Raw genomic sequence first — 57,671 nt, forward strand, 5'->3', positions numbered from 1 at the left:
GAAGAAGTACCATGTAGTACGGAATCTGACTCCAAAGACTTTTTATGAGGAGTATGTGGGACTGAAGCTCCATGAAGATTATGTCAGCATTATCAATTCGCCGACCGAAGACAAGCCGTTTGGGAAAAGTTACACGGTAGACTATCTTGGCAATGTGGCAGAGGGCGCTCCGGTGCGTTACTATAATCTGCCGATGGATACGCTGAAAGGTCTGATTATCCGCCAGCTGTCAGACGGAGAGGTCGTATGGTTCGGAAGTGATGTTGGAAAATACGGCGAAAGAGACATGGGACTCTGGTGCACGGAGTGCTATGATTTTGAGGGTACCTACGGCATGCAATTTGATATGGAAAAAGGTGCCGGGCTTGACTACCGGGAGAGCGCGATGAACCATGCCATGGTGATTACCGGTGTGGATCTGGATGAGGAAGGAAAAGCACTCAAATGGAAAATCCAGAACAGCTGGAGTGATGAGCACGGTGAAAAGGGATACTATCTGATGAGCGCGGACTGGTTTGACCGGTATGTGTACCAGGCAGTGATTAATAAAAAATATTTGACCAAAGAGCAGCTTGAGGAGGCTGCGCAGGAACCGGTTCATCTGAATCCATGGGATCCGATGGGAACACTGGCTCGATAACATACTTGACAAAAATGTATTCAGGAGGAAAGAACAATGGCGATTACACGCGATCAGGCATATGAGATTTTACATAAATACATGGAAGGAGAACGCTACCTGGAGCATTCCTATGCGGTGGAAGCGATCATGCGGGGAGTCGCAGAAAAGCTTGCTCCTGAAGAAGTGGAATACTGGGGCGTAGTGGGGCTCCTTCATGATCTGGATGAGGAACACTGCGAGTGGAAGGAGCACCCGGAGACCCACGGACCGACATCGGTGGAAATCCTGAAAAAAGAAGGAATTGATGATCCGGTACTGTTTGACGCCATTTGTGCCCACAATCCGGAAAGCGGCGTGAAAGCAAAAACAAAACTTCAGTATGCGATTCTTGCATCCGATCCGATGAGTGGTTTTTTGAAAGCCATTGCTCAGATCTATCCGGATAAAAAGATTGCAAGCGTCAAACATAAATCTGTGCTCAAACGTTTCCGTGAGCTTCGGTTTGCAGCCGGTGCCAACCGCGACTATATGGAAGCGATTGAATTTACGGGCATGGATTTTGACGAATTTATCGACATTGCACTGGAAGCAATGCGCGGTATTGCGGACCGGATTGGATTGTAGGAGCAGGCAGATGGTATTTGAAAATATGCTGACGATGCAGGGGATGATGTTCTTCTTTGTGATCGTTGGATTTATCGTAAGAAAAAGAGGAATAGTAGGCACGACAGGAAGGTTGAACATGGTGGATCTGTGTCTGTATGTGCTGCTGCCGTTTAACATTTTTCATGCGTTTCTTGTACAGCCCCATCATGATGTCTGGAAGCCGGTTGTCATGACGGTGCTGTTATCCGTGCTGTATAATATGATATCTGTGGCGTCAGCGTTTCTGTTGTACAAAAAAACAGATGAGGAAAAGAGAAAGCCGCTCCGGTACGGGACGATTGTTTCTAACGGCGGCTTTCTGGGAAATCCGGTAATTGAAAGTATTTACGGGACGTCCGGGCTTTTGTATGCGTCAGTCTTCATGCTTCCGGTCCGGGTGGTCATGTGGTCGGTTGGCGTCTCCTGCTTTCTGCCGGGCCGGAAAAAGAATGTGTTGAAAAAGGTTGTCACTCATCCCTGCATTGTTTCAATTTATCTGGGGCTGATCGTTATGCTCCTTCCGATATCCTGGCCGGACTTTTTTACCCGGGCGGCGGAAGGCTTAAGCAGCGCCAATACACCCATGAGTATGATGCTGATCGGAATGATGCTTGCGGAGATGGATCCAAGAGGATTGATTGACCGTACCATGGTATTTTATGCGGCAGTCCGCCTTGTATTGATCCCGGCGGTCGTCTTTGCTCTGACAGCCTTTCTTCCGGTGGATCCGGTGCTGCGGGGGATTACCGTAATCATGGCCGGAATGCCGGCGCCTGTCACAACAGCACTTCTTTCTTCCAAATACCATGGGGATGAGCGGTATGCGACGGGGATGATTTTCCTCAGTACGCTGCTGTCGCTTCTGACACTCCCGCTCTGGTGTCTGGTGCTTGGTTAAGAAGGAAAATGTATAAAGAAAAACGATAAACAAGAAGAAATTGTCTACAAAATAACTGTCAAAATATTAACTGACAAGTTTATTATTTAACACTTGACTCTGGAGTAAGTGAATTTTATAATAACTTTAAAGTTGAATGATGAACCTGTGAGATACCACTATAGCGCAGTGTGCGGCGCGGGAATGATAGCCGGAGCCGAAGGGGCATGCAAGAAACTCTCAGGCAAAAGGAACAGGTTCGGACAACACTCTGGAGAACAATATGATTGTACCGAAGAAGTAATCTGGCGTGCAGCACAGCACTGCTGGATAATCTTTCAGGTAAAAGGACAGAGGCAGATGAAAGGACTTCTCATGATGGAGAAGTTACTTGATCTGCTTTTTTTGTTGCCCCGGATTTTCGGCCGGAATCCGTATCGACAGAAAAAGCAAGAATATTGATTTGAGGAGGAAATACGTATGAGTATGGTAGGAGATGTTACGAACTACATCAAAGAGTACGATCCGGAAGTCGGCGGGGCTCTGGAACAGGAACTTGGAAGGCAGAGAAGAAATCTGGAGCTGATCGCATCGGAAAATATAGTAAGCCCGGCGGTGATGCTTGCGATGGGGACGGTCCCGACAAACAAGTATGCGGAAGGATATCCGGGGAAACGGTATTACGGAGGCTGTGAATATGTAGATGTGATTGAAAATCTGGCAATCGAGCGTGCAAAACAGCTGTTTGGATGCGAACATGCCTGTGTGCAGCCACATTCGGGGGCAAGCGCCAATATTGCGGTTTATCAGGCCTTTCTGAAGCCGGGAGATACGGTGATGGGACTCAATCTGGACCATGGCGGACACCTGACCCACGGCTCACCGGTGAATATGTCCGGAATTCTTTATCATTTTGTACCATACAGCATCAATGAAGAAGGATTTCTGGACTACGATGAAATCCGAAAGACAGCACTGGAATGCAAACCGAAGATGATTGTTGCAGGGGCGTCTGCATATCCAAGAGAGATCCGGTTTGACCGGTTTGCGGAGATTGCGAAAGAAGTGGGCGCCGTTTTGTTTGTGGATATGGCGCATATTGCCGGACTGGTTGCGGCCGGACTCCATCAGAGCCCGGTTCCTTATGCAGATGTGGTGACAACGACCACCCACAAGACGCTGCGGGGACCAAGAGGCGGCATGATCATGTGCAAGGAAGAACACGCAAAGGCCATCAACAAGGCGGTATTTCCAGGAACCCAGGGTGGGCCTTTGATGCATATCATCGCCGCGAAGGCAGTCTGCTTTGGGGAAGCGTTAAAACCGGAATTCAAGACCTATCAGGAACAGATTTTAAAGAATGCAAAAGCACTGGCTGAAGCACTGAAGGAAGAAGGCTTCAACCTGGTCAGCGGCGGAACGGACAACCATCTGATGCTGGTCGATCTTCAGAATATGAATATTACCGGAAAAGAACTGCAGCGCCGTCTGGACGAGGTTTATATTACAGTCAATAAAAACGCGGTGCCAAATGACCCGGCAAGTCCGTTTGTGACAAGCGGCATCCGGATCGGAACGCCGGCTGTGACAACACGGGGACTCAAGGAAGACGAGATGAGAACGATTGCAAAGCTGATCAAGATGGCGGTAACAGACTTTGATGCAAAGGCAGACGAGATCCGCAGCACAGTCAATGAAATCTGCGGCAGACATCCATTATATGAATAAGGAGGAGACGGAGATGGAATTAAAAACACCACTTTATGAAGAACATGTAAAAGCCGGAGGAAAGATGGTTCCGTTTGCAGGCTACTCTCTTCCGGTACAGTATCCGACCGGAGTGATCAAGGAACACATGGCGGTGCGCACCCGGGCAGGGCTCTTTGATGTTTCCCATATGGGAGAGATTCTCTGCACGGGAGAAGATGCGAAGGCAAATCTTCAGATGCTTCTCACCAATGATTATACGAAGATCAAGGACGGCCAGGCCAAGTACAGCCCGATGTGCAACGAACACGGAGGCACGGTGGATGATCTGATTGTCTACCGGAAATTCGAAGAAGAATACCTGATCGTTGTCAATGCGGCAAACAAGGGGAAGGACTACCAGTGGATGCTGGATCACCAGTTTGGAAACGTGGCATTTACGGACGTTTCCGACCAGTATGCGCAGCTTGCCCTCCAGGGACCGAAAGCCCTTGAGATTTTAAGAAAACTGACGGACGAAGAGAGTATTCCGGAGAAATATTATCACGCAGTGTTTGATGGCAGGGTGGCAGAAATCCCTTGTATCGTTTCCAGGACCGGCTATACAGGTGAGGACGGCGTGGAGCTGTATCTGGCGGCAGAATACGCGCCGCAGATGTGGAATGCGCTTCTGGAAGCAGGAAAAGAGGAAGGACTGATTCCGTGCGGACTGGGAGCAAGAGATACCCTGCGGATGGAAGCTGCAATGCCGCTCTACGGACACGAGATGAACGAAGAAGTGACTCCTCTGGAAGCGGGACTTCAGTTTGCCGTAAAAATGGCAAAAGAAAATTTTATCGGGAAGAAGGCGCTGGAAGAAGCAGGAGAGCCAAAGAGAGAACGGATCGGATTGAAAGTGACCGGGCGGGGCATTATCCGGGAAGAGCAGAAGGTTTCGCTGGAAGGCACAGAGATTGGAACGACGACATCCGGCACACACTGCCCGTACCTTGGATATCCGATCGCCATGGCGCTTGTGAAGGCAGGAGCGGTCAGGACAGGAGACAAGGTGGAGGTTGACGTGCGCGGACGAAGCGTGGAGGCGGAAGTTGTAGATCTTCCATTTTATAAAAGACAGAAATAAAAATCAGAAAAGGAGAAACGGATATGGAAATCAGAGAAGAATTAAAGTATGTAAAATCACATGAGTGGGTAAAAGAGGAAGACGGAGTTGCAGTGATCGGGCTGACGGACTACGCCCAGTCAGAGCTTGGAGATCTGGTGTTTGTCAATCTTCCGGAAGAGGGAGATGAGGTGACGGTAGGAGAGGCATTTGGCGATGTGGAATCCGTCAAAGCGGTGTCCGATGTGTACTCTCCGGTATCCGGTGTGGTATGTGAAATCAACGAAAGACTGCTGGATGAGCCGGAATATATCAACGAGGCTCCGTATGATGCGTGGTTTATCAAAGTGAAAGACATCACAGAAAAAGAAGAGCTGCTCTCAGGAGCGGAGTATGAGGCGTTTGTAGAGAGCGAGAAAGAATAACAGAGAGGCGGTGAGTTCGGATGGGCGGCTATGTACCGAATACAGAGAAAGAAAGACAGGAAATGCTGCAGGCGGCCGGATATTCTGACATGAATGAGCTCTTTGCGGACATTCCAGATGAAGTCAGACTGAAAGGGGAGCTTGAGATCCCGGCAGGCATGCCGGAACTGTCTGTCAGAAGAGAAATGGAGAAAATGGCCGGAAAGAACCAACTTTTTCCTACCATTTTCCGGGGTGCCGGAGCGTACCGGCACTATATCCCGGCAGCTGTCACAAACATCACATCCAAGGAAAATTTTGTGACGGCCTATACCCCGTATCAGGCGGAAATCAGCCAGGGAATTCTGCAGTCCATCTTTGAATATCAGACAATGATCTGTGATCTGACCGGGATGGATGCGTCCAATGCGTCAGTCTATGACGGCGCTTCTGCAGCCGCAGAAGGAGTTTCCATGTGCCGGGAACGAAAACGGCAGAAAGTCCTGATTTCACAGACGTCCTCCCCGTATGTGATCCGGACGGTGCAGACCTACTGCCACGGAAATGGAATGCAGGTGGAGCTGATTCCGGAAAAGGACGGGCGTACGGACAAAGAGATTCTCAGAGAACAAATCGATGCACAAACGGCGTGTGTTTACATACAGCATCCCAATTATTACGGAAATCTGGAGGATGCAGAAGAAATTGGACAGATTGCCCATGAAGACGGGGCAAAATATGTGATGGGAGTCAATCCGGTTTCCCTTGGCATTTTAAAAACACCGGCTGAATACGGAGCGGATGTGGCGGTCGGAGAAGGACAGCCGATGGGGCTTCCACTGGCATTTGGAGGACCGTACCTTGGTTTTATGGCATGTACGGACAAGATGATGCGGAAGCTGCCCGGCAGAATTGTCGGACAGACAAAAGACAAAAACGGAAAGACCGGTTATGTGCTGACACTTCAGGCAAGAGAACAGCATATCCGGAGAGAGAAAGCGTCCAGCAATATCTGTTCCAACCAGGCGCTCTGTGCACTGGCGGTGACGGTATACCTGGCGTCCATGGGACCGGACGGACTGAAAGAGGCGGCGGTGCAGTGTGTCTCCAAGGCACACTATCTGGCAGGAGAGCTGGAGAAAATCGGATACCGCACGAAAAATCAGGGGAACTTTTTCCATGAATTTGTGACGGAATCCAGGGTGCCGGCAGGGGAGACCTTGAAGGCTTTGGAGGAACACGGAATTCTGGGAGGATATCCGCTGGATGAGCACCGGATTCTCTGGTGTTGTACGGAGATCAATACAAAAGAAGAAATGGATGAGGTCATCCGGATTCTGAAGGAGGTGCAGGGATGTTAATCTTTGAAAAAAGCAGACCGGGACGCGGATGCAGAATGCTTCCTGCGTGCGATGTGGAAGAGACCAGACTTCCGCAGGAAGACCAGAGACAGAAAGCCCTCCATCTTCCGGAAATCGCAGAGGGGGATCTGAGCAGACATTACAGTGAACTGGCGAGAAAGTCCCACGGAGTCAACGATGGATTTTATCCGCTTGGTTCTTGTACGATGAAATATAACCCGAAGATCAACGAGGCGGCAGCGGCACTTCCGGGATTTACCGGGATTCACCCGCTTCAGCCGGAACATACCGTACAGGGATGCCTGGAAGTACTCGATAAGGCGGAGAAATATCTCTGCGCCATTACCGGTATGGACCGGATGGTATTCCAGCCGGCGGCAGGAGCCCACGGCGAGTTTACGGGACTTCTCCTGATCCGGGCCTACCACGAAAGCAGGGGAGATACCAGGAGAACGAAGATTCTGGTGCCGGATTCCGCACACGGAACCAACCCGGCCAGCGCGGTGATGGCAGGCTATAAAGTGGTCAGTGTTCCGTCAGACGCGGATGGCTGCGTGGACCTGGAAAAGCTGAAAGAAGCGGCGGACGAAGAGACCGCAGGAATCATGCTGACGAATCCGAATACTCTTGGAATTTTTGAAAAACACATCCTGGAGATTACGGAAATCATCCATGAATGCGGCGGACTCTGCTACTATGACGGGGCGAATCTGAACGCGGTAATGGGAACGGTCCGTCCGGGAGACATGGGATTTGATGTTGTCCATCTGAATCTTCACAAAACTTTTTCCACCCCGCATGGAGGCGGAGGGCCGGGAAGCGGACCGGTAGGATGTAAAGAACTGCTCGCAGAGTTCCTTCCTTCCGTTCTTGTGGAAAAAGACGAGCATTATTATATGAAGAAACCGGAACACAGCATCGGGGAAATGAAAAGCTTTTACGGCAACTTCCTCGTCGTGGTGCGGGCCCTTTCCTACCTGATGACGCTTGGAAAAGAAGGCATCCCGGAAGCAGGCAGGAATGCAGTATTAAATGCCAATTATATGATGAACGGGTTAAAGGATATCTTCCCGGCGGCATACGGAAAGAGCTGCATGCATGAGTTTGTCATCAGCCTTGCCGATCTGAAAAAGAAGACGGGTATTTCCGCCATGGATATCGCCAAAGGACTGCTTGACAATGGCATTCATCCGCCGACCATGTATTTTCCGCTGATTGTCGACGAGGCATTGATGATCGAGCCGACAGAGACAGAATCACGCGAAACGCTGGATGAAGCGCTGGAGGTCTTCCATAATCTGTATCGTCAGGCACTGGAATATCCGGATCAACTGCATCGTGCTCCGGTTACCACACCGGTTACACGGCTGGATGAAGTGGAGGCAGCCAGACATCCGGTGCTGCGCTGGCATTTTGATGAATAGGGTGAAGCGACATGTTGGAAACACTTACATATATAGAAAGTCACGGAACCGATCCGTACAGAAATCTTGCGCTGGAGGAGTTTCTTCTCTTTGGATGTAAGGAGAAGGAGTGCATTCTCTACCTCTGGCAGAACGAAAAGACCGTGGTGATCGGGAAAAACCAGAACGCATGGAAAGAATGCAGAACAGAACAGCTGGAGAGGGACGGAGGCCATCTGGCAAGACGGCTTTCCGGAGGAGGAGCGGTATATCATGATCTGGGAAATTTGAATTTTACCTTTCTGGTTTCCGGAGAATATTATGATGTCAAACGGCAGCTTTCGGTCATTGCCGGGGCGCTGGAACATCTGGGACTGCACATTGAGGCGTCCGGCCGGAATGATCTTTTGATTGACGGGAAGAAATTTTCCGGGAACGCATTTTACCGCCATGGAGACCACTGCTATCACCATGGAACGATCATGCTGGATGTGGACAAGGAAAAACTGGGAAGCTATCTGACCGTCTCCAGGGAGAAACTGAAATCCAAAGGAGTGGATTCAGTACGGTCCAGAGTGGCGAATCTGAGAACGTATCTTCCGGATCTGACCATTGATGATCTGAAGTACGCTCTCCGCCAGGCCTTTGGAGAGGTGTATGGCCTTCCGGTACAGGAACGGAAGCTGGATGACCGGGAGAAAAAGGAAATAGAAAGCAGGGCGGAATATTTCAGATCCTGGGAATGGCTCTATGGAAGAAAGATCCCTTTTCAGCATGAAATCACGAGGAAATTCCCATGGGGCGAGGTAACCATCCGGTTTCAGGTGGAAAACGGGAAGATCAAGGATACGGCAGTCTATTCGGATGCCCTCAAAACCGGGGTGATTGAAGCTCTTCCGAACTATCTGAACGGAGTACGGTTTTCCAGCAGAAGCATCTGTATCGAACTGGGTCTGTACTGGTCAGAAGATCCGGAAGAAGAGAAGATGCTGAAAGATCTGATAGAATGGATGAAAGAAGAGGAATGGTAGATGGAAGGACAATTTGATCTGATTGTAATCGGCGCAGGGCCGGGCGGCTATGCGGCTGCCATCAAAGCCGCGAAACTGGGGCTTCGCACGGCAGTTGTCGAGAACAGGGATATCGGAGGTACCTGCCTGAACCGGGGCTGTATTCCGGCAAAGGCCATGATTCATGCATCCTCTCTGTACAGGGAGATGCAGCACTGCGCGGAATTTGGAATCTGCGCCTCTGATGTCACCTATGATTACGGGAAAATCCTGGCATATAAGGAAGAGACGACACAGCAGCTTGTTCAGGGAATTGAACAGCTTTTAAAGGCAAATGGCGTGACGGTGGTGAAAGGGACCGGCACCCTGCTTCCTGAAAATGGAGAAGAGAAGGAAGTCCTTGTCTCATCGGGGGATGGAGAACAGAGATACAAGGCATCGAACGTGCTTCTGGCGTCCGGATCAAAACCGCTTAAGATTCCGATTCCGGGAATAGAGCTGCCTGGAGTCATCACAAGTGATGAGTTGTTCCGGATGGAAGAACCGCCGCAGAGCATGGTGATTATCGGAGGCGGTGTCATCAGTGTGGAATTTGCCACTGTCTATGCGGCCCTGGGAAGCCGGGTGACGATTCTGGAGGCGATGCCGAGAATCGTTCCGAATATGGACAAAGAAATTTCCCAGAATCTGAAGATGATCCTGAAAAAGCGAGGAATCGAGATCCATACATCCGCGTCGGTACAGGCAGTGGAACAGGATGGAGACGGATACCGGTGCCGGTATGTGGAAAAGGAAAAAGAGCAGGAGGCAAAAGGAGACTGTGTGCTCTGTGCGGTGGGCAGGTGCGCCAATATGGACGGCCTGTTTGCGGAGGGGGCGGCGCCTGAGATAGAACGCGGGCGTGTAACCGTAGATGCAGACTTTGAGACAAGCATTCCGCATGTATATGCCATCGGTGACCTGATCGGCGGAGCCCAGCTGGCTCATGCAGCGAGTGCCCAGGGCATTGCCGTGGCGGAACACCTGGCAGGCCGGGAGCGGTCGGTGGATCTGAGAATTGTTCCGGGGTGCGTCTACACAGATCCGGAAATAGCATCGGCCGGAATAACAGAAGAGGAAGCAAAGGAAAAAGGGATTCAGGTGGAAACCGGCAAATTCATTATGAGTGCCAACGGGAAGTCGCTGATCACAAAAGAAGAGCGTGGATTTATCAAAGTGGTGGCGGATAAGGAGACAAAGACCATACTGGGAGCACAGATGATGTGCGCGCGGGCAACGGACATGATTGGAGAATTCGTGACGGCCATAACCAATCGGATGACAGTATCTCAGCTCTTAAAGGGAATGAGAGCCCATCCTACCTATAATGAAGGAATCGGAGAGGCACTGGAAGAACTGGAAGGCGGGGCTGTCCATGTCGTTCCGAAGAAAAAGCGATCATAAAGGAAGTAATCGGGCAGGGTGCAGGAAGCACCCTGTCTTTTTGCCAGAAAATGAAAAATCAGATATGATAGAAGAAAAAAGGAGGGAACAATCATGTCAGAAATTATTTACAGAGATGCCAAAGTGGAGGATGCCGAAAAGATTGTGGCATTCTACAATTATGTAGGAGGAGAGACAAGCTATTTAAGCTTTGAGAAGGATGAGTATCCGATGACCGTAAGCGAGCAGGAAGATGAGATCCGCTCCCTGGAAGGGAATCAGACGAATCGGATGCTCCTTGCCATGGACGGAGAGGAGATTGCAGGAATTGCTACAATTCATTCCACACACAAAATCAAAGCACGCCACGACGGTGAACTGGGAATTGTAGTGGCAAAGAAATATCAGAAACAGGGAATCGGAAGCAGACTGATCCAGATGCTGATCGACTGGTGCAAAGGAAACGGCGTTACAACCAGAATCAGCCTGGACACCAGAGCGGACAACATCCCTGCCGTTGCTCTCTACATGAAATTCGGATTTGAGATCGAAGGATGCCGGAAAAACTCCACACTTCTGAACGGCGTTTACTATGACCTTTACATCATGGGAATGATGATAAATTAATGTAAAAAGCCTTGACTTTTCCTTTTAGACGTAATACAATGATTAAGCGCGTGTGGAAATACGTGATATTTTTGTGCGCAAATCAGAAATTTTCAAGCAAACCTATTAATTATTCGTAGGAGGTGAAAGGAATGCCAACATTCAACCAGTTAGTAAAAAAAGGACGTGAGGTTTCTGTAAAGAAATCTACAGCTCCGGCGCTTCAGAAAGGATACAACTCTCTGAGAAAAAGAGCTATCAATGCATCTGCTCCGCAGAAGAGAGGTGTATGTACAGCAGTTAAGACAGCTACACCTAAGAAGCCTAACTCAGCTCTTAGAAAAATTGCCAGAGTTCGTCTGTCTAACGGAATCGAAGTAACAAGCTACATCCCGGGAGAAGGACACAACCTTCAGGAACACAGCGTTGTTCTGATCCGTGGAGGCCGTGTTAAGGACCTGCCAGGTACAAGATACCACATCGTCCGCGGAACACTTGATACAGCAGGTGTTGCAAAGAGACGTCAGGCACGTTCAAAATATGGTGCTAAGAGACCGAAAGACGCAAAGAAATAAGTAAAAGTTTAAAGTAACAAAATCGTTATCGTATCACAGGACTATGAAATTAGTAGGTTGCGGATTGACATACACTGATATGTCCCTGCCGCACGAACGCAAACTGTGAAGCGAGTACTGATGATTTAATCCAATTATGATTAAGGAGGGAAGGACCGTGCCACGTAAAGGACATACTCAGAAAAGAGACGTATTAGCGGATCCATTATACAATAACAAAGTTGTTACAAAGCTTATCAACAACATCATGCTGGATGGTAAGAAAGGTGTAGCACAGAAGATTGTATATGGCGCATTTGAAAGAGTTGCCGAGAAAGCTGACAAACCGGCGATCGAAGTATTCGAAGAGGCAATGAACAACATCATGCCTGTACTGGAAGTAAAGGCAAGACGTATCGGAGGTGCAACATACCAGGTACCGATCGAAGTACGTGCTGACAGAAGACAGGCGTTAGCTCTTCGCTGGCTGACAACATTCTCCCGTAACAGAGGAGAAAAGACAATGGAAGAAAGATTGGCCAACGAAATTCTGGATGCTGCAAACAACACAGGAGCATCTGTGAAGAGAAAAGAAGATATGCACAAGATGGCAGAAGCAAACAAAGCGTTTGCTCACTACCGTTTCTAAGGATTCTCCCTGGAGACGGTTCTGCCGGATATGGCAGGAAACAGTCGATCTTATTAGTTTAGGAGGAAAAAGTCTTGGCTGGAAGAGAATATCCATTAGAGAGAACAAGAAACATCGGTATCATGGCTCACATCGATGCTGGTAAGACTACGCTGACAGAGCGTATTCTCTACTATACCGGTGTAAACTACAAGATCGGTGATACACATGAAGGTACTGCTACCATGGACTGGATGGAGCAGGAGCAGGAAAGAGGTATCACGATCACTTCAGCTGCTACAACATGTCACTGGACACTGGAAGAAAAGACGAAACCGAAGCCGGGCGCTCTTGAGCACCGTATCAACATCATCGATACTCCGGGACACGTTGACTTCACAGTAGAAGTAGAGCGTTCCCTGCGTGTACTTGACGGTGCTGTAGGTGTGTTCTGTGCCAAAGGTGGTGTAGAGCCTCAGTCAGAAAACGTATGGCGTCAGGCTGACACTTACAACGTACCTCGTATGGCTTTCATCAACAAGATGGACATTCTGGGTGCAGATTTCTACAATGCAGTTGAACAGATCAAAACAAGATTAGGTAAAAACGCAATCTGTCTTCAGCTTCCAATCGGAAAAGAAGACGAATTCAAAGGTATCATCGACCTGATGGAAATGCAGGCATACATCTACAATGATGAAAAAGGTGATGACATCACTGTATGCGACATTCCGGAAGAAATGAAAGATGATGCGGAATTATATCGTACAGAGCTCGTTGAAAAGATCTGTGAACTTGACGACGACCTGATGATGGAATATCTGGAAGGTGAAGAACCGGCAGTAGAAGATCTGAAGAGAGTACTGAGAAAAGCGACATGCGAATGTACAGCTGTTCCGGTATGCTGTGGATCTGCTTACAGAAACAAAGGTGTTCAGAAACTTCTGGATGCAATCCTTGAATATATGCCGGCTCCGACAGATATCCCGGCTATCAAGGGTGTTGATGAAGACGGAAACGAAGTAGAGAGACATTCTTCTGACGAAGAGCCGTTCTCCGCTCTCGTATTCAAGATCATGACAGACCCGTTCGTAGGTAAGCTTGCTTACTTCCGTGTATATTCAGGAACAATGAACTCCGGTTCTTATGTCCTGAACGCGACAAAGAATAAAAAAGAACGTGTTGGACGTATCCTTCAGATGCATGCCAACAAGAGAGCAGAACTTGACAAAGTTTACTCTGGAGATATCGCTGCAGCGATCGGATTCAAATTCTCCACAACAGGAGATACAATCTGTGACGATCAGCACCCGGTAATCCTTGAATCCATGGAATTCCCGGAACCGGTTATCGAGCTTGCTATCGAGCCGAAGACAAAAGCTTCTCAGGGCAAACTTGGTGAATCTCTTGCAAAACTTGCAGAAGAAGACCCGACATTCCGTGCTCATACAGACCATGAGACAGGACAGACCATCATCGCCGGTATGGGTGAGCTCCATCTTGAAATCATCGTAGACAGACTTCTCCGTGAATTCAAGGTAGAGGCTAATGTAGGTGCACCTCAGGTTGCTTACAAAGAAACTTTCACAAAACCGGTTGATGTAGACAGCAAGTACGCTAAACAGTCCGGTGGACGTGGACAGTACGGACATTGTAAAGTTAAATTCGAGCCAATGGATGTCAACGGTGAAGAAACATATAAATTCGAATCCACTGTTGTCGGCGGTGCTATTCCGAAGGAATATATCCCGGCAGTAGGTGAAGGTATCGAAGAAGCTATGAAATCCGGTATCCTTGGAGGATTCCCGGTTGTTGGTATCCACGCAAATGTATACGATGGATCCTACCATGAAGTCGACTCATCCGAAATGGCATTCCATATCGCTGGTTCCCTTGCATTCAAGGATGCGATGGCAAAATCAGCTCCGGTACTTCTTGAACCTATCATGAAAGTAGAAGTAACAATGCCGGAAGAATATATGGGTGATGTTATCGGTGACATCAACTCCCGTCGTGGACGTATCGAAGGAATGGATGACCTGGGCGGAGGAAAGATTGTACGTGCATATGTACCGCTTTCTGAAATGTTCGGATACTCTACAGATCTTCGTTCCAGAACACAGGGACGTGGTAACTACTCTATGTTCTTTGAGAAATATGAGCAGGTACCGAAGAATGTACAGGAAAAGGTATTATCCAATAAAAAAGCTTAAAAAGGCTTGAAAATTCAGCAGTTTTGAAATATAATCAGATGTAGCTGAGTAAACTTTTAAATTAAAAAAATTGCCCTGCTTGAGGGTAGAATTAAGGAGGATTATTCAAATGGCAAAGGCTAAATTTGAAAGAACAAAACCACATTGTAATATTGGTACAATCGGACACGTTGACCATGGTAAAACTACTTTAACAGCTGCTATCACAAAAGTACTTTCCACAAGAGTTGCTGGTAACGCTGCAGTAGATTTCGAAAATATCGATAAAGCACCAGAAGAAAGAGAACGTGGTATCACAATCTCCACAGCTCACGTAGAGTACGAAACAGAGAAACGTCACTACGCACACGTTGACTGCCCGGGTCATGCTGACTACGTTAAGAACATGATCACAGGAGCAGCTCAGATGGACGGAGCTATCCTTGTAGTAGCTGCTACAGATGGTGTTATGGCTCAGACAAGAGAGCACATCCTTCTGTCCCGTCAGGTAGGTGTACCTTACATCGTTGTATTCATGAACAAATGTGATATGGTAGACGACGAAGAACTTCTTGAATTAGTAGAAATGGAAATCCGTGAACTCCTTGACGAGTATGAATTCCCGGGAGATGACACTCCGATCATCAGAGGATCTGCTCTGAAAGCTCTGGAAGATCCGAGCGGAGAATGGGGAGACAAGATCATGGAACTTATGGATGCTGTTGACAGCTACATTCCGGATCCGGAACGTGACACAGACAAACCGTTCCTTATGCCGGTCGAAGACGTATTCTCTATCACAGGACGTGGTACAGTTGCTACAGGTAGAGTAGAGCGTGGTACACTTCACGTATCTGATGAAGTAGAAATCGTTGGTATCCATGAAGAAACACGTAAAGTTGTTGTAACAGGTGTTGAAATGTTCCGTAAACTTCTTGATGAAGCTCAGGCTGGTGACAACATCGGTGCTCTGCTTCGTGGTGTTCAGAGAACAGAAATCGAAAGAGGACAGGTTCTTTGTAAACCAGGTTCTGTAACATGCCACCACAAATTTACAGCTCAGGTTTACGTTCTGACAAAAGATGAAGGTGGACGTCATACTCCATTCTTCAACAACTACCGTCCACAGTTCTACTTCAGAACAACAGACGTAACAGGTGTTTGCGAACTTCCGGAAGGAACAGAAATGTGCATGCCTGGAGATAACGTAGAAATGACAGTTGAACTGATCCATCCAGTAGCTATGGAGCAGGGACTTCGTTTCGCTATCCGTGAAGGTGGACGTACAGTAGGATCTGGACGTGTTGCTACAATCATCGAGTAATCGAATATAGCGAAGATTTAAGGGATTGCCGAACGGCAATCCCTTTTTAAGCTTTATCTTTTCGTAAATATCAGGAATGTCTTACGGAAAAGTCCGGATAGAAACCTCTCAGTGTATTCATAATGAGTTTAAATGTAAGTTCAGCCATATGCTGGGGGCTTGCGGAGGATTCTTCTGACAGCCAGGTCTTGACCAGACCGATGCAGCCGGAAAGACAAAAGGCATAATAATATGTCAGATCATCCATCTTCCCCGGAAATGTTTCTTTCAGAGCATTCAGACTGTGTTCGGAAAGAATATTCTCAATCCGGTGCAGGAAAGAGATGTCTCCGTTAGGTCCCAGGAGGGCGGCACAAATATCACGGTTTTCCGCAAGGATAGAGAAAATGTCTTCGATGAACGGGAAGCTGTCCTCATTGAAAGGGCTGATCGGATGGGTATGGATCAGATCTTCAATCTCCCCGGTCAGTTCATTTTCAATCTTTTCCATCATGTCATAGATATCCGTATAGTGTAAATAGAAGGTGGAGCGGTTAATGTCCACTTTTTCTACGAGTTCTTTAATGGTGATCTCCTTTAAGCTTTTTTCTTTCAGAAGTTCGGCCAGCCCCTGACGGAGCTGGGCTCTTGTCTTGCGAATCCGCCGGTCCATAGTTTTTGGCATGAAATAAATCCTCCTCTTAAAATAATAGACATTATGTCGTTTGCTTATCCATTAACAGACAGAGAGCCGTCACATTAATGGTTGTATCTCTTTTCTGATTTTACTATAATTCATGGTGATAGAAAAATCAACACAATATCTATTAATAGAATTAATGTTGCAAAAAGAGAGGAGAAAAAAGATGTTGAGGCAGGAATGGCACAGTCTGTTCAAAAATAAGATTTTACTGATTGTTACAGTCGCGGTCATCGCGATCCCGACAATCTATACGACACTTTTCCTTGGATCTATGTGGGATCCATACGGAAATCTTGATAAGCTTCCGGTGGCTGTCATCAATCATGACGTTCCGGTGACTTATGCAGATCAGAAGCTGGATATTGGCGGCACATTGATGGACGAACTGAAAGACAACGATTCTCTTGACTTTCAGTTCCCGTCAGACAAAGAAGCGCAGAAAGGACTTAAGGATGGTACATACTATATGGTTATTACCATACCGGAAGAGTTTTCAGCTCATGCCGCATCGCTGACGGATGCGAACCCGGAAAAGATGACGTTGTCCTATGAAACGAATCCGGGAACAAATTATATCGCATCCAAGATGAGCGAGACGGCGATGAAAGAACTGGAAAGTTCAGTACGGGAAGAGGTTACCAGGACGTATACAGAAGTCCTGTTTGATAAACTTGCGGAAGTGGGGGACGGAATGCAGGAGGCAGCTGACGGTTCTGGTGAATTGAAAGACGGGGCGGATCAGTTGGCCGACGGAAATCGGACGATTACTGACAATCTGCAGATTCTTTCCAAGAGCGCTCTGGTATTCGCGGATGGAAGTCAGGAATTAGAAGTAGGGCTTGAGCAGTATACAGATGGAGTCAGTGCGGCGGCAGCAGGAGCAGAAGAATTGCAAAACGGTGTAAATGCGCTGGACAGCGGCGTAAATGATGCACAGAAAGGCGGCTCCGATCTGGCAGCCGGTGCGGCGGATGTGGATGATAATATGACTGCTCTCAACGCCGGACTGTCCGAACTGAATGTGGCCGCATCTGCCCTTCCGGATGCGGCAGATGCGCTGAATGACGGAGCAGCTTCTTTAAATGACGGAGCAAAACAGCTTTCAGGCGGGATTACAGCTCTGTCTGAAGGAGCGGCCAACTTGAAGGACGGAGCGGATTCTCTTAGCTCCGGTCTACAGTCTGCTGCTTCCAGTTCCCGGTCGTTGCGTAATGGGGCGGCCGGGATCAGCCAGGCGCTGGCGGCACTTGCCGGAGCAGAAGGCGTACCGGAAGAACTGAGGACACAGATTGCAGCAGTACAGCAACAGGCAGAAATATTGTCTGCAGGTGTTTCCGATTATACATACGGTGTTGATGAAGCGGCAGCAGGAAGCACACAGCTTGCATCGAAGATCCCGGAACTTCAGAATGGTATTTCCACTGTGCAGAATGGTGCGGATTCCCTGAAAAACGGGATCGGACAGCTTCAGTCCGGGACGTCCGCACTGGCAGAGCAGGCTCCGGTACTGGTGAGAGGAATTTCCGCTGCTGCTTCAGGAGCAGATCAGCTTCAGAAGCAGGGAACATCAGCGCTCCGGAAAGGAGCTGCGGAACTGAACAGTGGCCTTGGAGCGTTGGCACAGGGAAGTACGAAGCTGAAAGACGGAACGGATACGCTTGTTTCCGGAGCCGGCAAGCTTACTTTGAACAGTAAAGCATTGACGGAGGGGGCGGCAAAGTTGACAGATGGAGCCGGCCAGATCAGCAAAGGAGCGGAACAACTTTCTGACGGCAGTCGCGAACTGGGCGATGGGATCGATCAGGTTTCGGACGGTGCGGATACGTTGTCAAAAGAACTGGGAAGCGGTGCGGCGCAGATCCGGGAAACGAATACGTCAGATGAGGCGACGGATATGTTTGCTGCACCGGTAGATACAGAAGAGACACAGATCACGGAGGTTGCCAACAACGGCCATGCAATGGCGCCGTATATGATGTCTGTAGGGCTGTGGGTCGGCTGTATTGCGTTCAGCCTGATGTATCCGCTGACCAGTTATGGAGGAAAAATGAAATCCGGCTTCCGCTGGTGGATCAGCAAGGCATCTGTGCTCTATCTGACAGCAGTTCTACAGGCGGTAGTTATGATTGGTGCACTCCATATATTTGATGGTTTTACTCCTGCGGAAATTGGAAAGACCGTTCTGGTAGCGTGTGGAGCATCGCTTGCATTTATGTCGGTGATGTACTTCTTTACCAGTCTGCTGGGCCGTGTAGGAAGTTTCCTGATGCTGATATTCATGGTGATCCAGCTGGCCGGTTCTGTAGGTACGTACCCTTATGAACTGTCCGGATCATTTGTGCCGTATCTTCATGACTGGGTGCCGTTTACCTATACGGTGCAGGCGTTCCGCAGTACCATAAGCGGCGGCGAGAGTATCCGGGGATGTCTCATTTTCCTGCTGATTCTGTTCCTTGTATTTACAGGACTTACGATTCTGGAGTTCACTGTGAGATCCCGGAAAATGCGGGAAGGCAAAAATACATGGATGGTGTGGCTGGAAGAGCATGGACTGGCATGATGGATGAGGTGCCATTGCATAAAGATTCTAAATTATTTAGACCGTATTCAGGTATAAAAACACCGGAATACGGTCTTTTTTTGATTCGGTATTTGTAAAAAAAGAAGAAGGACTGTATAATGAGAATATAATTTACGAATGGGGGAAGTTATGAAACCACAAAGCATAACAGAGAGACCGGGCACTGGGAAGATGGAACTGATTCGTAAATGGATGGGAAAATAACAGATTGAAAGAGTAGAAAGAGGGAGCAACAATGAGATTATGCATTGCATTACCTCCATGCAAAGTCTTGTAAGATCACATTGCATGGAGTAAGATGATCAGTCAGAGACTTTGCCGGGAAGAAAGAAAAAAGGAGCAAAGTCTTATGAAAACATATAAAACAACATTACACGAAATGAAACCATTTCTCATGCTGTGGGGGACACAGGCATTCTCCGCGCTGGGAAGTGCGATGACCAGTTATGCACTTGTAATCTGGTCCTATACACATAAACAATCGGCTCTGATGACATCATTATTAATGGTCTGCTCTTATGCGCCATATGTCATCTTCAGCATTTCTGCCGGGGCGTTGAGCGACCGCTGGAATAAAAAGGCGACAATGTTAGTCTGCGATACGGTTGCGGCGGTATCCACCGTGGTAATGCTGGTTCTCATGAAACAGCAGATGCTGCAGGTAGGACATCTTTATCTGATCAATATTGTCAACGGACTGATGAATACGGTACAGCAGCCGGCATCCGAGGTAGCTGTGACGAGAATTCTGCCGCCAAAGTATTATCAGAAAGTCGGAGGAATGCGGTATCTGGCCAATGCTTTGAATTCGATTCTTACGCCGATTATAGCAACGGCTGTACTGGGAATCGCAGGAATGGATGCGGTGATCGCATTTGACCTGTTTACATTTGGAGCGGCATTTATGACATTGGCGTTTGGAATTCAAATTCCAGAAGGGAGAGAAGAAGCGCCGGGGAATGAATCGTTGCTTATATCTGCAGGGAAAGGAATCGCATATCTCAGAACAGAAAAAGGAATCTTTGGACTGATTCTGTTTCTTGCGGCAATTAATCTGGTGGCATCCATCTATGATGCGGCCCTTCCGGCAATGATGCTCTCCAGAAAAGGCGGAAGCCAAACTGCGATGGGACTGGTGAACGCCGTGATCGGTGCCGCCACACTTCTGGGAAGTATTCTGGCATCGGTACTGCCAAAGCCGAAAAGCCGTGTGCGGGTCATCTGCAACAGCCTGCTTTTTGCCATGAGTTTTGAGAACTTTCTGCTTGCACTGGGAAGGACACCGCTTGTCTGGTGTATCGGAGGATTCCTGGGATGGATTGCGATTCCGCTGATGAATACGAATCTGGACGTCATCCTGAGAAGCAGGATTCCGATGGAAATGCAGGGAAGAGTGTACTCTGTACGGAATTCCCTTCAGTTTTTTACGATCCCGATCGGATATTTCCTGGGAGGATTTCTCGTCGATCATGTTTTTGAGCCGTTGATGGCAGCACAGAAAGAAGGAAGCATCCTGATCCGGATATTTGGAAGCGGAAAAGGCTCCGGGGCAGCAGTACTTTTCTTTGTCATCGCATTTGCAGGAATCGGAGTATGCCTCTGGTTTCGGAGAGATAAACATATCTGGGAGCTGGAAGAAGAGAGTGCTTCTAAAAGTGATGATTAGGAATAAACAGAAACACAGGAGAGAACCCCTGCAAGTAGCATGAAAATGTCATTTGTAGGTGATATGATATATTTTTTGCTTTTCCTTGTGAATCGGCAGATGACAGTTTATAATAATTCCAGAGTCTGTTTTAGGAGGACGCTGGAAATGTACGTGACAGATAAACTTACGAAGCCGTTAACAGAAGTAAAATATTTAAATGCGGATAATGTGGACCGGTATCGGTGCATTATGCGCATTTTTTTTGATAATTATGAAAAGTTAAAATATTGGATGTATCAGGAGGAAGTTTATGACGAATTAAAACAGGATCCATATTTTGCTGATTATAAGATGGAGCAGTGCCAGCAGGATTTAAATGCGCTGACTGCCTGGAAAAATCTGATTGCGGATCAGGATACGCGGAAAGTCACATCGCTGGAGGAGTTCAGCAACCGCAGGTTCCGGTATCAGATGTCAGAATACAGTGTGGAGATTGAGAGACTGGTTCTCAGACTGGAAAATCTGTTTATTGAGGGAGCATCATTGGAACCGACGCTGTTGGAACGGATCCGGATCAATGTGGGGAGATTTCCTCAGATGGTATCCGAGCCATTAGATGCAGTTTACACATGGTGGACAGATCTCAATAATGATTTCATCCGGCTGAATCAGAATTACCAGGATTATATCCGGGATCTGAACAGCGTAAGAGCGGAAGAGATGATGAGGACACGGGCATTTCTTGTATTCAAAGACCGTTTGATTGAATATCTGAGGAATTTTATCAAAGGACTGCAGAGAAATGTGGGAATCATTGAGGAAGAAATCCGGGGACTGCCGGAAGAAACGAAAGAGACTGTCTTGAATAAGGTAGTACAGTATTCGATGTCAATACCAAGAATGGATGTGGAAATGTCAGAGACGTTGATTGCTGATAATATTTACGGCAGATTTCAAAGTATCTATGACTGGTTTGTTCCGGAGAATGGCCAGGAGAATGAGGCGGGAAAACTGTTTGATGCTACGAACGAAATTATTCGAAAGATCACCCGGTACGCGGCACAGATCAGTGAGAGGAATGCTCTTGGAGCAAACCGCAAGGAAGAATATAAAAAGGCGGCGTCTATCTTTATGGCCTGTGAGGACGTGCAGCAGGCGCATAAGATGGCGGCAATGATTTTCGGATTGGAGAAACCATTCCATTTGAATGTAAAAAAAGAACGTGAGACAGACAGTATGAATACGACCGTGTATGAGGAAGCTCCGGAGGAGTTCGTATTAAAACCGAGGATCCGGACATATCGGGAAAAGAGTATAAGAAGCGGTCTTCGTGACCATGGAACAGAAAAAGCCAGGGTGCGTGAGCAGATGTTAAAGCAGATCAAAGAAGACAGGGAAAAGGCAGGAGAGCTGATTCAGAATGGAAGAATTGATTTTTCCACACTTCCGGTAATTGAACCAAGAGTCAGAGAGATCCTTTTAAGATGGCTGTCCGATGCGATGGAAGATGCAGAATATTCTGCACGGACCGATGATGGCAGACGGTTTGTACTTGATATGAAATATGCGCAGGAGAAGTGTGTGGTTCACTGTGAAGATGGAAATTTTACGATGCCAAAAATCAGTATTGTATTTCAAGAGGATGAGTAATGAGAGAAGAACTTGAGATTTTAATGAATCGAAGATGGGTATTAAAGGCGGAAGAGAAAGAACTGTATTACAGGCTGAGGGATGCGGCAGGTGAAATACGGAAGTTTGCAACAGAAAAAATGGGCTGCCAGATCATTGCCAATTCGCTGCTGATCAAAATGGAGAAGATTCCGGCAGTGCCGGAGGAATGGATGGGAATCCGGGAGTTTACATCCAGAGAGGAATATGCCTTTCTTTGTGTACTGTTGATGTTTCTGGAGGATAAAGATACAGAATATCAGTTTACGATTTCTATGCTGACGGATTATATTTCCGCTAATATGCCGGCAGAAAAGGTGGATTGGACACTCTACACGCACAGGCGGAGGCTGGTGAAGGTGATGCGTTATGCAAAGACGCAGGGGATTATTCAGGTAACAGACGGGAATGATGAAAATTTTATGGAAGATCAAAATGGGCAGGTCCTTTATGAAAATACAGGAGCGTCCAGGTATTTTATGAAAAATTTCTCTACAGATATTATGTCTTATTCTGAACCGGAGGATTTTTTGGAAAGCGAGTGGTTTGGCGTGGATGAAGACCGGGGAATTGCCAGGAGACACCGTGTCTATAAGCGTCTTTTGTTTTCACCCGGAATGTACAGAAGCGAGGGAACAGCGGAGGATTTCGAATATCTGAAATATTATGGAAGACGTCTGGCAGAAGATTTGAATGAACATCTGGACTGTGATCTGCATATTCACAGAGGCAGCGCTTATGCCCTTCCGCAGGAAGGAAGCAGGCTTGGAATACAATTTCCGGGAAATAATGCAGTATCAGACATGATTCTGCTTGTGTGCCGGGAAGTAAGGCGGAAAGTTGAAGAAGGAATCTGGAAAGCAGAGACAGATGAGATGATCCTGGTAGATCAGATGGAATTTGAGAGACTTCTAAAAGAAGTGAAGAGAACGTATGGAAATGGATTTACCAAGCAGTTTCGGGAAATGCAGGAAGGAGAATATGTAGAAACCATGATGGAAGAAATGCGGATCTGGAGTTTTATCCGGGTAATGGAGAAGGATCACATGGTTGGCATCTATCCGGCAGCAGGAAAAATACAGGGAAGATACCCGGCAGATTACGCAGGAGGAGATAGAGATGAACAGTAGATGGCAGGCGAACAAGATCGGTTTGATCAATTTCTGGTACTATGATGAGCAGGAGTTTTCTTTTGCGAAAGGGAGAATGCTTCTCAGGGGTTCCAATGGTTCGGGGAAGTCAGTAACAATGCAGAGTGTGATTCCTCTTCTTCTGGACGGAAATATGAATCCGGAACGTCTGGATCCTTTTGGATCGAGAGATCGTAAGATGAGCAGTTACCTTCTGGAAGACGGAGATGAGAGAGAAGAGAGGACAGGATACCTCTATCTGGAGTTTAAACGATGTGACAGCGAGAACTATCTGACGATCGGGATGGGGATTCGTGCCAGAAAAGGAAAGCCGCTGGATAAATGGTATTTTGCCATCACAGACGGAAGAAGAATCGGAAAGGATTTCTGGCTTTATAAAGAGCTGGATGAGAAGATCACTCTTTCCAAAAGAGAACTGGAAAACCGGATTGGAGACGGGGGCCGGGTTATAGAACGGCAGGCAGAGTATATGGAATATGTCAATCGTCAGATTTTTGGCTTTGAGAATGTGGAAGAATACAAAGAGATGATCGATCTCTTGATTCAGCTGCGTACGCCGAAACTGTCAAAAGATTTTAAACCGTCAATTATCAATGAAATTTTGAGCGATTCCCTGCAGCCGTTGTCAGACGAAGATCTTCTGCCGATGTCGGAAGCAATTGAAAATATGGACACCATGAACATGAATCTGAAAGCGCGCCGGGAAGGGAAACAGGCTGCGGAAAAGATCAACAGGGTATTTGAGAAGTATAATCGACTGGTACTTTATGAGAAAGTCCAGAATTACTGTGAAGCAAAGAAACGGCTCAATGACACAAAAAGAGAGCAGGAAGAAGATGAGAAGCTGCTTCAGAAACATCAGGAACGGGTACAGGAACTCATCGCTGAACAAGAAGAGCTGGATGCCGGACGGAAGACGATGGAAAAAGAACGAGATTCTCTGAAGGAAAGTGACGCTGTCGGTTTAAAAGAGCGGGAAGTGGAATTGGAAAAGAGGATTTCTGATCAGGAAATCCAGCTTCAAAAAAAGAAAGGGCAGCTTGCGGACAAGCAGGACACATATATTGAGACAGAGAAGAAAAAGAAGCAGGAAGAAGATAAGGCATTCGAAAAGAAAAGCGAGATTGGGCATCTTTTAGAAGAGATGGATGAGGATGCCGGGGACATGGCTTTTGAGGAGCATACCTTTTTTGCAGATGAATTATTGCAGAATATAGAAGAACCATATGGATTTGAAAGTCATCAAAACCAGATGGAAATTGTACAGGAACGTATTGGAGAAGGCCTGAAAATTTTACAGGCGGCAGATGGAAAAGAGCGACGTCTGGAGGAACTGCGTCTGCAGAGGGAACGACACCAGAGGGCAGAAGATCTGTCAGCAAGGAAGGCGCAGGAGCAGGAGAATCTGTTGATTCAGGCACAAAACGAATGGAAAGAGATGTTGTACAGATGGGCAGGCAGCAATGAAGAATTAAATATTCCATCGAATACGTTAAAAGGAATGTCCGGATTCGCAGAACATTATGGAGATCATTCAGATTTTGCAGAAGTTCGGACTCAGGCGGCAGATATCTGGATGAAAAAAAGAGATGAACTTGACCGGCAGAGACGGGAACGAAAAGTAAGAATTCAGGATCTGGAACAGCAATACGAAAAAACCAAAAAAGAACTCGCTGACTGGCAGAACAGGAAAGAGCCGGAACCGGACAGGAGTGAAGCGGTTGTGGAAAACCGCCGGGCGCTTCGGGAAAAACAGATTCCATACCAGGAATTTTATAAAGTCATTGAATTTGGGCAGAACCTGAGTAAAGAAGAATGTGACCGGCTGGAAGAAGCGTTGGCTTATATGGGGATTCTGGATGCACTTGTGATTGATGAATCATATAAGGATCAGGTGCTGCATCTGGATACAACAGGATGTGACAGGTATCTGTTTGTACAGAACGGGCATGTTGAGAACAGTCTGCTCTCCGTGCTGGATTTAAACGATACAGTGAATAATCTTTTCTTTAATCAGACAATCACGAATATTCTGGGACGAATTGCTTATGGAGAAGATATGCAGGAAAGTACGATCGTAACGAAAGAAGGAATTTACCAGATTGGTGTGCTGACGGGAACTGTGACAGGGAATTATGAAGCGGGATTTCTCGGAACACAGGCCAGAGAGAGAAACCGTCAGGAAAAAATCCGGCTGTGCGGAGAATATATGAATGTGCTCGAGGAAGAGATAACCTGTCTGGAACAAGAAACCGGGGTTTTGAGTAAAAGAATGGAGATTCTGGAAAGTGAATATCAGGCACTTCCGGGAGATCAGGATCTTAGGACTGCCTGGAAAATGCTTACAGAGGCAGAAGAAAGGGAGCAGAAACTGCGGGAAGAGGGCAGAAGACTGGAAGGCGAGATTGGAACAGCAGCCGCAGAACTGAGAGAATTGAAAACAAAAGCCGGAGAGATTGCGGATAAACTGTATCTGTCATGCCGGCTTGATATCTTTCAGAAGGCGGATGGAGCTTCCAGAACATATGAAAAAGCGTTCTATCAATTAAAAGCCGGCCATGAAGTATATATCCAGATGATCCGTTACCAAAAAGAACTGGAGGAACAGCTGGAAGGGCTGGATTTTGACATGGATCAGATCCGGTATGACATCGGGATCTTAGAAAGACAGATGAATAAAGATAAGGTGGAATACGATTCGGTCAGAGAGCAGTTGAAGTTGACAGATTATGAGAAAATCAAAAAACGGCTGGATACCTGCATTGAATGGCTGAATGCTTATCCGAAGAGACTGCAGGAGTGTGTGGAAGAAAAGGCGCAGAAAGAAGAACAGATTCGGGGAATCCGGGAGCAGATAGAGAAATTGAAGGACAAAAAACTGGAATTGGAGGACAAAGAGGAATATTTGAAGCGTTGCTTCCGGGAGGAACTGGTTCTTGAATATGCAGGATTTTCGCCAGAATTTGAGGAAAAACCGGAAGAAGTCAGAAGAGCATTGAGCGTAGAATGTCAAAAAATGGATCGAAACAGTATTATTCAGGATTTGAATCAGGTTTATTTTGAAAACCGGGGCGTCTTAAATGACTATCAGCCGATGCAGAAAGAACTGTTTGGAGACGGGGAGATCAGAGAAGGACTGCCATCTCCGAAGAGAATTGATATGACGGCAAGATATCAGGGATCCGTCATTCCGTTTGGAAAACTGCTCGGATATCTGGAGGAGGAAATTCAAGATCTGACAGAATTGATCCGGGAAGGAGACAGAGAGCTTTTTGAAGATATTCTGGCAAATACGGTGAGCCGGAAAATCCGTGGAAAGATCAACAGTTCCATTTCATGGGTGGAAAATATGAATCACCTGATGGGAGCGATGAATACGTCAAGCGGCCTGAAGCTCAGTCTCCGCTGGAGAAGCCGGACGGCAGAAACAGAGGGGCAGCTGGATACAAAAGAACTGGTAGAACTTTTGAAAAAAGATTACCGGCTGATGCGGGAAGAGGAGGCAGAACGACTCTCCATGCATTTCCGCTCAAAAGTAGAAGAGGCACGGAAAAACGCGAGAGACAGCGGAGGAATGGTTTCTTTCTATCAGGTAATGAAGGAGACGCTGGATTACAGGAAATGGTTTGAATTTCAGCTGTTCTTTCAAAAAGGTGGTGAAAAGGTAAAAGAACTGACGAACAGTATGTTTGGTACGTTCAGCGGCGGTGAAAAGGCGATGGCAATGTATGTGCCTCTGTTTTCGGCTGTAGTAGCAAAATATGAAGGCGGAAGGGAAGACGCTCCAAGGCTGATTTCTCTCGATGAAGCATTTGCAGGTGTGGATAACAGAAATATCAGAGACATGTTCCGGCTGATGACGGAATTCCGGTTTGATTTTTTGATTAATTCACAGGTACTTTGGGGAGACTGCGACACACTGGACGCTCTTGCGATCTATCAGCTGATACGTCCGGAAAACGCAAAGTTTGTGACAGTAATGCCGTATCTTTGGAACGGAAAGACAAAGGAATTAATGGAAGATGAAGATGAGATGGAACAGCGGGCTGCCAAAGCTTGAAAAAGAATGCCTTACCTATCTGAAAGAGCAGAAAGTATTTGAAAGACTGCTGAAAGGGTTCTGGAAAAAATATGAATCATACGGGATGTTTACAGGGACAGTAGAATTACGGAATCTGACAGAAGAAGAGAGAGAGGAACTGGAAGGATTTTTTGGAAAAAATTTTCATGGGAAAAAGAGTGCCGCTGTCTCTGCGGCAAAATTCAGAAATGCCTGGAAAAACAGCCGGTTTGGTGAAATTTCACCGGAGAAAGTTCTGGAAATCTATTTCGATAAAAAGCCGGAGGCAAAAAGCGAAGAAAAAAGATTATATGAACAGATGTGGAAGAGTATCCTGAAACAGGCAGGTAAAGAAGCGGCAGGAACGCCTGCGGCCGGCTGGATTGAGAATCTTAAGGATGTGTTGGAAAAAGGCGTCAGTTCTGATGTTTCCGTATGTGCGCAGGAGATATACCGCTATTTGAAAAAACGCTGTGGCGAGTCAAAAAGCAGTGAACATGAGATCCGAAAACAGGTTTCCATGGTTGCCCGGATGATCAATGCGCTCCCATACTGGAAAGGGAACGTGGAATATCAAGCTGTATTTGCGGCAAAGGTAACAGGAAATCCGCACGCATTTGACCGTGGAGAACAGGACAGTGCGCTTCTTACACTCATTTTGAACTGGTTTGCCAGGCAGAATCAGAATGGACAAAACAACAAGGAAGAGTCCTGTCAGCCGAATCATAACATCTTTCCGGCACTTCACACGCAGAAACTGTATCTTCAGGCAGGAATCTTAAAAGATGATGTATCGAATTACACTACTGTTTTTGGAATTCGTGCGTGGAAAGAGAATGGAAAACTGCATCAGGGAATATGCGGATATTTAGAAGAAGAGGAGGCCGTGCAGGTTTCACTTGCTTCTATAGCAAAGTGGGGACGGGTGGAATGCAGGGAGCAGGAATTATTTCTTGTGGAGAATCCATCGGTATTTTCTGTCCTTTGCGGGAAATGGAAAGGAAAACGATCCTGTATGTGTATGAACGGACAGCCAAGACTCAGTTCTCTTCTTCTGCTGGATCTGCTTGCAGGGAGCGGAGTCAGGATTTACTATGCCGGAGACTTTGACCCGGAGGGGCTTTTAATTGCACAAAAACTGAAACAGTATTACCGGGGAGATTTTATTTTCTGGCATATGACACGTCAGGATTATGAGCAGGCGATGTCGAAAGAAACGATCTCCGAAAGGAGAATGAAAATGCTGGAGAAAATTACGGATCCACGGCTGCTTCCGGCAGTGGAACGAATGAGAGAAGAAAAAAAGGCAGGCTATCAGGAAAAACTGATTGGTTTGTACACAGATTAAAGGCAATAAGGCGCCGGTGCAGAGTTTTGCTCTGTTCCGGCGTCTTATTGTCATGCGGAGTAAATGCCCTGTACGGTGATCTGCCGGAAAAACCGGGAGAGCCCAAGGGTTACAGTTTCTTCGACACGCTGTGGGATCCTGCGGATCAGAATCTCCCCGAATTCGTGAGGGAAGCTTAAGAAATGCTCACGTTTTAGGACGGCTGTTTCTTCCGAATCGACAAACCTTGCCGATATATCCAGACGGGAGCCGCCTCATGTGTGGCACATCATTGGGGTAATCAGGATATTTTTATGATTGGATTTTTTCATATGCTCAATTAACCGTTCGTCAAGATGAAATTTCATGGTGGAATCCTCCTTTGCTTTTTCTGGCATTATTATCTCAGATTTAAATGGAGAGTTCCGTGATGAAGTCACAGAAAGGGCAGAAAGGCCCTCCGGACTTTGCAATGCTGATCCGGAAGGCCTCACATGAAATTAAGAAGATTCTCGCAATTCTTTGATCAGTAGTTTGCGCAGTTCCCGGCGTTTGATTTTCGGGCCGATGAAAATACTCTTTGGCTGTTCGGTTTCGTCAAATCCGGTGATGGTGTAACGGTCGTCCACCACATCAAAGCGGAGAAGACAGCCTCCGGCGTCAACGAATCCTTTGGCCCGGCAGATCGTCCCGTAAGTACCGTGGATCAGCTGTTCCAGAAACCAGATCAGATGATCGGGGCCCGGCAGGGAAATATCTGTAAGGCCGAGGGAGAGCAGGTTTGGAGTGTCCATCTGTTCGGGTGTGATGGAGTTCCCGCTCAGATCCGTATGTAACAAGGTCTCCCACCAGGACAGCTCCATATGGCTGTAATGCTCTGCCTGGATTCGGGCGTCAGGATTGACATCCCGGATTTTGGAAACCAGAGTATCCATCTCTTCCGGTGTATCGAAGTTACGTTTGGAAATGACGATGGTCCCGGCTGCCTTTAACTGATCTTCAAAGATATCCCGGTAGTCCCGCATATAGTGGTCAAAGCAGTTGGCATCCACAATGGTAACGGGACTTAAAAGGGAAATCCGTTCGTACTCGATCTGCCGGATATTATGAATGACATTGGACAGTACGCCCACACCGGTCGGCTCTACAATGAGATATTCCGGATCGAGGGTGTTGGCGATGGTCAGGATGGAGGAGGCAAAGTCCGATTTCATGGAACAGCAGATACAGCCTTCCGTCAGTTCCCAGATATTGATATCTTTCTCCTCATCTAAAATGGTTTTGTCGATACCGACTTCCCCGTATTCATTTTCCATGACGACAAAATCCTGCTTTGTCTTCTGCGCCATTTCTTTAATAAACGTAGTTTTCCCGGCACCGAGGAAGCCGGAAACGACAAGTATCTTCATAATATCCTCCGATTTTCTGGTTAGTCTTCGATTTTAACGACTGGTTTGATCAGGTCTCTTGGCTTGTCTCTCATAAGGAAGAGTGCTTCTTCCAGATGTTCCCATCCGTCAAATACATGGGATACGAGCGGGTGTACATCCAGTTTGCCTGCGGAAACAAGTGCACCGAGTTTTTCCATGCGGAGACGTCCGCCTGGCATGAGACCGCCGTTGATCTGTTTGTGTCCCATGCCGACACCCCATTCAGCGCGCGGGATATTGACATAGGTGCCGCTTCCAAGATAGTTGACATTACCGATCTTTCCACCTGGTTTTAATGCTTTGACAGCAGATTCAAACGTTTCACAGCCGCCTCCTGCGACAACGACTTTGTCCACGCCTTTTCCGTCTGTCATGGCAAGAACCTGGTCTTCTATGCTTCCGTCTTTGTAACTGATAAAATCAACAGCGCCGTATCCTCTGGCCGCCTCTACGCAGACAGGTCTTGTGCCGACTGCAATAATGCGGGATGCACCGCGCATATTGGCGCCGGCAACAGACATCAGTCCTACCGGGCCGATTCCGATAACGAGAACGGTGTCACCGAACTGAACGTCGGCAAGTTCGACACCGTGGAATCCGGTCGGAACCATGTCGGAGAGCATACATGCATCTACCGGGTCGATATTGGACGGCAGAAGCGCAAGGTTTCCATCTGCGTCATTGACATGGAAGAATTCAGAGAAGACACCGTCTTTGAAGTTGGAGAATTTCCATCCTGCCAGCATTCCGCCGGAGTGCATGGAATATCCTGCCTGTGCTTCGAGAGAGTTCCAGTCCGGAGTGATGGCCGGAACCAGAACACGGTCACCTGGTTTGAAATCTTTGACAAGAGAGCCGACTTCTACAACTTCAGCACAGCATTCGTGGCCAAGAATCATGTTGTGGCGTTCTCCGATAGCACCTTCCCACAGCGTATGAACATCAGATGTGCAGATTGCGACAGCAAGTGGTTTACAGATCGCATCAAGCGGCCCGCATTCAGGGCGGTCTTTCTCAATCCAGCCGGATTCACCGATTTTTAGCATTGCATAGCCTTTCATTTTACACTACCTCCTTTTAGTTGAAAATTGATAAGTTAGATCTATCATATCATGGATGGGACGGGAAAAGTGAAAAAATTTATTTTTAAATTGTAAAAGTTCTATTAATAACGTGAAAAATATGACAAGTTCTGACGAAAAAGGGAAATAAAAAGAAAGTGTTCTTCGATATCGTTTTCGAAGACAAGAGAAAATAAACTTTCATAAACTAAGTGAAAGAAAATTTACTTACATTTAACTAAAGAATGAAAGAAAACTTTACTTCGGATTGTTATGATTTCTAATGTAAAAAGCGTGAAAGTTTTCAGGAGGAAAAGAGAATGGTTACGAAACAACAGACAGCGACACAGTCGCAGAAACTTATGATTTTTGTTCTTACGATGTCACTTTACGGTCTGGCTACGTTATTTACAGAATTGATTCCGAAATTTCAGGTGGGAATTGTGGAATTTTCCGTAGAATATTTTCTGTTTATTCCGCTGGTTCTTGCGATTCTGTTTGATCCGATGTCAGCTGCACTCGGAGCGGCTACCGGAGAACTGGTATTCAGTGAGATCATGCTGGGACAGTTTGGCGGGCTTGGAGAGCTGGAAAAGTTTATTACAGTCACAATCGGTGTCTATATTGCGGGAAGACTTGTGAGAAATCCGAAAAACCGGACAATGGTAGGAATTGCATCGATGACGGGTGTGATTTTACAGCAGCTTTTGGGAACGATTGTGGATATATTAAAGGTTCAGTTTGCGGTAACGGATTTTGAGGCGGTACCGGGACTCCCGGAAAGTGTATTTGCGACAGAAGGTTTTGCATGCTTAAATGATATCCTGTTTTCAGGAATCCTGTTCTGCCTGCTTCCGACGATATTCCTTGTGCCAAGACTTTATGGGAAAATCGAGCCGCTTCTTGGCATGCAGCCGAGGACAGAGGAAACAGCTCTGGGAGCAATCAATGCAAAAGTAGTGATCGGCGCGCTGGTGGCATTTGCGGCGGCGATCGGAGCGGAAATGCTGGCAGAGAGCGGCACTTCGATCATTGACTGGGAAGCAAGCTGGGCAGAGAGCGGTACCGCAGTGGCGGCAGGCATGGTTGTGGCAGCGGCACTTGCGGTTGTGATGCTTCTTGTGATGAAGAAAAAGGCGGAAGCGACAGATAACAAACTGGAAAATGCATAAGTATAAAAGGAAGCAGAAAAGACAGATATGAACAGTATTGAAATCAAACACTTGACATTTGCTTATCCGGGAGCGGAGAAAAATACATTAAATGATGTAAACCTGGAAATTGAAAAGGGAGATTTTGCAGCGATTGTCGGTAACAATGGCTGCGGGAAATCGACATTATGCAAGACAATGAACGGGCTGATTCCACACTTTATCACCGGAACGTATTCCGGAAGTGTGGAGGCAGACGGGGTAAAGGTTCAGGATTCAGACATCGGAACTCTGGCAAGAAAAGTGGGATATGTCTATCAGGATTTCGAAAATCAGATCGTCCGGCCGACTGTGCTGGACGATGCTTCCTATGCCTGCATGAATTATGCCATGCCGGATTATAAAGAGCGGGGAATGAAAGCACTGGCGCAGTGCGGGCTGGAAGGTAGAGAAAATGAGTATATCTGGCAGCTTTCCGGAGGGCAGACCCATCTGCTTGCACTGGCGGGCGTAGTATCTCTGGAACCGGAAGTACTGATTCTGGACGAACCGATTGCACAGCTGGATCCTCATCATGCGGATCTGATTTATCAGATCTTAAAAAATCTGAATGAGAAGTATGGAAAAACAATTATTGTGATTGAACATCATACCGAGTATATTGCGGAGTACTGTAAACATGTGATTCTGATGAAAGATGGGCATATGGAATGGAAGAAGCCGACAAAAGAAGCGTTATGCCGGGTAGAAGAACTCCAGTCCTGCAACATTTTTCCGCCTCAGGTGACACTGGCAGCCTACGAGATGGTCAAAAAACAGGTCATTCCAAAGCCGGACATGCTGCCGTCCAGCATGGAAGATGGAATCCGGCTTCTGGGAGGTCTTGTATGCCAAAGAAGAGGTGATCGTGAAGGTGCTGTTATATCCGAAACTGAGACGATGGTGCAGTTTCGGGACGTTTCTGTCTCCTACCGGGCAGTGAAAGGCAAGGCAGCTCAAGTGTTTGGCGGACTGAATCTGGAAATTCACAGAGGGGAGAAGATCGCCCTGATTGGTTCCAACGGTGCCGGAAAGTCTACAATGATGAAAATGATGACCGGTCTTATAAAGCCGGCAAAAGGTGAGGTCCTCTTAAAGGGGAAATCCATCAAGGATACGAAGCCGGAACAGCTTTCCAGGTATGTATCTTTGGTGTACCAGAATCCGGAAGATATGTTTATCAAAGACTCCATTGAGTCAGATGTGGCGTTCGCCATGAAAGTCCGGAATGAATCGGACTGGGAAGAGAGGACGAAAGCACTTCTCGAGCGGTTCCGGCTCACGGAATTCAAGGACCGGGACGGACGGCTTTTATCCGGCGGACAGATGAGAAGGGCATCACTTGCCATCGGAATTGCCCTCAATCCTGAGATTCTGCTTCTGGATGAGCCGACGGCCAATCTGGATATTGCGACGAGAAAAGAGATTATGCGCACACTGAATGATATAAAAGAAATCACAGAGACAGTGATGATAGCGACGCACGATATGCAGCTTGTATGCGAGTGGGCGGAACGGATCATTGTACTGTGTCAGGGAGAAGTCATTGCGGACGGAACGAGAGATGAGATTTTCGGGGATATGGAAGTCGTAAAAAAATCCGGAATCCGACCACCGGAGATTTTTACCCTTGGACAGGAGATTCAGTCGGACGCATTCTGTTACACAGTGGATGAATTTGTACAGGGATTTGGAGGAAACTAAGATGAGTGGAATGATGAAAAAGATGTCCGAGAACATTCTGGATAAGTTTTCCATGGATTTTCTGCGGAATCAGGTTCTGAAAAATGCGTATGGAAATGATGATACATTGATTGCAAAGACGGATCCGAGAGTGCTGCTCGTCTGGTATCTGTTTTTTGCTGTTGTACCATGGTTTATGAATGATCTGGTATTTCTGCTTGGATGCTTTCTTCTGGTGGCAGTGACCACGATCATGGCACGCGTGGCAGGACTGGTGCTGGTTTTATTCGGTCTCGGAGTGTTTTCGCAGACAGGATATCTGTTTGTTGTCTCGCTTCTTTTTGGAGGCAATACGGAGACAATTGTGCCGCTGCTTGTACTGACATTAAAGGTGGCAACAGTCTCACTGGCCTCGATTACCGTATTTTCCGGTCTGGATCCGGACCGTCTGTCGAATGGGCTGATGTGGTATGGATGCCCGGAAAAGCTGTCCTTTTCCATTTCCTATGCATACCGGATGCTGCCGATGCTGATGGAGGAGTTTCAGAATGTGCTACTTTCTTACCGGTTGAGGGGAAACGCACCGGACAGCAAAGGCGTGATGGGAAAGATCCGTTATCTGATTTACCAGGTGAAGGTCATTATCCATTCCTTTTATCCGCTTATGCTTAATACGGCAAAACGGTCCAGAACTACAGTGGAAGCCCTGGAGATCAAAGGGTACCGCTATGCGGCGGTGAACAAAGAAGTAAAGAAGATGAAACTATCTTCCTTAAAGGTGACGTACAATGACATGCTGTTCGCAGCGGTTTCGTTTTTGTGGATCGCGGTCGTTGTACTGGTTATGGTAATGATATAGGAGGCGCACATGTATCTTGATTTTCACACCCACGGAAAACTGGCAAAAAAACTGCCGTTTTCTACGGTATACACTGACTGGCTGTTTGGAGAGGCAAAGGACGCAGGACTGAATGCACTTTGCCTGACTGAACATTTTAACACCTTACAGTTTGATGAACTTTACGGCTATCTGATGAAAACATGCCGGAGGGACGGGGATACGCTCGTTACGGAAGGCGGGCTCCGGATTTTTGCCGGAATGGAGACAGATATTGCAGAAGGTGGTCATATTTTATCAATCGGGACGCCGGAGAATATTCTGGAACTGAACCGGAGACTGGAACCGAATAAGGAGAAAGGATCCTTTCTCACGTTCGAAAAACTGATGAATTTGTTTGAGAAATATCCTATAATAGTAGGAGCAGGGCATCCGTTCCGGGAGGGAGGACATATTCCGGAACTTCCGATGGAACAGCTTGGCCGTTTCCATTTTCTGGATCTTAACGGGAAGGATGTTGCGCAGGACCGGAAAGGTACCGAAGAAAAGACATACCGGCTCGGGAACAAGCTAGGGATCCCGGTGGTAAGTGGAAGCGACACCCATCAGGCAGTTCAGTACGGATGCATTCGGACAAAATTTGAAAAAGAAATCGTTACAGTAAGCGATCTTTATGCAGAGATGAAAAAAGGAGCGTATGAGATTCTCATATCTGACAATGCTTCTTTCAAGGTCCGGACAGCAGGAATTTTGAAGAAAGCACTGAAAGAAATCGATGCCCTTGGCGGAAATTATGTGAACGTGCTGGTGGAAAAGCAGGCGTAATGTTTTCGGACAGAGCACATCGAGCGGTTAGGAGAGACAGGGAAATGGAAATGATATTTGAAAAAGCTGTTGAGATTGTAAAGAAAAACGGGGCGGAGCTCACCGGAAGAGACGGGGCAGACACCATCCGGGAAAAAGGACGGACCGACTATGTAACAGAAGTGGACATCCGGGTACAACGGCAGATTTTTGCGGAGTTAAAAGAACTGGATCCAACAGCTCAGCTTCTTGGAGAAGAGAAAGAGAATGAGGGAATCGACCGGAAGGGGAGCATCTGGATTCTGGATCCGGTGGACGGGACAACGAACCTGATCCATGATTTTCAGCACAGCACCATTTCTCTTGCTTATGCCAAAGGAGGAACAATTCTGTTTGGAGTCGTCTATGATCCATTTCATGAAGAATGCTTTACTGCGGAACTCGGGAAAGGCGCATTTTTAAATGGAAAGCCGATTCAGGTAAGCAAAAAAGAACAGCTTGGCGACTGCCTGACTGCCATAGGCACCTCACCAGGATGCCGGGAACACGCGGACGAAAATTTTGCCAGAATGAGGCGCATCTATGATCAGTGCCAGGATATACGAAGAATCGGGAGCGCGGCACTGGAACTTTCCTATGTGGCATGCGGGCGTCTGGATGGATTTTATGAAGAGAACCTGAAAATCTGGGACTACGCGGCCGGAAGCCTTCTGGTCACAGAAGCAGGCGGAACGACAGTCATAGAGGGACCGGATACCATGGCATGCACACCAAAAATCCGGGAAGAATTTCAGAAACTACTTAAGATTACGGAGGAAGAAAGATGGAATGGCTGATGCCGGATGAGGACAGCAAGTATACAAAATCAGATTTAAAAATTATGGACTTTATCGAGAACTATACGGATGAATTCCTTTTTATGAGTATCGGACAGCTTGCAAAACGGCTGGACATGTCCGAAGCGACCATCTCCAGATTCGCAAGACATATCGGCTATACCGATTTTAAAGAAATGAAAAACCATGTGGCCGCCCGCAAAGTAGGAAAAGGACCGGCCAGAAAAATCGCAGGCACCCTGATGAAAATTCAGGGATTTGACATCCGAAAATGGTTTACCTACCAGCAGGAATGCCTTGAACGGACTCAGAATCAGATTGATATCGGTGAAATGGATAAAGCACTCACCGCAATCCAGAAAGCCAGACGAATCTATATCCACGCCAAAAACGCATCTGCATCTGCCGGACAACTGCTGTTTTTCCGGCTTCGCAGACTTGGATTTGATGTGACCATGGTGCCATCCGGCGGTTCCGAAGTGATCGAAGGAATCGCACACGCAGGCGAAGGAGACCTCGTTATCATCTTCAGTTACTCCAAAGTATCCACAGAAGGAAGGATCATCCTGGACTACGCACAGACCGCAGGCTACCAGACACTTGCCTTCACAAGCAGACTCTACGCACCAAGCGACCAGCGGGCAGACATCAACATTTACGTATACCGGGGAGAAAAAGAAGAATACCACTCCATGACCACCGCCGTTGCCATGATCGACGCCATGGTACTAGCCATCTCCGAACGCATGGCATCCCAGTCCGCCGAACGCCTCGGCAAAGTACAAAATCTCAAGAAACTCTATCGGAAAGATAGGGATTAACACCATTGGGGACGTGTTCCGATGCATCGAAACACGTCCCCGTTTCACACTGATCTGGAAAATCTGCCTACAGAACCGGAAATAAGAAAGAAAATCATAGACAGAATGTAGATTGTATGGTTTTTTCTCCTGTGATAAGATAAAGGAGACGAGCATGCAGGGACAAGGAGAAAAGAGATGATAAAAGTAATAGCAGCGGATATGGACGGAACGCTTTTAAATTCCGGACATACGATTTCAGAGCAGACTTATCAGACAATACAGGATGTTCAACAGGGTGGAATCCGTTTTATGATCGCAACAGGAAGGGATTATCCATCGGCATCCGATACATTAAAAAATTTTCCGCTGGACTGTGACTGGGTGACGGGAAGTGGCGCGGAGATCCGAAACCGAGATGGAGAGCTTCTTCAGACGATACCTATGGATCAGAAGTGCTTTGAACAGATCGTTTCCTGTGTGGAGAAGTTCCCGGCGTATATCCGTTTCTGCACGACGGGAAAGGATATTGTCCTGACAGAGGAAGAAGATCTGGAGCAGAAGCTTCTGGAAGAGTCCAGGTTGTTTTTCCCGGGAAATACGGATGAAGAAATCCTTGAATCGGATCAGTTTCAGCAGCTGCTGAGGCGCATGTGCCGAATCGGGAGCCTGGAGGAGCTCTGGGAGATGAAGATTCCGATTTATAAAGTGTTTATCAACGCAAAGACCGGGGAAATCATTCAGGAGATCTGGAAAGAGATGGAAAAGATTCCGGGAATTGCGGTTGCATCTTCCTTTTTTAACAATCTGGAGCTGACGGATGAGAAAGCACAAAAAGGGCATGCGATCTCAAGATATATGGAAAAGCTGGGGTACCGGAAAGAAGAAGTGATGGTACTTGGAGACAGTCTGAATGATCTGTCCATGTTTCAGGCCGGATTCGGCGCGGCAGTAGCGATGGGAAATGCCCATGAAAAGATACTGGAAGCGGCAGGTTACATTACAAAAACCAATGATGAGGACGGTGCGGCCTTTGCAATGCGCCTTGCATTGGAAAACCGGCTGGATGAGATAAAAAAGTAAATAGAAAAGAACAGAAGCTGACGGGAAGACCTGTCAGTTTTTTGTTTTCTTCCATACTCTGGCTGTGGTATCATAGATAGCATAGGGAGGGAAGAGCGATGATGCATGAGAAGGATTACACAAAAGAAAACGCAAAAACAATCGACCAGTGGGTAGAGGAAGGCTGGATCTGGGGCATACCGATTTCCCACGAGGTATATGAAAAGGCCGTAAACGGAGAATGGGAGATGGTGCTGACACCGACAAAGCCGGTTCCAAAATCCTGGTTTCCGGAGTTGAAAGGTAAGAAGATTCTGGGGCTTGCCTCCGGAGGTGGACAGCAGATGCCCATTTTTGCGGCGCTTGGCGGGATCTGTACTGTGCTGGACTATTCGGACCGGCAGCTTGCAAGTGAAGAGATGGTGGCAAAAAGGGAAGGGTACGACATTGAGATTGTCAAAGCGGATATGACTAAGACCTTTCCGTTTGCGGATGAGACCTTTGACCTGATTTTCCATCCGGTTTCCAACTGCTATGTGGAAGAAGTCCTGCCGGTATGGAAAGAATGTTACCGTGTGTTGAAAAAGGGCGGGATTCTTCTTGCCGGCGTGGATAACGGAATCAATTATATCTTTGATGAGACCGAGACACGTCTGGTTCATGGACTTCCGTACAATCCGTTGAAAGACAGGAAACTGTATGAGGAAGCGATGCAAAGCGGTGACGGGATTCAGTTTTCTCATACGGTGGAGGAGCAGATCGGCGGGCTTCTAAAGGCTGGATTTTGTCTTACCCATCTTTATGAAGACACGAATGGAGAAGGGAATCTTCATGAGCATGGAATCCCGACATTTTTGGCAGTGCGTGCAGAGAAAGAGACGTAAAAGCAATAGACAGGAGTGAAAGGCATGGCAGAAATTTTATTGCTGGAAGATGAGGAAAGTGTCAATCGTGGGATTGAGTTCACATTAAAAAAAGAAGGGTATGAGGTGGATAGCGCCAGAACGATCAAAGAGGCCTGGGAGATGTTCTTGAAAGACGAGCCGGGTCTGATGATCTGTGATGTGAATCTGCCGGATGGCAACAGTCTGGATCTGATCCGGCGGATCAGAAAAGACAGCATGACGCATGTGATCTGCCTGACCGCGATGGATACGGAAATGGATCAGGTTATGGGATACGAGGCAGGGGCGGATGATTACGTCACAAAACCGTTCAGCCTGTCGGTGCTTGTCCTGAAAGTGAACGCCTTTTTTAAACGGCATCAGAAAGCGGCGGCAGATGAAATCGAATCCGGGGAACTCGTCTTTTCCATGTCCAGGATGTGCGCAAAAAAGGGGGACGGGGAAGTCTCGTTTACAAAAAATGAATGGAAGATGCTGAAACTTTTTCTGGAACATCCAAGACAGATCCTGTCTAAGGGACAGATTTTGGATCAGCTCTTTGATGTGGATGGTGAATTCGTAGATGAAAATACAGTGGCAGTCAATATCAGAAGGCTTCGTGAAAAGATTGAGCCGGATATTTCACATCCTCAGTATATCCGGAATGTCCGGGGGCTGGGATACATCTGGGACCAGGACTGCCAGAAAAGGCAGGGGAACAGGTCATGAAAAAAGAGACAAAGCGGTGTATTACAGAACTGGTTCTCGGATTTCTTGTGACGGCCGCCGTGACAGCAATGATTTTGTTCTTGCAGTATGAGACATATCTGGAAAATCTGGCTTCCAGGGCAAGACTGCTTTTGGCGGAAAATCCAGCGGAAGAGGTGTTTCAGATTCTGAAAGAGGACGGGGATCTGAATACAGAAGAAGTGCAGGATATTCTCGGAGACTACGGATATGAGCATGTCAGGGACAGTCTGGAAGGGCAACGTTTTCTGAGAAACTGCGGATGGACGGTAGGCGGTGCAGTGGCTCTTTATCTTGGCTATGCGGCCGTTGTTTTCTATGAAAAACGCAGACATAAAAAGGAAATGGAAGAACAGAGCAAAAAGGCGGCAGACGGGATTGCGAGAATCCGGGAGGGTGATTACCGGCAGGATCTTATGGACTGGTATGAAGAGGAAGAAAGTGAAGACCGGATTCTGGATGAGCTGGATTCTCTCGGAAATTACGTGGAAATGATGGAAGCACAGGCACAGCAGGAGAAGCAGGAGACGAAGACGCTGGTCACCGATATTTCCCATCAGCTGAAGACACCGGTGGCGGCTCTCAATTCCTGCTTCGAGGTGCTGAAAAACGAGGATCTGACAAAGGATGAGCGCCGGGAGTTTGAAGGCAGACTGGAAGAACAGCTGAAAAGTCTGGGACAGCTGGTGGAAGCACTTGTGAATATTTCCCGGATGGAGATCGGAATGATTGAGTTGAAGCTTACAGAGGGCAGAATCTTTGATGTGATTCTGGAAGCGGTCAACCGTGTATGGGTAAAGGCTCAGAAAAAGGAGATTGAAATCGAGATGGAGGCGGAAGACAAGCTGGAAGATCTTATTCTTCCGCTCGACTCCAAATGGCTGTGTGAGGCGCTGATTAATCTGCTGGATAACGCGGTAAAATACAGTCCGCCGGGAACAACCGTGACGATCCGCGCAGCCAGAATGGCATCCTTTTTGAGAATAGAGATCCAGGATCAGGGAATCGGAATTGCCAGAGAAAACTATCACAAAGTCTTTCAGAGATTTTACCGGGGGGATGAAAAGGAAGTTCAAAAGGAGGAAGGTTCCGGTGTGGGGCTTTACCTTGCCCGGAAGATCATTGAAGGCCATCACGGCACCATTTCTCTGGATGGAAAGAAGATGAAAAAAGAGAAAGGATCCGTGTTTGTAGTGCAGATTCCATATCGGTAGAAGAGAAGTCTTACAAAACTGTAAGGCTTTTTTTCTGTTTCTGCAAGGGAAATGAAAGACAGGCGCGGTAAGATAGATGACAGAACAGGAAAATGACAGCAGAAAGGAATCAGATGATATGGATAAAATTTTAAGAACAGAAAATTTATGTAAATATTATGGAAGCGGCGAAAACGAAGTAAGAGCGGTGCAGAATGCCAACATTGACATCCAGAAAGGAGAATTTGTCGCGATTGTCGGAAAATCCGGTTCCGGAAAAAGCACGCTGCTTCATATGCTGGGCGGGCTTGACACCCCGACAAGCGGGAAAGTATTTATCCGCGGGAAAGACATTTTCTCGTACAAAGAAGACGCTCTTGCAGTCTTTCGGAGAAGAAAAATAGGTTTTATTTTCCAGTCGTTTAACCTGGTTTCCTCCATTAATGTGTGGGAAAATATTGTGCTCCCGATCGGACTGGACGGACGCAAAGCGGATGAAGCATTTGTCATGGATATTGTAAAGACGCTGGGACTGGAAAAGAAGCTTCACAATCTTCCAAATACACTTTCCGGAGGTCAGCAGCAAAGAGTTGCCATCGCAAGGGCGCTTGCTTCCCGCCCGGATATCCTCTTTGCCGATGAGCCAACGGGAAATCTGGATTCACGGACAAGTGACGAGGTCATAGCACTTCTGAAAATGTCCGTGGAAAAATACGGACAGACACTGGTTATGATTACACACGACGAAGACATTGCCCAGATCGCGGACCGGATTCTCGTGATTGAGGACGGAAAGGTGGAAGAGTTAAGATGAAAATGATCACAAAACTTGCACTGAGTAACAATAAAAAGAATAAGACAAGAAGCATTCTTATTATGCTTTCCATCTTCCTTACCACGGTACTGCTTTCAGCAATCGCCACGTTCGGGTACGGCCAGATCAAATTCCAGAGTGCAAACGCAGAAGAATTTTATGGTTCCTATTACGGCTCCTACGCCGGAGTAACCGAAGATCAGATCGGCGAGATGGAAAAGAGGAGCGAATTTGACCGGATCGGAAGAGCGGCAACTATTGGAACTATTGAAAACGCGAGAAGCATTTCCATGGTCTGGATGGATAATGAGACCAGGGATCTGGCTAATCTTGACAGGCAGCTACAGGAAGGTGCCTTCCCGGACCAGGAAAATGAAATTGCGGGGCAGAAGGCCATGTTTGAGCGGATCGGTTATCCGGATGTGAAAGTGGGAGACAAGGTGAACATCCGGTTCCGGAGAAATACTCACGAGACCTATCAGGAAAAAGAGTTTCTTGTAAGCGGCATCATGAGCCAGACGGTGAAAGAGCAGGAAAATCAGTCTTATACGGCCTACGTCTCCAAAGCCTGCTATGAATCCCTCTATGCACCGGAAGAACGGGCATATACGATTTATTTCAGCCTGTCCGATTCCGTGGATGTAAATTCCTCCACTCTGGAGATGACCATCAAAGACCTGGCGGAGGAATGCGGGATCAATCCGGAATATGCCTTTGACAATATGTATTATTCTATGTGGGTTCTGGATCCGGGTATGGAAATGATTGTCGGCTGCATCGTTGTGGCACTGATTGTAGTATTCTTTGCAGTAATGGTCATTTACAACATTTTTCAGGTAGGACTGATTCAGAAGATTCAGGAATACGGAAAAATCAAGGCGCTTGGCGCAACGAAAAAACAGATGAAAAAACTGGTATTCCGGGAAGGAATGCTGCTTACCATAATCAGTATTCCGGCAGGACTGATTGTCGGAACCACCGTTTCCATTGGCTTTATGAACAGCTGGCTCTCTCAGAGCACAACCTTAGGAAACCAGGATGTGGTACAGGTTAATATGGTATCGATTCCATTACTTCTCCTCTGCGCGGCAGCATCAGCCATTGCGGTATGGGCGGCATTGAAACGTCCGATGAAAGTGATTTCCAGGATTTCGCCGGTGGAAGCAATCCGTTTTCAGGGCAGTCAGAAGAAAAACAAAGGACTTCGCAGGGGCAGAAAACAGATGGGCGTGCGCCAGTTGACCCAGGCTAATATGTCCATGAACCGGAAGCGGACCATCACCACAATTATTTCCATGGGACTTTCCTGTGTCCTCTTTGTAGTGGCAGCCAACTTTACCGGAAATGTCAGCACCAGATATGACGCAAGAAAACAGGTACCGTACGGACAGTTCCAGATCGACCTTACCTACAGCAAGGCTGATACGGCCTATCCGGAAAACAATCTGGACTCCATCTTAAAAGCCAACCCTCTGGATGAGGAACTGGTGGAACAGATCAGGAAAATCGATGCCGTTACAGATGTCAAGATCCGCTACATGATGTACGCTTATGATCAGAACGGCAATCTTCAGTCCATCGGCGTTCTGAACAAAGAACAGTTCGATGACGAAGAATACCAAGGGTCATTAAAAGGAGAAGTTGACTACGAAACCGCAGCGAAAAACGGAGACATCCTTTACGGCTGGTCTTATTTCATCGAAGAGAGCGGTTATGATCTCGGCGATACCGTTACCATGACTATGGGAGACGCAGGCGGCGAAGCCAGGTTCCAGGGAACAATGACAGGAGCCTTCGGAAGCAGCAATTACGACTGGATTATCACAGATGAAGCCTATGATCAGCTGGGACTTTCCGGAAAAAGCATCGGTACCATCTGGGTAGACTGCCGCCCACAGGACTGCGCAGACGTACAAAACCAGCTGGAAGACCTGCTCACGGATAAACAGCATTACGAATTCAGCACCTACCAGGGCGCACTGGAGACATCCGAAAGCAGCCTCGGCATGTTCGAGACACTTGCCTACGGCTTCCTCCTCCTCGTCGGACTGATCGCATTCATGAATATGGCAAATACCATAATCATCAGCATCATCACACGAAAACGAGAACTCGGCGTCATGCAGGCACTCGGCATGACAAACAGCCAGATGAACAGCATGCTCAGAAACGAAGGAGTCCTCTTCACCGCCGGAAGTATCCTCGTATCCCTCCTCGTCGGCATGCCGGCAGGATACGCACTTTTCTGCTACGGAAGAGAACACGGATACTTCGGTCTGGATGTGTACCACATCCCGGTCATCGAGATCGCTGCCATGATTATCATCCTCACGGCACTACAGATCTCACTTTCCTTCATCCTGAGCCGAAACATCAAAAAAGAATCCATCGTCGAACGGATTCGCTATCAAGAATAACCTACTGAGATGGTAGGAAATAACACCATTGGGGACGGGTTCCTGTGCATCGGTACACGTCCCCAAGTTTTTATGTTGACGGAAGTGGTGTGTGGAAGATATAGTATGTTTATAGGAGCAACCTGTAATATAGGATATGTATCAAGGAAGGTGAGGAGTGATGGACAGTGGAGAGAAATGAGATTCCGGGGCAGGGGTCCTGCAGGATTGAGAGTGGATTCTGGAACCGGTATATCGGGGTGATACGGAATGGTGTAATTCCGTATCAGTGGGATATTTTGAATGATCGGAGAGAGGATGCCGAGCCCAGTCATGCGATCGACAATTTCCGGATTGCGGCAGGTGAGATGGAGGGGGCGTTTTACGGGCAGGTGTTTCAGGACAGTGATGTGTATAAGTGGCTGGAGGCTGTCGGAAATATTTTAATGCTGGAGCGTGATCCTCATCTGGAGGAGCAGGCGGATTCTCTGATTGATCTGATTGTAAAAGCGCAGGAGCCGGACGGGTATCTGGATACCTATTTTACGATTCGGGAGCCGGACAAAAAGTGGAGTGATCTGCTGGAGTGCCATGAGCTTTATTGTGCGGGGCATATGATCGAGGGAGCGATTGCTTATTATCAGGCAACGGGAAAAGAAAAGATCTACCGGGCGGCCTGTCGTCTTGCGGATTATCTGACGCAAATCTTTGGACAGGAAGAGGGAAAGATGCACGGTTACCCGGGGCATCAGGAGATTGAACTTGCATTGCTGAAGCTGTACGAGGTTTCGGGAGAAGAGCAGTATCTGCGGCTTGCTTCATATTTTCTGGAGACCAGAGGGACGAACCGCTTTTTTGAGGAGGAGTTTGAAAAGCGCGGAAGGACCACTTTCTGGAACGGGGCAAAAATTCCGGAACCCAATGAGAGGTACAATCACTATCCTTATAGCTATTACAATCAGTTTCATGCACCGGTCCGGCAGCAGGAGACGGCGGTTGGCCATGCGGTGCGAGCCATGTATATGTACACGGCGATGGCTGATCTTGCGGCAAAGACGAAGGACCAGGAACTTTACCGGGTCTGCAGAAGGCTGTGGGATGATGTGACTACAAAGCAGATGTATCTGACCGGCGGAATCGGTGCGACTTCGTCCGGAGAAGCGTTTACGCAAGACTACGATCTGCCGAATGATACGAATTATTCCGAGACCTGCGCGTCCATCGGACTGATTTTTTTTGCTCATAGAATGCTGCAGTGCGAAACGGATTCGGTATACGGGGATGTAATGGAGCAGGCTCTGTATAATACTGTGCTTGGCGGAATGAACTATGAAGGGAACCGGTTTTTCTATGTGAATCCGCTGGAAGCGGTTCCGGAGGTAAGCAAGGCAAATCCGGAGCGGCATCATGTCGGGACTCTCCGCAGGAAATGGTTCTCATGTGCCTGCTGTCCGCCGAATCTCGCAAGGCTGATCGGAAGTCTTTGGAAATATATTTATACGGTCGGGGAAAGCCGGGTCAATGTCCAGCTGTATATTGCAGGGACTGCGCATCTGAATACAGGGGGACAGACGCTTTCGGTCATCCAGAAAACAGAGTATCCGAACGATGGCAAGATCAGCTTTACGATTCAGGGTGATGGAGAAAGAGATATTGAATTTGCGCTTCGGATTCCCGGCTGGGCAGAAAACTGGCGCTTTACGATCAATGGAGAAGCGGTGGTGCCGGATCAGGTTGAAAAGGGATATGCTGTGTTTTGCAGGAACTGGAAACAGGAGACCACGATTCAGGCAGATTTTGAGATGAAAGCACAGTTTGTCGGGGCAAATCCGAAGATCCATTATGATCTTGGCAGGGCGGCCATGACAAGAGGACCACTGGTGTACTGCCTGGAGGAAGCGGACAACGGGCCGCGTCTGGATGAACTGGTGCTGAATACGGAAGCGGGAATCCGGGAGACGGCCCGTCCGGAGTGGAATGGATATGTGGAGCTGGAGGCAGATGCTGTCCGGATCAAACTGCCGGAGGGGCAGGACCTTTACATGCCGTATCGTCCGGTGAAGGAAAAAGTCAAAGTCCGGGCTGTCCCGTATTATTTGTGGAACAACCGGGGTGAAGGAGAAATGCAGGTCTGGATGAAAGCAGATTGACAGATAAAGAAAGAGGAGGAATGGGTATGAATCCGTATATTGGACATGATTCGCAGATCTGGAGTGTGGAAGAACACCGCCTTGTAGGCGGGAAAGGAGATGGAATGCGTCTGCTGGAAATCAGCAGCGGGACAGGGGTGCATCTGACGGTGTCGCTGGACCGTGCGGCGGATATTTCCAGACTTCGGTTCCGCGGAATCAATATGGGGTACTTTTCCCCGTGCGGGTATGTGGGACCGGCATATTATGACAGGAGAGAGGATCATTTTCTCAAATCCTTTACAGCAGGATTTTTGACCACATGCGGTCTGGAATCGGCAGGCGTGCCGTGTGAAGACGGCGGGGAACAGGTGCCGATGCACGGTTCGATCGCCAATATCCCTGCGGAATATTACCGGTGGGAGGAGGAAGACGGCGAGATCGTTGTTCATGCGCAGATGCGGGACGAGGTGATTTTTGGCAGGAAACTGAAGCTGATAAGAGAGATCCGGGTCAGCCTTACGGAAGCTTCGTTTACGATCTGTGACAGGATTGTCAATGAAGGAGACCGGACGGAGCCGATTGAGCTTTTGTACCATATGAATATGGGCTATCCACTCCTGGATGAAGACAGTATTGTGGAAGTATCCTCGGAACAGGTGCGCCCGCGCAATGCCCATGCGGCAGAAGACCTGGAAAACTGGATGCATATGGAGAAACCGCAGGCAGGCTATGAGGAACGCTGTTATTACCATGAATGTAAAAAAGAGGGTCGTGCGTCCATCTGCCAGCCGAAACTTGGAATCGGCCTGGAAATCCGGTTTGATCCGAAGAAACTGGACTGCTTTACCGAGTGGAAAATGATGGGCGTCCGGGATTATGTGCTTGGCCTGGAATGTGGCAACTGTTATCCGGACGGCAGAGATGTCATGAGGAGGGACGGCCGCCTGAAATTTCTGGAACCGGGGAAGACCCTTACCTACCATGTGAAAGTGCGTTTGCTCGAGAAATAGAGAAACCGGGCAGAAAGGATTGTATCCTCCGGACAGAAGTTTTATAATAGACATTACGTGAAAAGGGGGATATACAAATGAGAGGAAAAGAGAAGGTGGACAGATCCGGATATTTATTCAGCAGCCGGGATCTGACGGCTTTGCTGATTCCGCTGGTAATTGAGCAGCTTTTATCCGTACTGGTCGGGATGGCGGACAGCATTATGGTAGCGAATGTAGGAGAAGCGGCGGTTTCCGGGGTGTCGCTGGTGGATAATATCATGGTGCTTCTGATCAACGTGTTTTCTGCTCTTGCAACCGGAGGTGCCGTGGTTGCAGGGCAGTATCTTGGACGAAAAGATAAAGAAAAAGCCAGACAGGCTGCTACACAGCTTATCTGGTTTATTACGATCTGTGCAGTTGTGATTACCGTACTGATTTATCTGTGCAAAAGCTGGATTCTTCATGGAGTGTTTGGAAAGATCGAAGAGGATGTCATGCGGCATGCAGACATTTATCTGATGATTGTGGCGGCATCTGTTCCGTTCATTGCATTATATAACGGCGGTGCGGCTATTTTCCGTACAATGGGGAATTCGGAAGTTTCCATGCGGGTGTCTGTTATTATGAATATTATCAATGTGACAGGTAACGCATGTTTGATTTATGGACTGCACAGGGGAACTGAAGGGGTGGCTGTTCCAACGCTCATATCCAGAATGGTGGCGGCGATACTGATCATTTCTCTGCTGCTTCGTCCGGGTCAGACAATATCCATGGAGAGAAATCTACATTACCGTCCGGACTGGCAGATGATCAGGAACATTTTGAAGGTCGGAATTCCGAATGGACTGGAAAACAGTATGTTTCAGCTTGGAAAGATCATTGTATTGAGCCTTGTTTCTACATTTGGTACATATGCAATTGCGGCCAATGCGGTTTCCAATACTATTGCTTCTTTTCAGGTTCTTCCGGGAATGGCCATCGCACTGGGAGTGACGACGGTTATTGCCAGATGTGTGGGTGCCGGAGATTATGAGCAGGTTAAATACTACACAAAGAAACTTATGATCATTACATATTTGAGCATGATTGTAACCAATACGATTATTCTGTTTGTACTGCCGTGGATTTTAAAAGCGTATCATTTGTCGAAGCTTACGGCATCCACAACGACACAGATTGTCGGATTCTATGCAATATGCAGTGTACTGATCTGGCCGCTGGCATTTACAACACCGGCTGTATTCCGGGCAGCAGGAGATGCAAGGATGTGTATGGTTATTTCTGTGGTTTCCATGTGGATTTTCCGGATTATTTTCAGCTATATTCTGGGACAGTATTTTGGAATGGGTGTATTTGGCGTCTGGGTTGCCATGATTATCGACTGGGTTGCCCGCTCTGTCTGTTTTCTGCTCCGCTTTAAAAGCGGAAAATGGAAGCATGAAGCAATTGTCTCCTGAAAAAGAAGAAAATCAGGAACCGGGAGCTGCCTGCTGCTTCCGGTATTCTCTTGGCGACATGTGAAAGCGCTCCTTAAAGGCACGGTTGAATGTGCGCAGACTGGTGAAACCGGCATTCATGGCAAGTTCAGTAACCGGAAGCGAGGTGTTCTTCAACAGCCCAAGCGCACAGTTCAGACGAAGGTCATTTAAATACTGGTTAAAGTTTGTATGAAAAACGGAGGAAAAGACACGGGAAAGCGCAAACTGGCTGTAACCAAGATCTTTGGCCATCCGGGACAAAGAGAGCTCTTCTGTAAAATGTCCTGCCATGTAGGAGACGGCATCAAATACAATGTCCTGCCCTGTCAAATCCTTTTTGGGCTGTAGAGAGAAAAGCGGAAGTGTCCGGGAAAGGATGATCTGGGTGTAGGACTGACAAAGCACTGAAGTCCAGGCAGGGGTTCCAAGATTCAGAAGAGACTGCAGGGCATACGTAATGTCCGGATGGACGTCTGCCGCAGACAGGACAGGATATTCAGGAACAAAGTTTTGAAGATGATCTGAGAATGGACCCGAAAGCGAAGGGGCGGCAAGCAGATAAACTGCCTGACAGAACGCGCTGTCAAAGACCTGATAGTGGTGGATCTGCTCAGGAAATACAATTCCGAAATCGCCGGTATTCATATGGAAAAGCTCTGTACCGATGCCAAGTTCCAGCGTACCACTGGTAACAAAAATGCATTCCAGTGACCGGTGAAGGTGGGGAGGAACATGGACAGAAGTCTTTTTCTCAATTTCCATACTGGATTCTTTCAGTTCATAAAAAAAGTGCATATACATATCCCTCCTGCAAAATCTGGCCGGTTTCTCCATATATTTGACAAGAATTATAGCGAAAATTAAGCTACAATGCAATCAAAATTAAAAGGAGGTGCCGGAAATGCTTAGAAAATGGAGTGCATTTTTAAGAGAGTCTTTCGAGACATGCATGGAGCAGATCTACACAAGAGATCTTTTCTAACAGATGGCGGGAAGGACAATGAAAGACAAAAGAAAAAGGCGGCTGCCGTGATCCGGTCAAAAATCAGACCGGTTACGACAGCCGCCTTTCATCATGTTTCAGTTTTTCTTACAGGGAGCTGTTATGCTCTCTCTTCGCTCCATTTCAGGAAGTTTCCTGTATTTGCATCAATTTCGAATTCATACTCGGTCTGCTGGTAGATGATATCTCCTTCGTAGATATATTTTCCATCATCATGTTCCAGCTCCATGCGCAGATCCTGCTCGGTTGCGCCCGGAACCCGTTCCAAAGCTGCGGCTTTTGCGTCCGCTTCACTGATCTGAACATTCGGAGTCTGGGTAGTTCCGGTATTGCTCTGGGTATTGTTCTGAGTATTATTCTGGGTGTTATCCTGGGTGCTGTTCTGGGTGTCATCCTGTGACTGAGCCGTGTCTGTATTGCCGGCAGTGTCTGTGCCGCTTTGAATCTGACTGCGTCCGTTTCCTGCAGTTTCCGTATCGTAACTCAGGATGTCGCCGTTTTCTGCGTTGATCTCATAGTCATATTCTGTATCGCCGGAGTTGAACTGAATCTCATAGGTAGTTCTTCCATCGTCCCGTTCCTTAGAAGACTGGAATCTGGAAATATCAGATTCAGCTACGCCTGCATTTTCCAGAGCGATCTCTTTTGCCTTTGCTTCTCCGATATCATTTCCTCCTCCGCATCCGGCCGCCAGACCGAGAAGTGTAAGGGTAACTGCTGCTGTAACAATCATTCTTTTTTTCATAATAAATCTCCTTTCTATGATGTCCCTTTGGTTTTTCGGGGTGTTTTTTTGTTGTTGATATAAGTATAGTACCCAAAGATTAAAGGAACATTAAAGCAAAACAGAAATTTATTTTTTTTCTTCCGGCAGCAAAAAGGTAAATATGGTTCCCTTTTCCGGGATGCTTTCCGCTGTGATTGTACCGCCATGAGCCTCGATAATCCATTTCACCATGGAAAGCCCAAGTCCTGAATGTCCTGACGCGCTTCGGGAGGTGTCTGCCCGGTAAAACCGTTCCCAGATGTGGGGCAGATCTTCTTTGGAAATGCCGATGCCGTCATCTTCTACGGAGCCGGCGATAAATCCGTTCTGCCGGAAACAGGAGACGAAAATGTGTCCGCCTTCGTTGCCATAACAGATGGCATTGGAAATCAGGTTGACAAGCATCCGGATATAAAAGGTCTCATCGACGGAGGCATATAGTTCCGGCTCAATCTGTGTGTTGATGATGATCTGTTTTTCTCCGGCCAGAATCGCCTGCTCTTCGCAGACCATCTCAGTGAGCTCGCTGAGATTGAGCGTTTCCAGCTGAAGCTTCTGTCTTCCCTGATCTGCCCTTGAGAGCAGCAGAAGCTGGGAAATAATCTGAGCCATATTCCGCGCCTTTTTTTCGATCAGCTCAATCTGCTGACGGTGTTCACCGTTCAGGGTTTCGTCGGCAAGTGCCGCGTCACACTGGGCCAGAATGACGGTAATCGGCGTGCGAAGTTCGTGGGAAACGTCGGAAGTAAACTGCTGCTCCCGGCGAAAGGCATGTTCAAGCCGGTCAAGCAGCTGATCAAATGTATCGGCAAGCTGGTAGATTTCATCATTTCCGTTTCCAAGCTCGATACGGCGGGAAAGATCCTGTTTTGTCTGAATTTCCTGCACGGTCTCCGTGATTCTGCGGACCGGTCCGAGCGTTCTTCGCGTAAAGAGATATCCGATCACTGCGGTCAGCACAACCAGAAGAGGAAGTACGATCATTGCGAAATGGATCGTAATCCGGAAACTGGATTCTGCATCCGTGACCGAGGAAATCCCGCGGATATAGACGAGTCCGTAACCGGAGATCCGGTGGGCCAGATCAAACACGTACCACCTTTGACTGGAATCAGTCAGCGTCTGAAGCTGGCTGTCGGAAAATTCCGGATTCAGATCAAACCCATAGGGAATCCGGCCGTACAGAAGATTTCCGGATTCCGTATACAAAGACAGATACACGCCGCCGTCCAGATTATAAAAATCCGAATCCACGTCAAAAGAACCGTCTTCCCATTCGACATCTTCCATGCTTTCCTGCACCTGTTTTTTCAACGTATTCTGCGTGGAGGCAAGGATTTCCTGATTGCTCAGCGAAAATAAAATCGCAAGAGCTGCGCAGGTCAGAAGCGTCATGAAAAAGGAATACAGAAGCGTGACTTTTAATTTTAAAGACAGTCGTTTCATGACACCACCTTCAGGACGTATCCGGCGCCCCGTACCGTGTGAATCAGTTTTGGTTCGTAACCATCATCGATTTTGCGGCGGAGATACCGGATGTAGACATCGATCACATTGGAACCGCCGGTATAGTCATAGTTCCAGATATGCTGTTCCAGCTTGTCGCGTGACAGCACAATGCCTTCATTCTGCATCAGATAGCGGAGCAGGGAAAACTCTTTCCCCGAGAGACGAATTTCCGTATCTCCGCGGAATACCTGATGGGTATCCAGAAGAATCTTCAGATCTGCGGTCTGAAGACAGCTGGATGGAGTCCCGGCAGGTTTGCGCAGAAGTACCCGGATACGCGCAAGCAGCTCCTCAAAGGCAAAGGGTTTGACAAGATAATCATTTGCTCCGGCATCGAGTCCCGCTACACGGTCTTCGATGCTGTCCTTCGCGGTCAGAAGAAGAACCGGAACGGTAGAGCCTCTTTGCCGGATTTTCTTTAAGACGCTTAAGCCGTCCAGTACCGGCATCATGATATCCAGGATCAGGGCATCGTATTCGGCACCTGCCATATATTCCAGCACCTCCCGACCGTTTTTGCAGGAATCCACACTGTAGTGCTCGGCCTTCAGGCGCGAAGTAAGAATCTGATTCAGATCGTTTTCGTCTTCCGCAATTAATATACGCACATGCATCATCCTCCTTTGATACTTCCAAGTATAAATCAGATCCGAAAAGAAAGAAACAAAAACTTGACACGGCCGGATAATGGAAGTATGATTGTAGAGGAAATCGGTAGGTGAGGTTACCACAGGGATCTGGGACACCTAAGATTGCTGCCGCTAAATTGTGGAGACACAATGCGCTGGTCAACAGGCTATGTCGACGATAAGGCATAACCTAACGCAGTTTTTATGCCCTGTGATACTAAAGCTTGTACGTGAAAAAGGACAGGATCAGGTATCTCCGGTTTTTGCCGGGGATTTTTTTGTTTAACAGGAAACTTCATTCCCTGTTAAACAAAAACGCTCCGCGGGATGCGTACTCGCGCAAAGCAGAAATTTGTCGCTAAAGCGACCGCGCCCGGCGCGAGAGCTCCGTTTGCGGAACTCGTTGTTTTTCCCCTGTTTCGGGGGGGGGGGGGAACAGTAACGTCAAATAAAAGAAAGGCAGGTGAGGTGCAATGGATGCTGGAGGCAGTTATGACTCGTATTGTTACATGGAAAAATTCATAAAAGAAAGTAGGGATTGCTATGAACAGACAGATTTTAACAGACCTCTTGAAGAAAAAAGAGTTCAAGGCAGTCAGAAGTATTCTGGAGGTCATGAATACCGTGGACATTGCAGCTCTTCTTGCCGAGCTGGACGATAAGGAGATGATTCTGGCGTTCCGCCTGATTGAGAAGTCAAAGGCAGCGGAAGTATTTGCGGAGATGAGCAGTTCCATGCAGACCTATCTGGTGGAGATGTTTACGGAAAAAGAGCTGAAAGATTTGATTGATGAACTCTACATGGATGACACGGTCGATCTGCTGGAGGAGCTGCCGGCCAATCTGGTGACGCGGATCCTGGAGCAGGTCGATAAAGAAAGACGTGCGCAGATCAATACGATTCTGAATTATCCGGAGGACAGTGCGGGCAGCATTATGACGACGGAGTATGTGGATCTGCGCCGGAAAACGACAGTCAAAGAGGCCATGGACCACATCAAACAGACCGGGATTCACAAAGAAACGATCTATACCTGTTATGTGCTGGAAAATAGAAGGCTTGTCGGGATCGTCTCTGCCAAGGATCTGATGACAATGGACGATGACATGACGATGGAAGAGCTGATGGAGACAGAGATTATTTCCGTCACAACTCATACCGACCAGGAGGAGGCAGTGCATCTGCTTTCCAAGTATGATCTTCTGGCGCTCCCGGTTCTGGACCAGCAGGGATATATGGTCGGAATCGTGACAGTCGATGACGCGATGGATGTCCTCGTTGATGAGACGACAGAAGATATGGAAATCATGAACGCCTTGAGCCCGAGTGAACAGCCGTATTTTGAAACAGGCGTGATCAAACACGCAAGAAACCGGATCGGATGGCTTCTGGTGCTGATGCTTTCCGCGACGCTGACACAGACGATCATCGCGCACTATCAGGAAGCATTTACTGCCGTTCCGCTTCTCGTTTCCTTCATCCCGATGCTGACGGACACCGGCGGAAACTGCGGCTCCCAGAGCTCGACGCTGATTATCCGCGGTATTGCCCTTGACGAGATTCATTTTAAAGATATTTTCAAGGTGATTTTCAAAGAGTTCCGGGTGGCCATTCTTGTGGGAGCGGCTCTTGCGGTAGTCAACGGAATTTATATGGTAATCCGTTACCATGATCCGATGCTGGCACTTCTTGTATCGATCTCACTTGTTGCGACAATTCTGATCGCGAAGCTGATCGGATGTGTGCTTCCGCTTGTCGCAAAGAAGCTGCGCCTGGATCCGGCCATCATGGCGGCGCCGCTGATTACAACGATCGTGGACGTCTGCTCTATCATGGTATACTTTCAGGTGGCAACACACCTGTTACATCTTGTTTAGAAAAAAGCATAAAGAATAAAAAAACAGGAAGAGTTCCGGCCTGGAAACTCTTCCTGTTTTTTACTCTTTATTCAGTTTCTTTTTCCGGTATTTCACACACTCGGTCAAAAGATATTCGATCTGCCCGTTCATGGAACGGAAATCATCTTCTGCCCATTGGGCGATTTCGTTATAAAGGCTCTGGGAGAGCCTTAAAGGGACCTGTTTTTTGGCTTTTCCCTTTTCAGTCGTATTTTTCTCCAAAATGTGTCCCACCTTTTCCTGATTTTAATAGATGGTACCGCTGTTTACGATCGGCTGCGCGTCCTTGTTGCCGCACAGTACGACAAGAAGATTGCTGACCATGGCGGCTTTGCGTTCTTCGTCAAGCTCTACAATATCATTTTCATTCAGCTTATCCAGAGCCATCTGCACCATGCCGACTGCACCTTCCACGATCTTCTGGCGTGCGTCAATGATGGCTGCGGCCTGCTGCCTCTGAAGCATGGCGGACGCGATCTCCGGTGCGTAAGCCAGATGGGTGATACGCACGTCAATGATCTGGATACCGGCATCTTTTACCTTTTCCTGAAGCTCCAGCTGCATGATATCCGCAATCTCCTGGCTGCTGCCGCGCAGAGACTTTTCGTCACCCTTTTCGCTTGTGTCGTAAGGATACATGCGGGCCGTATTACGGATGATGGCATCGCACTGGATGGAGAGGTAGTTTTTATAATTCTCCACGTTGATGACAGCCTGCGTCGGATTTACAACCTTCCAGATGACAATGGCGCCGATCTCCACCGGATTTCCCAGTTCGTCATTGACTTTCTGCTTTGCATTGTCGAGAGTCATTGTCTTAAGAGAAATCTTTTTCGCGGCAGGCGTTACGGAAGTACGTCCGCCGGCTGAAACGGTAAAACCGGCTTTGTTTCCTGTCGGGTTGATTGCCGAGCAGAAAGGGTTTACCCAGTAGTAGCCGGACTTTTTGATCGTGCCGTAGTATTTACCAAAGAGTGCAAATACAAGGGCTTCGTTCGGATTGAGAATCTTCAGTCCGCAGTACAAAATGATGGCAACAACGAAAAGGATGATGCCAAGCGTCACGAGAACACCGCAAAGTCCGCCGGATACCCGGTCCATGCTGTAAAAAACGGGTCCTGCGATAAAAAGAGCGGTACCTGCTATCAGTACTACGGTACTGACAAACAACATGAGAAAACCGTTCAGTGCGTGAATAATCCGTTCCTCCTGGATCAGGGATTCTTTTGCCTCCATAACTCTTCCTCCTTCATTCAAACATGAGTTAAAGTGATATTATTTTGATATCATAATAGATCTTAAAACAGGTCTTGTCAAGGGAAATCCGAATTGAAAATGAGAAAAAACAGAAGTATAATAAAGATAGAAATCTTTGATCAGAAAATCCGCTGGTGTAAAGGAAAAGAGGTGTTCGTATGAGAGCAGTAAGAAGGGAAAAAGTGGAGGCTATGAGTCCGGTCTGCATTTATACGGCAGGCGACAGAATCGAGGCCGAGATGCTTTTGGAGGCACTTCAGAGAAACGGCATTCAGGGATTCCGCGAGGCCAGAGGGGCCGGAGGAGTTATGGATGTGTATACGGGGAATTCGATCTTCGGAGAGAAGATCTATGTAGATGGACGGGATGCGGAGCAGGCAGGAGTAATTATCGAATCGATTCTTGCGGAATCTGAGATAGATGTGGAGCCGGAAGATGAAATTTCAGATCAGGAGGTCAAAAATCCTAGATGGCTTCAGGTCAGTGTAGGGATTCTTCTGATTCTTTTGACTGCGGGAATTCTTGTAAGCATCATTCTGTAGACATCAAAGGGAAGGCGGTATCGTTTCCGGCCGGATTTTGTCGAGCGTTCGGAAGGGATACCGCTTTTTTAATGCGGCGCTTTGTGATAAACTGTACAGTAGAAGTAGATAACTGACGACAAATACGCCTGAGAACAGGAGGAAAAACATGAGATTTAATACACAAAAATACAGACAGCTGGAATTGTTTATTAAGACAGAACCTGGGAAGACAGGCAGACTTCATATGATTTCCGGAAGCGCGCGCAAGATGTTCCGGATTGACCAGTACAGAAAGTGGATGCGGATCGCTGTCAACCAGGGAACAACCTATGAGATGACGCCCGAGGACTGCGAGATTTCCTACGCGTATTTAAGCGGATGTGAAAATATCATGGAGCGGGGAATCTGCCTGATCCAGGACGGCAGATTTTACGGTAAAAGCCAGTGGGCAGGATGGTACGATACGCCGGTGCGAAATCAGTTTCATCTCTCACCACTGAAGGGATGGATGAATGATCCGAACGGCTTTTGCTTTTATCACGGATACTATCATCTGTTTTACCAGTTTCATCCATTCTCGGAAGAGTGGGACAATATGTACTGGGGACATGCAGTCAGCCAGGATCTGATTCACTGGGTACACCTCCCGGTGTGCATGGAGCCGCAGCAGGAGATTCTGAATCATCCGGAACTTGTGGGAGGAGCGTTTTCGGGGACTGCGCTGATTGATGATGAGCAGAAAATGAGGCTGTTCTTTACAAGACATA

General features: G+C 47.5%; 48 protein-coding genes and 2 riboswitches (2 of these 50 cut by a window edge). Of the genes, 39 read left to right on the forward strand and 9 right to left on the reverse strand.

Going from position 1 to position 57,671, the window contains the following annotated elements:
* The 15 genes from B5E64_RS02865 to tuf all read left to right on the forward strand — a co-directional run.
* Positions 1-640, forward strand: partial view of a C1 family peptidase gene (locus tag B5E64_RS02865; RefSeq protein WP_087167031.1) — the 3' portion only. Its footprint begins 698 nt before the window's first position; 640 of the gene's 1,338 nt are visible here — the last part of the coding sequence; its start codon lies off the left edge, out of view; its stop codon occupies positions 638-640.
* 36 nt (positions 641-676) lie between these two features.
* Positions 677-1,246, forward strand: coding sequence for an HD domain-containing protein (locus B5E64_RS02870; RefSeq protein WP_087167032.1), 570 nt, complete (start codon positions 677-679; stop codon positions 1,244-1,246).
* A 10-nt stretch (positions 1,247-1,256) separates the two neighbouring features.
* Positions 1,257-2,165 (forward strand): AEC family transporter, encoded by a 909-nt coding sequence (locus tag B5E64_RS02875; RefSeq protein WP_087167033.1) that lies wholly within the window; start codon positions 1,257-1,259, stop codon positions 2,163-2,165.
* Between the two features lie 240 nt (positions 2,166-2,405).
* A riboswitch (glycine riboswitch) is annotated at positions 2,406-2,508 on the forward strand.
* A gap of 122 nt (positions 2,509-2,630) precedes the next feature.
* Positions 2,631-3,872 (forward strand): serine hydroxymethyltransferase, encoded by a 1,242-nt coding sequence (gene glyA / locus B5E64_RS02880; protein ID WP_087167245.1) that lies wholly within the window; start codon positions 2,631-2,633, stop codon positions 3,870-3,872.
* A gap of 13 nt (positions 3,873-3,885) precedes the next feature.
* Positions 3,886-4,974, forward strand: coding sequence for a glycine cleavage system aminomethyltransferase GcvT (gene gcvT, locus B5E64_RS02885; protein ID WP_087167034.1), 1,089 nt, complete (start codon positions 3,886-3,888; stop codon positions 4,972-4,974).
* A gap of 23 nt (positions 4,975-4,997) precedes the next feature.
* On the forward strand, positions 4,998-5,378 hold the full coding sequence (gcvH, locus tag B5E64_RS02890; RefSeq protein ID WP_087167035.1) for a glycine cleavage system protein GcvH: 381 nt from the start codon (positions 4,998-5,000) through the stop codon (positions 5,376-5,378).
* Between the two features lie 20 nt (positions 5,379-5,398).
* Positions 5,399-6,718, forward strand: a complete 1,320-nt coding sequence (gene gcvPA, locus B5E64_RS02895) for an aminomethyl-transferring glycine dehydrogenase subunit GcvPA (protein WP_087167036.1) — start codon at positions 5,399-5,401, stop codon at positions 6,716-6,718.
* Complete coding sequence (gene gcvPB, locus B5E64_RS02900) at positions 6,712-8,142, forward strand: aminomethyl-transferring glycine dehydrogenase subunit GcvPB (RefSeq protein WP_087167037.1); 1,431 nt, start codon at positions 6,712-6,714, stop codon at positions 8,140-8,142. Before gcvPA ends, gcvPB begins: the two co-directional genes overlap by 7 nt.
* Positions 8,143-8,153: 11 nt before the next feature.
* Complete coding sequence (locus tag B5E64_RS02905; RefSeq protein WP_087167038.1) at positions 8,154-9,152, forward strand: lipoate--protein ligase; 999 nt, start codon at positions 8,154-8,156, stop codon at positions 9,150-9,152.
* The gene (lpdA, locus tag B5E64_RS02910; RefSeq protein WP_087167039.1) at positions 9,153-10,574 is read left to right on the forward strand and encodes a dihydrolipoyl dehydrogenase; all 1,422 of its coding nucleotides are present in this window, start codon (positions 9,153-9,155) and stop codon (positions 10,572-10,574) included.
* Between the two features lie 93 nt (positions 10,575-10,667).
* Positions 10,668-11,180 (forward strand): GNAT family N-acetyltransferase, encoded by a 513-nt coding sequence (locus B5E64_RS02915; protein WP_087167040.1) that lies wholly within the window; start codon positions 10,668-10,670, stop codon positions 11,178-11,180.
* 131 nt (positions 11,181-11,311) lie between these two features.
* Entirely contained in the window at positions 11,312-11,734 is a 423-nt protein-coding gene (rpsL, locus tag B5E64_RS02920; RefSeq protein WP_087167041.1) for a 30S ribosomal protein S12, read from the forward strand.
* Between the two features lie 157 nt (positions 11,735-11,891).
* Complete coding sequence (gene rpsG / locus B5E64_RS02925) at positions 11,892-12,362, forward strand: 30S ribosomal protein S7 (RefSeq protein ID WP_207651994.1); 471 nt, start codon at positions 11,892-11,894, stop codon at positions 12,360-12,362.
* A 74-nt stretch (positions 12,363-12,436) separates the two neighbouring features.
* Positions 12,437-14,554, forward strand: a complete 2,118-nt coding sequence (gene fusA, locus B5E64_RS02930; RefSeq protein WP_087167043.1) for an elongation factor G — start codon at positions 12,437-12,439, stop codon at positions 14,552-14,554.
* Between the two features lie 109 nt (positions 14,555-14,663).
* Positions 14,664-15,857, forward strand: a complete 1,194-nt coding sequence (gene tuf / locus B5E64_RS02935) for an elongation factor Tu (protein ID WP_087167044.1) — start codon at positions 14,664-14,666, stop codon at positions 15,855-15,857.
* A gap of 70 nt (positions 15,858-15,927) precedes the next feature.
* Here tuf and B5E64_RS02940 read toward each other — a convergent pair whose 3' ends face one another.
* Positions 15,928-16,521, reverse strand: a complete 594-nt coding sequence (locus B5E64_RS02940; protein WP_087167045.1) for a TetR/AcrR family transcriptional regulator C-terminal domain-containing protein — start codon at positions 16,519-16,521, stop codon at positions 15,928-15,930.
* Positions 16,522-16,702: 181 nt separating this feature from the next.
* Here B5E64_RS02940 and B5E64_RS02945 point away from each other — a divergent pair, with 181 nt between their 5' ends.
* From B5E64_RS02945 to B5E64_RS02970, 6 genes are all read left to right on the forward strand, one after another.
* Positions 16,703-19,099, forward strand: coding sequence for a YhgE/Pip domain-containing protein (locus B5E64_RS02945; RefSeq protein WP_162610123.1), 2,397 nt, complete (start codon positions 16,703-16,705; stop codon positions 19,097-19,099).
* Between the two features lie 370 nt (positions 19,100-19,469).
* A complete protein-coding gene (locus B5E64_RS02950; RefSeq protein ID WP_087167246.1) occupies positions 19,470-20,786 on the forward strand; it encodes an MFS transporter in 1,317 nt (438 codons plus the stop codon).
* A 147-nt stretch (positions 20,787-20,933) separates the two neighbouring features.
* A complete protein-coding gene (locus B5E64_RS02955) occupies positions 20,934-22,418 on the forward strand; it encodes a TIGR02677 family protein (protein WP_087167047.1) in 1,485 nt (494 codons plus the stop codon).
* Entirely contained in the window at positions 22,418-23,566 is a 1,149-nt protein-coding gene (locus B5E64_RS02960) for a TIGR02678 family protein (protein ID WP_087167048.1), read from the forward strand. Before B5E64_RS02955 ends, B5E64_RS02960 begins: the two co-directional genes overlap by 1 nt.
* Positions 23,556-27,647 carry a TIGR02680 family protein gene (locus B5E64_RS02965; protein ID WP_242960069.1) on the forward strand — a complete coding sequence of 1,364 codons (4,092 nt, stop codon included), beginning with the start codon at positions 23,556-23,558 and terminating at the stop codon, positions 27,645-27,647. Before B5E64_RS02960 ends, B5E64_RS02965 begins: the two co-directional genes overlap by 11 nt.
* A complete protein-coding gene (locus B5E64_RS02970) occupies positions 27,610-28,995 on the forward strand; it encodes a TIGR02679 domain-containing protein (protein WP_087167049.1) in 1,386 nt (461 codons plus the stop codon). The genes B5E64_RS02965 and B5E64_RS02970 overlap by 38 nt, the downstream gene beginning before the upstream one ends.
* Positions 28,996-29,474: 479 nt before the next feature.
* On the opposite strand, the gene B5E64_RS02975 is transcribed toward B5E64_RS02970, so the two are convergent.
* Together B5E64_RS02975 and B5E64_RS02980 are read right to left on the reverse strand one after the other, a co-directional pair.
* Positions 29,475-30,383, reverse strand: a complete 909-nt coding sequence (locus B5E64_RS02975) for a GTP-binding protein (protein ID WP_087167050.1) — start codon at positions 30,381-30,383, stop codon at positions 29,475-29,477.
* Between the two features lie 20 nt (positions 30,384-30,403).
* Positions 30,404-31,465 (reverse strand): NAD(P)-dependent alcohol dehydrogenase, encoded by a 1,062-nt coding sequence (locus B5E64_RS02980; protein ID WP_087167051.1) that lies wholly within the window; start codon positions 31,463-31,465, stop codon positions 30,404-30,406.
* A 320-nt stretch (positions 31,466-31,785) separates the two neighbouring features.
* Here B5E64_RS02980 and B5E64_RS02985 point away from each other — a divergent pair, with 320 nt between their 5' ends.
* The 15 genes from B5E64_RS02985 to B5E64_RS03055 all read left to right on the forward strand — a co-directional run bounded on the left by B5E64_RS02985 (position 31,786) and on the right by B5E64_RS03055 (position 49,296).
* Positions 31,786-32,637: a cell division protein FtsQ gene (locus B5E64_RS02985; protein ID WP_087167052.1), complete on the forward strand. Its 852-nt coding sequence runs from the start codon at positions 31,786-31,788 to the stop codon at positions 32,635-32,637.
* A 27-nt stretch (positions 32,638-32,664) separates the two neighbouring features.
* Positions 32,665-34,359 (forward strand): energy-coupling factor transporter ATPase, encoded by a 1,695-nt coding sequence (locus tag B5E64_RS02990; protein WP_087167053.1) that lies wholly within the window; start codon positions 32,665-32,667, stop codon positions 34,357-34,359.
* Between the two features lies 1 nt (position 34,360).
* Positions 34,361-35,197, forward strand: a complete 837-nt coding sequence (locus tag B5E64_RS02995) for an energy-coupling factor transporter transmembrane component T (RefSeq protein ID WP_087167054.1) — start codon at positions 34,361-34,363, stop codon at positions 35,195-35,197.
* A 9-nt stretch (positions 35,198-35,206) separates the two neighbouring features.
* Positions 35,207-36,001 (forward strand): PHP-associated domain-containing protein, encoded by a 795-nt coding sequence (locus tag B5E64_RS03000; protein ID WP_087167055.1) that lies wholly within the window; start codon positions 35,207-35,209, stop codon positions 35,999-36,001.
* 44 nt (positions 36,002-36,045) lie between these two features.
* The gene (locus B5E64_RS03005) at positions 36,046-36,816 is read left to right on the forward strand and encodes an inositol monophosphatase family protein (RefSeq protein ID WP_087167056.1); all 771 of its coding nucleotides are present in this window, start codon (positions 36,046-36,048) and stop codon (positions 36,814-36,816) included.
* Entirely contained in the window at positions 36,804-37,637 is an 834-nt protein-coding gene (locus B5E64_RS03010; protein ID WP_087167057.1) for a MurR/RpiR family transcriptional regulator, read from the forward strand. The genes B5E64_RS03005 and B5E64_RS03010 overlap by 13 nt, the downstream gene beginning before the upstream one ends.
* A 177-nt stretch (positions 37,638-37,814) precedes the next feature.
* Positions 37,815-38,699, forward strand: a complete 885-nt coding sequence (locus B5E64_RS03015; protein ID WP_087167058.1) for an HAD family hydrolase — start codon at positions 37,815-37,817, stop codon at positions 38,697-38,699.
* Between the two features lie 98 nt (positions 38,700-38,797).
* A complete protein-coding gene (locus B5E64_RS03020) occupies positions 38,798-39,562 on the forward strand; it encodes a class I SAM-dependent methyltransferase (RefSeq protein WP_242960070.1) in 765 nt (254 codons plus the stop codon).
* Positions 39,563-39,586: 24 nt separating this feature from the next.
* A complete protein-coding gene (locus B5E64_RS03025) occupies positions 39,587-40,291 on the forward strand; it encodes a response regulator transcription factor (protein WP_087167059.1) in 705 nt (234 codons plus the stop codon).
* On the forward strand, positions 40,288-41,523 hold the full coding sequence (locus tag B5E64_RS03030; RefSeq protein WP_087167060.1) for a HAMP domain-containing sensor histidine kinase: 1,236 nt from the start codon (positions 40,288-40,290) through the stop codon (positions 41,521-41,523). Before B5E64_RS03025 ends, B5E64_RS03030 begins: the two co-directional genes overlap by 4 nt.
* A gap of 118 nt (positions 41,524-41,641) precedes the next feature.
* The gene (locus B5E64_RS03035; protein WP_087167249.1) at positions 41,642-42,316 is read left to right on the forward strand and encodes an ABC transporter ATP-binding protein; all 675 of its coding nucleotides are present in this window, start codon (positions 41,642-41,644) and stop codon (positions 42,314-42,316) included.
* Positions 42,313-44,733, forward strand: coding sequence for an ABC transporter permease (locus B5E64_RS03040; RefSeq protein ID WP_087167061.1), 2,421 nt, complete (start codon positions 42,313-42,315; stop codon positions 44,731-44,733). Before B5E64_RS03035 ends, B5E64_RS03040 begins: the two co-directional genes overlap by 4 nt.
* Positions 44,734-44,900: 167 nt before the next feature.
* Positions 44,901-46,862, forward strand: a complete 1,962-nt coding sequence (locus B5E64_RS03045; protein WP_087167062.1) for a beta-L-arabinofuranosidase domain-containing protein — start codon at positions 44,901-44,903, stop codon at positions 46,860-46,862.
* 26 nt (positions 46,863-46,888) lie between these two features.
* Positions 46,889-47,854: an aldose 1-epimerase family protein gene (locus tag B5E64_RS03050; RefSeq protein ID WP_087167063.1), complete on the forward strand. Its 966-nt coding sequence runs from the start codon at positions 46,889-46,891 to the stop codon at positions 47,852-47,854.
* Positions 47,855-47,931: 77 nt separating this feature from the next.
* Complete coding sequence (locus B5E64_RS03055; RefSeq protein ID WP_087167064.1) at positions 47,932-49,296, forward strand: MATE family efflux transporter; 1,365 nt, start codon at positions 47,932-47,934, stop codon at positions 49,294-49,296.
* A 12-nt stretch (positions 49,297-49,308) separates the two neighbouring features.
* Here the strand turns inward: B5E64_RS03055 and B5E64_RS03060 are convergent, their stop codons facing one another.
* The 4 genes from B5E64_RS03060 to B5E64_RS03075 form a co-directional block, all read right to left on the reverse strand.
* Complete coding sequence (locus B5E64_RS03060) at positions 49,309-50,112, reverse strand: AraC family transcriptional regulator (RefSeq protein WP_087167065.1); 804 nt, start codon at positions 50,110-50,112, stop codon at positions 49,309-49,311.
* 308 nt (positions 50,113-50,420) lie between these two features.
* Positions 50,421-51,065 carry a PepSY domain-containing protein gene (locus B5E64_RS03065; protein ID WP_087167066.1) on the reverse strand — a complete coding sequence of 215 codons (645 nt, stop codon included), beginning with the start codon at positions 51,063-51,065 and terminating at the stop codon, positions 50,421-50,423.
* A 108-nt stretch (positions 51,066-51,173) separates the two neighbouring features.
* Positions 51,174-52,532, reverse strand: coding sequence for an ATP-binding protein (locus tag B5E64_RS03070; RefSeq protein WP_087167067.1), 1,359 nt, complete (start codon positions 52,530-52,532; stop codon positions 51,174-51,176).
* Positions 52,529-53,203, reverse strand: a complete 675-nt coding sequence (locus B5E64_RS03075; protein ID WP_087167250.1) for a response regulator transcription factor — start codon at positions 53,201-53,203, stop codon at positions 52,529-52,531. The genes B5E64_RS03070 and B5E64_RS03075 overlap by 4 nt, the downstream gene beginning before the upstream one ends.
* Before the next feature lie 95 nt (positions 53,204-53,298).
* Positions 53,299-53,466: riboswitch (M-box (ykoK) riboswitch) on the forward strand.
* A 301-nt stretch (positions 53,467-53,767) separates the two neighbouring features.
* Here B5E64_RS03075 and mgtE point away from each other — a divergent pair.
* Positions 53,768-55,102 carry a magnesium transporter gene (gene mgtE, locus B5E64_RS03085; RefSeq protein WP_087167069.1) on the forward strand — a complete coding sequence of 445 codons (1,335 nt, stop codon included), beginning with the start codon at positions 53,768-53,770 and terminating at the stop codon, positions 55,100-55,102.
* Between the two features lie 60 nt (positions 55,103-55,162).
* On the opposite strand, the gene B5E64_RS03090 is transcribed toward mgtE, so the two are convergent.
* Complete coding sequence (locus B5E64_RS03090) at positions 55,163-55,345, reverse strand: hypothetical protein (RefSeq protein ID WP_087167070.1); 183 nt, start codon at positions 55,343-55,345, stop codon at positions 55,163-55,165.
* Between the two features lie 24 nt (positions 55,346-55,369).
* Positions 55,370-56,359 carry an SPFH domain-containing protein gene (locus B5E64_RS03095; RefSeq protein WP_087167071.1) on the reverse strand — a complete coding sequence of 330 codons (990 nt, stop codon included), beginning with the start codon at positions 56,357-56,359 and terminating at the stop codon, positions 55,370-55,372.
* 179 nt (positions 56,360-56,538) lie between these two features.
* Here B5E64_RS03095 and B5E64_RS03100 point away from each other — a divergent pair, with 179 nt between their 5' ends.
* Positions 56,539-56,922, forward strand: a complete 384-nt coding sequence (locus tag B5E64_RS03100; protein WP_087167072.1) for a DUF2007 domain-containing protein — start codon at positions 56,539-56,541, stop codon at positions 56,920-56,922.
* Positions 56,923-57,070: 148 nt separating this feature from the next.
* On the forward strand, positions 57,071-57,671 hold the 5' end (the start) of the coding sequence (locus B5E64_RS03105) for a glycoside hydrolase family 32 protein (RefSeq protein WP_087167073.1). It continues 1,052 nt past the right edge of the window; the window shows 601 of its 1,653 coding nt (coding positions 1-601); the start codon lies at positions 57,071-57,073; the stop codon falls past the right edge of the window.

The sequence above is a fragment of the Drancourtella sp. An12 genome (assembly GCF_002160935.1).
GTDB classification, from domain to species: Bacteria; Bacillota; Clostridia; order Lachnospirales; family Lachnospiraceae; genus Sellimonas; species Sellimonas catena.

What these genes read in the sequence shown, in the direction of transcription:
- B5E64_RS02870 (WP_087167032.1), top strand. Translation starts at nt 677, where the DNA reads ATGGCGATTACACGCGATCAGGCATATGAGATTTTACATAAATACATG.
- B5E64_RS02875 (WP_087167033.1), top strand. Translation starts at nt 1,257, where the DNA reads ATGGTATTTGAAAATATGCTGACGATGCAGGGGATGATGTTCTTCTTT.
- glyA (WP_087167245.1), top strand. Translation starts at nt 2,631, where the DNA reads ATGGTAGGAGATGTTACGAACTACATCAAAGAGTACGATCCGGAAGTC.
- gcvT (WP_087167034.1), top strand. Translation starts at nt 3,886, where the DNA reads ATGGAATTAAAAACACCACTTTATGAAGAACATGTAAAAGCCGGAGGA.
- gcvH (WP_087167035.1), top strand. Translation starts at nt 4,998, where the DNA reads ATGGAAATCAGAGAAGAATTAAAGTATGTAAAATCACATGAGTGGGTA.
- gcvPA (WP_087167036.1), top strand. Translation starts at nt 5,399, where the DNA reads ATGGGCGGCTATGTACCGAATACAGAGAAAGAAAGACAGGAAATGCTG.
- gcvPB (WP_087167037.1), top strand. Translation starts at nt 6,712, where the DNA reads ATGTTAATCTTTGAAAAAAGCAGACCGGGACGCGGATGCAGAATGCTT.
- B5E64_RS02905 (WP_087167038.1), top strand. Translation starts at nt 8,154, where the DNA reads ATGTTGGAAACACTTACATATATAGAAAGTCACGGAACCGATCCGTAC.
- lpdA (WP_087167039.1), top strand. Translation starts at nt 9,153, where the DNA reads ATGGAAGGACAATTTGATCTGATTGTAATCGGCGCAGGGCCGGGCGGC.
- B5E64_RS02915 (WP_087167040.1), top strand. Translation starts at nt 10,668, where the DNA reads ATGTCAGAAATTATTTACAGAGATGCCAAAGTGGAGGATGCCGAAAAG.
- rpsL (WP_087167041.1), top strand. Translation starts at nt 11,312, where the DNA reads ATGCCAACATTCAACCAGTTAGTAAAAAAAGGACGTGAGGTTTCTGTA.
- tuf (WP_087167044.1), top strand. Translation starts at nt 14,664, where the DNA reads ATGGCAAAGGCTAAATTTGAAAGAACAAAACCACATTGTAATATTGGT.
- B5E64_RS02940 (WP_087167045.1), bottom strand. Translation starts at nt 16,521, where the DNA reads ATGCCAAAAACTATGGACCGGCGGATTCGCAAGACAAGAGCCCAGCTC.
- B5E64_RS02945 (WP_162610123.1), top strand. Translation starts at nt 16,703, where the DNA reads ATGTTGAGGCAGGAATGGCACAGTCTGTTCAAAAATAAGATTTTACTG.
- B5E64_RS02950 (WP_087167246.1), top strand. Translation starts at nt 19,470, where the DNA reads ATGAAAACATATAAAACAACATTACACGAAATGAAACCATTTCTCATG.
- B5E64_RS02955 (WP_087167047.1), top strand. Translation starts at nt 20,934, where the DNA reads ATGTACGTGACAGATAAACTTACGAAGCCGTTAACAGAAGTAAAATAT.
- B5E64_RS02960 (WP_087167048.1), top strand. Translation starts at nt 22,418, where the DNA reads ATGAGAGAAGAACTTGAGATTTTAATGAATCGAAGATGGGTATTAAAG.
- B5E64_RS02965 (WP_242960069.1), top strand. Translation starts at nt 23,556, where the DNA reads ATGAACAGTAGATGGCAGGCGAACAAGATCGGTTTGATCAATTTCTGG.
- B5E64_RS02970 (WP_087167049.1), top strand. Translation starts at nt 27,610, where the DNA reads ATGAAGATGAGATGGAACAGCGGGCTGCCAAAGCTTGAAAAAGAATGC.
- B5E64_RS02975 (WP_087167050.1), bottom strand. Translation starts at nt 30,383, where the DNA reads ATGAAGATACTTGTCGTTTCCGGCTTCCTCGGTGCCGGGAAAACTACG.
- B5E64_RS02980 (WP_087167051.1), bottom strand. Translation starts at nt 31,465, where the DNA reads ATGAAAGGCTATGCAATGCTAAAAATCGGTGAATCCGGCTGGATTGAG.
- B5E64_RS02985 (WP_087167052.1), top strand. Translation starts at nt 31,786, where the DNA reads ATGGTTACGAAACAACAGACAGCGACACAGTCGCAGAAACTTATGATT.
- B5E64_RS02990 (WP_087167053.1), top strand. Translation starts at nt 32,665, where the DNA reads ATGAACAGTATTGAAATCAAACACTTGACATTTGCTTATCCGGGAGCG.
- B5E64_RS02995 (WP_087167054.1), top strand. Translation starts at nt 34,361, where the DNA reads ATGAGTGGAATGATGAAAAAGATGTCCGAGAACATTCTGGATAAGTTT.
- B5E64_RS03000 (WP_087167055.1), top strand. Translation starts at nt 35,207, where the DNA reads ATGTATCTTGATTTTCACACCCACGGAAAACTGGCAAAAAAACTGCCG.
- B5E64_RS03005 (WP_087167056.1), top strand. Translation starts at nt 36,046, where the DNA reads ATGGAAATGATATTTGAAAAAGCTGTTGAGATTGTAAAGAAAAACGGG.
- B5E64_RS03010 (WP_087167057.1), top strand. Translation starts at nt 36,804, where the DNA reads ATGGAATGGCTGATGCCGGATGAGGACAGCAAGTATACAAAATCAGAT.
- B5E64_RS03015 (WP_087167058.1), top strand. Translation starts at nt 37,815, where the DNA reads ATGATAAAAGTAATAGCAGCGGATATGGACGGAACGCTTTTAAATTCC.
- B5E64_RS03020 (WP_242960070.1), top strand. Translation starts at nt 38,798, where the DNA reads ATGATGCATGAGAAGGATTACACAAAAGAAAACGCAAAAACAATCGAC.
- B5E64_RS03025 (WP_087167059.1), top strand. Translation starts at nt 39,587, where the DNA reads ATGGCAGAAATTTTATTGCTGGAAGATGAGGAAAGTGTCAATCGTGGG.
- B5E64_RS03030 (WP_087167060.1), top strand. Translation starts at nt 40,288, where the DNA reads ATGAAAAAAGAGACAAAGCGGTGTATTACAGAACTGGTTCTCGGATTT.
- B5E64_RS03035 (WP_087167249.1), top strand. Translation starts at nt 41,642, where the DNA reads ATGGATAAAATTTTAAGAACAGAAAATTTATGTAAATATTATGGAAGC.
- B5E64_RS03040 (WP_087167061.1), top strand. Translation starts at nt 42,313, where the DNA reads ATGAAAATGATCACAAAACTTGCACTGAGTAACAATAAAAAGAATAAG.
- B5E64_RS03050 (WP_087167063.1), top strand. Translation starts at nt 46,889, where the DNA reads ATGAATCCGTATATTGGACATGATTCGCAGATCTGGAGTGTGGAAGAA.
- B5E64_RS03055 (WP_087167064.1), top strand. Translation starts at nt 47,932, where the DNA reads ATGAGAGGAAAAGAGAAGGTGGACAGATCCGGATATTTATTCAGCAGC.
- B5E64_RS03060 (WP_087167065.1), bottom strand. Translation starts at nt 50,112, where the DNA reads ATGCACTTTTTTTATGAACTGAAAGAATCCAGTATGGAAATTGAGAAA.
- B5E64_RS03065 (WP_087167066.1), bottom strand. Translation starts at nt 51,065, where the DNA reads ATGAAAAAAAGAATGATTGTTACAGCAGCAGTTACCCTTACACTTCTC.
- B5E64_RS03070 (WP_087167067.1), bottom strand. Translation starts at nt 52,532, where the DNA reads ATGAAACGACTGTCTTTAAAATTAAAAGTCACGCTTCTGTATTCCTTT.
- mgtE (WP_087167069.1), top strand. Translation starts at nt 53,768, where the DNA reads ATGAACAGACAGATTTTAACAGACCTCTTGAAGAAAAAAGAGTTCAAG.
- B5E64_RS03095 (WP_087167071.1), bottom strand. Translation starts at nt 56,359, where the DNA reads ATGGAGGCAAAAGAATCCCTGATCCAGGAGGAACGGATTATTCACGCA.
- B5E64_RS03100 (WP_087167072.1), top strand. Translation starts at nt 56,539, where the DNA reads ATGAGAGCAGTAAGAAGGGAAAAAGTGGAGGCTATGAGTCCGGTCTGC.